Source organism: Nonomuraea sp. IBHARD001 (genome assembly GCF_056106265.1).
Window position 1 is genome coordinate 784,252 of the sequence record NZ_JBWBBW010000002.1, and the last position, 54,353, is coordinate 838,604.

The window sequence follows — 54,353 nt, forward strand, 5'->3', positions numbered from 1 at the left end:
GTGGAGAAGGCCGTGGTCGGCCTGAACGACTACGTCGCCTCGCTCATGCGGGAGAAGGCCGCCAAGCCGGGCGACGACCTCATCTCCACCCTGGTGCAGGTCCAGCGGGCCGAGGGGCAGGTCTCGGAGGAGGAACTGCGCAACCTCCTGGTCACCCTGGTCTTCGCCGCGCACGACACCACCTGCCACCAACTGTCGGGCGCGATGGTCGTCTTCTCCAAGCACCCCGACCAGTGGGACCGGCTGGCCGCCGACCCCGACCTGGCGCCCAAGGCCGTCGAGGAGCTGATCCGCTGGATCCCCTCGACGCCGATCATCTACCGCTGCGCCTCCGAGGACTTCGAGTACGGCGGGCTCCAGGTGACCAAGGGCACCTTCCTCACCATGTGCGTGCAGACCGCGCAGCGTGACCCGCGTGTCTTCGACGACGGCGGTGTCTTCGACATCACGCGGACCAGCCCGGCCGCGCCCCTGCTGTTCGGTGCGGGACCGCACTACTGCCTGGGTGCGGCGCTGGCCAGGGTGGAGCTCGCCGAGGCGCTGTCGGCACTGGCCGAGCGGCTGCACCCGCCGACCGTCGCGGGCCCGGTGAGCTGGCGCCCGCCGACCGGCATCCACGGTCCGAACAACCTGCCGCTGAGGTTCGGCGCCCGTGCGCGCTGAGCACGGCCGGGGCCGGGACGGCAGGGAAGCGGGATCAGTGGTCCGGGTCCGGCGCCTCGGGCGCGGGACGGCGCTTGCGCGGCACGGCAGAGCGGGGCGGCTGGGCGCGCATGTGGTCGCGCACCCTGGTCATGATGTCGCCCAGGTGGTCGAGGTCGTCGCCGGACAGCGGCTCGAACAGCATGCGCCTGGTCACCTCGACATGGCCGGGCAGCACCCGGTCGACCAGCGCACGGCCGGCGTCGGTGACGGCGACCAGGGTGGAGCGCTCGTCGTCGGGGCTGGGGTGCCGGGTGATGAGCTCGGCCTTCTCCAGCAGGGCGGCCTGGTAGGTCAGGCCGCTGCGGCTGTAGACGACGCCGTCGGCGAGCTGCGTCATCGTCAGGGGACCGTCGGCGGACGACAGGCGGGCCAGGAGCTGGAACTGCACGTAGCTGATGTCGCCTTCGGCGCGCAGCTGCAGTTCGACCTGGTGCTGAAGCAGGCTGACGGCTTCCATGAGTGCGAAATAGGCCCCCAGTTGCCGGGGGTCGAGCGCCGGGCCGTCGCCGGCTTCGGCATCGGGACGGGAGCCAACCATCTCGTGAGTGTACATGCTTCGAACCAAAACTACTCGATGGTCTTTCGGGGTTGCTTCGAAGTCAAAGTAGGCTAGATTGGTGCTTTGACTTCGAAGCACGTGAGGAAGGATGACCATGAAGGCAGTGCGGTACCACTCCTACGGCGACACCGACGTCCTCGTCCACGAGGAGGCCGACCGTCCGGAGCCGGGTCCTGGCCAGGTCCTGGTGAAGGTGGCGGGCGCCGCGTTCAACCCGGTCGACGCCTCGATCCGGGCCGGGTACTTCCCCGAGATCTTCCCGCTCGTCCTGCCGCACATCCCGTCCTACGACGTCTCCGGCGTCGTGGCCGAGGTCGGCGAAGGCGTCACGAACTGGACCGAGGGGGACGCGGTCGTCGCGTTCCTGCCCATCGCCGGGCGCGGCGCCGCGGCCGAGTACGTGGTCGCGCCGGCCGAGGACCTGGCCGCCGCGCCCCGCACCGGCGACCTGGCCGACGCCGCCGCCCTGCCCTCCGTCGGGCTCACCGCCTGGCAGGCGCTGTTCGACAGTGTCGGGCTCAAGGCCGGCCAGACCATCCTGATCAACGGAGCCGGCGGCGCGGTGGGCGCGTACGCGGTGCAGCTCGCGGTGCGGACGGGTGCGGTCGTGACCGCGACCGCCAGCCCCGCCAGCCGCGACCGCATCCGCTCCTACGGTGTCGACGAGATCGTCGAGCACACCGAGACCCCGCTGTTCGAGGCCGTGGCGGGCCGCAGGTTCGACGTGGTGCTGAACCTGGTGCCGCCGAGCCCCGAGGACCTCACCCGGCTGTTGGAGCTGGTCGCCGACGGTGGCGACTTCGCCAACACCATCCCGCCGGGCCCGGAGAGCGCCGACCGGGGTGTGCGGATCCACCAGGTCTTCGGCCGCAGCAACGCCGAGCAGCTCGCCGAGCTGGTCGGTCGCGTCGACGCCGGAGAGCTGACCCTCTACGTGGCCCAGCGCAGGCCGCTCGCCGAGCTGCGCGCCGTGCACGAGGAGGCCGCGGCAGGAAAGCTGCCCGGCAAGACAGTCCTGATCCCCTGACCTGCGACCGCAGGCCCGGCTAGGGGGCCGACCGCGCCCAGCCGGTGGGTAGCAACGAGAACGAGGAGTGCGCCTGTGCTTTCGACCCTACATTCGGACCCGGTTGGCTCGACCCTGCAGCGCCTGCTGGCAGCCGAGGACCAGCAGGACCTGGTGACCGCCTTCGCGGACGCGGGCGTGGACATGAGGGGCGACTACCCCGCCGACGTGAGCGCGGCCGATCTGGCCGAGCGCACCAAGAACATCATCATGTCGGTCTCCCGTGAGGGCGGGCAGCTGCTCTACCTGCTCACCAGGGCCGTCAAGGCGCGGAACGTGGTGGAGTTCGGCACCTCCTTCGGTATCTCGACGCTCTACCTCGCCTCCGCCGTACGCGACAACGGCGGCGGGCGGGTGATCACGACCGAACTGCAGGCCGACAAGGCGCGCGCGGCCGAGGAGAGCTTCGCCGACGCGGGCCTGTCCGACGTCATCGAGTTGCGGCTCGGCGACGCGCGGGAGACGCTGAAGGACCTGTCCGAGCCCGTCGACGTGCTTCTGCTCGACGGCTGGATCGACCTGCGGCTGCCGATCCTCCAGGTGGTCCAGCCCCACCTGCGGCCCGGCGCCCTGGTGATCGCCGACGACATCGACCTGTACACCGGTCACGACTTCGCCCAGGACTTCCTGGCCTATGTCAACGACCCGGCCAACGGCTTCCTGACCCTGCGCCTGCCCGTGCACCAAGGCGTTCAGGTGTGCCTCAAGCTCAGCTGACCCATGGCGTTCGTGGACTCGTTTCAGGAGGACCGGTCTGCGGGCTGTGCGCTCCGGCCTCGGGGGCCGGAGCGACGGCGGGGCGCGTACACGTCAACCCCGCCGCACGACCCACCCGCCCAGTCGTCCTGAAACGAGTTCGCCATGATGGACATCAAGATCCTTGGACCGTTGTCGATCCACCACGGCACCGTGGAGATATCACCCACCGCGCAGAAGTTGTGCACGGTGCTGGCGCTGCTGCTGCTCAACCATCCCAAGGTGGTGCCGGTCTCGGCGCTGATCGACGAGCTGTGGAAGGACGTGCCGCCGAAGAGCGCGCGGGCGGCGTTGCAGATATACGTCTTCCATCTGCGCAAGATGCTCACCCAGGCGACCGGCCAGACGCTGGCCGAGGTGTCGGAGCGCACCCTGCAGACCGTGCACAACGGCTACCGCTTCGTCATCGAGGAGGGGCAGTTCGACCTGAGCGTCTACGACCGGCTGCGGCGTGACGGGTGCACCGCCATGGGGACGGGCGACTACCGCTCGGCCGCCCAGCACTTCCGCCAGGCGCTCGACCTGTGGCGCGGGCCCGCCGTGGCCGACGTCGAGCCGGGCCCGAGGATCAGGGCCGAGGTCGCCGCGCTCGAACAGTCCAGGATGACGCTGCTGGACTACCGCATCGAGCTGGACCTCAGGCTGGGGCTGCATCGCGAGATCCTCAGCGAACTGGCCGTGCAGACCCTGCGCAACCGCCTGCACGAGAACCTGCATGCCCAGTACGTGATCGCGTTGTACCGCTCGGGCTATCGCATCAGGGCGCTAGAGGCCTTCCACCGGCTGCGGCACAACATGCTCACCGAGTTCGGGCTGGAGCCTTCGCCCAAGCTGAAGGAGTTCCACCAGGCCGTGCTGACGCTGGACCCGGCGCTCGACGGCGCCGAGGTGGTGCCGCTGCCGCGCAGGCCCTCGGTCGACCTGCCGGAGATTCCGGCGCTGGCCAGCTCCTTCTGAGCCGTCGGGCGGGCGCCCCGGGGGGAGAGCACCCACCCGCGTGCCAGGAGGCGGCTGCTACCTGTCGGCTGCCGCGAGCACAGTGCGGATGCAGTCGTCGACGAGGCGCTCGGCCCGCTCACGCGGCACCGCTTCGTCGATGTGGGTGAAGTTCCAGTTCAGCTGCCCGTGGCTGGTGCTGACCGACGAGGCGAAGTAGCCGACGACCGAGATGCCGCCCACGAACTGCGCCCCTGACAGCCGCCATCCGCCTGCGATGTCGGGGAAGTCGAACCTGCCGATGTTGGACACGAAGAAGTTGAACGAGCCCTGCTCCTCGATGTAGCGCACGAGCGGCTCGCTGTCGGCCACGCCCATCGGTCCCTGCCTGGCCAGCAGGCTGAACACCGAGTACTGCTCGCCACCGCTCCTGCGGGCGGCGATGTCCTTGTTGATGAAGCGGGCCATCGTCCACAGGTCGTCCGGCCGGTAGGAGACCACCGAGTGCACGGCCGAGACGAAGCACCCGACCTCCTCCTCGGTGATCGGCCGGTCGAGTTCGTCCCTGAAGGCGACGGGGGAGCCGACGGCGAAGTGCGCCCTGGGCCTGGCGCCCGCGTCGCGGGCCACGGCCGAGGCCATCGCAGCGGCCAGCACGCCGTGCAGCGTGACGCCCTCCTTGCGGCAGGCGGCCAGCAGGCGCTCCAGCGCGTCGGCGTCGAGGTGGCGGTGCAGCACGCGCGTCTTGCGCAGGTCGAACGGTACGAAGTGGTCGGGTACCACCCGGCCGACCACGCCGTCCTGCGCCTCCTCCTGCTCCTCGCCCGCGTCGGGGTCCTTGTCGGGCAGGACGCCCGCCATCTCGCGGAAGTGCGGCGGGAACAGGTCCTCGACGGCGACGGGCACGGGGCCCGCCGCGCTCTCGGGGGCAGCGGCCGGTGGCTCGGCGGCCAGCCGTACCCACTGGCGGAGCAGGGCGAGTGCGGTCGTGCCGTCGGAGATGCAGTGCGGGACGCTGAGGATCAGGTCGTGCACGTCGCCGGGCTGCGTGAGCAGGACGGCGCGGGCCAGCGGGCCGGAACGCCAGTCGATCGACTCGGCGAACTCGTGCTCGTTGATCTCGCGCTCCCAGCGCCCGTCCTCGAACTCGGCCGAGACGACCTGGCGCAGCGGGATCGGGTTGGCGGTCGGCACGAACGCGGGGCCTTCGGCCGGCTCGTCGGTGATGGCCAGGCGCAGCAGCGGCTGGCGGGCCTGCAGGGCGCGCAGGGCCTCGGTCAGCGCGTCGGCCGACACCTCGCCCTCGATGCGCACGCGGGCGCTGACATTGAGGGTGGAGAGCTGATCGATGATCCAGTACCAGCGTTCCGTGGGGCTCAGCGGCCTGGAGGGCGGGTAGGCGTCGACGGTTTCGAGGTTGCTGATGGTCGGGGAGTTCATGGCATTGGTCCCAATCGCGGCGGAATTTGCGGCGAATACTGAGATAAATCGGAATAAAGGCGAGAGTCGCCAGATGGGGCGATATTAGCAACCATACAACAATTGTCAAACGATGCAGGCGGTCGTGATCAATTGCAGTAATTTGGAGGGCTTTGGAGACAATTAAGCGATTTTCAAGCGCGCCGTGATTGTCTGGCGAATAAGCCGGTGGGCTCTGTCTGCCGCGAGGAACGTGCTGGTGGGCGGTCATGTGCAGGACGTATGACGCCCCGCCGGCGATATCGACATGTGAAAGAGAGCCAACAGTGGTGCCGGGGGCGGAAGCCGGTCGGATCAGCGCCGGAGTAGCGGCTGAACCGGCGGTTTCATCAGGGGCGCCCCGCTTTTCCGACCCCTTTCCACGCCCCGACATCACAGCAGCCAGGAGGCATACCGCTATGAGCGATTCGGTAGTCGTCCAGACCCCTCCCCCCTTGATCCAGATCGACCCCTCGGGCACCGACAGGCACGGCGAGGCGGCCAGGATGCGCGAGCTCGGGCCGGTCATCCGCGCCGAGCTCCCCGGTGGCGTCGAGATGTGGGTGATCACCGACTACGCGCTGCTCGCCGATGTCGCGGCCGACCCGAGGGTGGGCAGGGACTGGCGCAACTGGGACGCCCTGCGGCGCGGCGAGGTGCCCGACGCCTGGCCGCTGCTCAGCATGATCCGGCTCAACAACGCCATGGCCCGCGACGGCGCCGAGCACAGGCGGCTGCGCAAGCCGCTGACCCGTACCTTCACCCGGGCCAGGGTCGAACGGCTGCGCCCGAGGATCGAAGAGATCGTCAACGCCATGCTCGACGACCTGCCGGGCCACGCCGGGCCCGACGGCATCGTCGACGTGCGCAAGCACTACGCCTACCCGTTCCCCATGCAGGTCATCTGCGAGCTCATCGGCGTGCCCGAGGAGTGGTGGCCGCGCTTCCGCGAGCTCATCGACACCGTCATCCGCGCCGACACGACGGCGGAGGAGTACCTCGCCACCCAGCAGGAACGGCACGAGCTCTGGCAGCGCCTGTTCGCCATGCGCAGGGCCGAGCCCGCCGACGACCTGACCAGCGCGCTGATCGCGGTCAACGGCGAGGAGGGCGAGGCGCTCACCGACGACGAGCTCGAGGACACGCTGTGGATGCTCATCGGCGCCGGGCACGAGACGTCGATCAGCCTGATCGTCAACGCGACGCGGGCCCTGCTCAGCCACCCCGACCAGCGTGAGCTCGTCCGCTCCGGCGACGCGGGCGCCTGGTCGAAGGTCATCGAGGAGACCCTGCGCTGGGACGCGCCCGTCGGCAACTTCCCCGCCAGGTTCCCCACCGAGGACATCACGGTCGCGGGCGTCACCATCCCCAAGGGCGACGCCATCCTCGCGACCTGGAGCGGCGTCAACCGCGACCCGGCCCAGTACGGCGCCGACGCCGACCGCTTCGACATCGACAGGCCCAACCAGAGGCACCTGGCCTTCGGCGGCGGCCCGCACGTGTGCATCGGCCCGGCCCTGGCCAGACTGGAGGCGGCGGTCGCGCTGCCCGCGCTGTTCGCACGGTTCCCCGACCTCAGGCTCGCCGTCGACTCCTCGGAGCTGACCGCCGTGCCGTCGATCTTCTCCAACTCCGTGACCAGCCTGCCCGTCCATCTCGGCGAGCCCAGGGGCTGATCGCGCCCCGTTGCCGGTGGTTGCCGCCGCCCCCACACACCCGGTGGCAACCACCAAGCGCGTGCGCGCACGCGTCGTAGGCTGGAGCGCATGGCCAGGCCACAGACGATCGACGACTACCTCGACCGCTTCCCCGAGCCCGCACGCGCCCTCCTCGCGCAGATCCGGGACCTCGCCCGTGAGACGCTGCCCGACGCCACCGAGGCCATCAAGTGGGGCCATCCCGCCTGGGTCCATCCGTCGGGCACGATCCTCTTCATGCTCAGCGGCCATGCGAAACACGCCGGCGTCGCCTTCACCCCGAGCACCCGCGAGGCCTTCGCCCCGGCCCTCACCGCGTTCGCGACGGGAAAGGGCACGGTCAAGCTCCCGTACGACGAGCCCGTGCCCACCGGCCTGCTCCGCGATATGATCATCCACCGCCGCCGGGAGCACGAGGACGACGGCGTGCTGTGGATGTGAGGCGGTCGAGCGGCACGGGAGCTTGAGTGCACAAGATCCATCTGACCGCCGGCGACCTGGCCAGGGTCCGGGTGATCTCGACGCTCGGCCCGATGGCGGAGACGGTGTTCAGCCTGGAGGCGCTGCGCAGCCAGGCGGAGTCGGCGACGTTCGGGGCCTGGCGGCGCCGGGTCCGGGCCAGGCTCGACGCGCGCCACACCGTGCTGAGCGCGATCGCGCCCGCCAGATCGCCGATCTTCGACCTGGCGAGCCTGTCGGGCGAGGGGCCCGACATGGCCGAGAGCGAGCAGCGCTTCCTGGCCAGGACCAGGCATGACGTGCACGCCGAGCTCGACTACTACGCCCAGGCGCACGGACGGGTGCCGCAGGTGCTGGCCGGGGTCGTCGACCTCCTCGACGCCAGGCGCGAGATGCTCTCCGTCGTCGACGCCTACCACCGCACGGCGGTCGGCCCGCACTGGGAGCGCATCAACGCCCACCTCGAAGCCGAACGCGCCAGGCGCGGCGTCGTCGTGCTGGAAGGCGGCGTCGAGAGCCTGCTGTCCACGCTGCATCCCGCCATCAGCTGGCAGTCGCCCACGCTGGCCGTCGACTGCGGGCAGCGCTCACGTGCCGACATCGTCCTGGACGGGCGCGGCCTGACCCTGGCCGCCTCCTACTTCCTGCGCAAGCCCGCCGTCATGTACGACGCCGCCAGCCCCGGCGAGCGCCTGCTCCTGCTCTACCCGGCTCCGCTGGCCATCGGCCAGGCGGCGGGCGTGTGGTCGTCGGGCACGACGACCGAGGCGCTGGCCGTGCTGCTCGGCCGTACCCGGGCCGCCATCCTCACCACCCTGGCCGACGGCACGGCGACCACCGGCGCGCTGGCCCGCCGCCTGGACGTCACTCCCGCGGCGATCAGCCAGCACACCAGGATCCTGCGCGACGCCGGACTGATCACCACCCTTCGTCACGAGAACGGCGCCGACCACCACGTCACCGGGGTGGGCATCGCCCTGCTGAACCAGGAGCCGGGGACCGCGGCGCCCTACGCCTGAGGCGGCGGGCCCAGGACCGGCACCGACCAGGCGATCGCCGCCGCGGCCGTGCACACCTGGACGGTGACCGTCGTCGCGGGCGTGCCCGCCGCCGCGCGTACCAGCACGTCGACCGACTGCGACCTGACCGAGGGCGAGAGCGGCACCGGCCTGCGCAACACCTCCACGCTCACCGTCGACGGCGACGCGAGCACCCAGGAGGCATGCCGTCCCACGCCCGGCATCACCTCGGCCAAGACCCGCTCCCGGCCGGTGACCCCCGTGCCAGGCAGCCCCGGCAGCTACGACGTCGTGTACGAGATCGCGGTGTCCAACTCCGGGGCGGGCGACGGGGCCTACGACCTGTCGGACACGGTGCGGTTCGGCAAGGGGGCGACGGTCGTGTCGGCGTCGGCCGTCAACACCGCGCCCGGGTCGCTGAGCACCGAGCCCGGCTTCGACGGCGCCGCCCAGCCGGTCATCGTCACCGGTCAGGCACTCGGCGCCGGTCAGGCGCACACGTGGCGGGTGACCGTACGGTACGCGGCCGACGCCGCACAGGCCGAGCCCGGGAGCTCCGACTGCACGGCCGACGACGGCGAGGGCGGGCGCACCGGTCTGCGCAACGAGGCCTCGACGACGGTCAACGGCCTGAGCGGCGAGGTGGACTCGTGCGAGCCGTTCGGCGTGGTCAGGGTGGTGAAGTCGGCCGCGCCCGGCGATCCCCAGCCAGGCGACAAGGTCACGTACACGGTGACGCTCACCAACGACGGCGAGGCGGACTACGTTGGCGCGTCGTTCGTCGACGACCTGACCGGTGTGCTGGACGACGCCACCTACAACGACGACGCGTCGGGTGGTGCGACGTACGCCGAGCCGAAGGTGTCGTGGCGGGGTGACGTCGCCAGGAAGAGCGAGGTGAAGATCACCTACAGTGTCACGGTCACCGGCGAGGGCGATCTGAGGCTCGCCAATGCGGTCGTCTCGCCCGGCACCACCTGCCCGCCGGGAGCCGAGGAACCGGACTGCTCCAGCATCCTGCTGCTGCCGCAGCTCGACGTCGCCAAGACCGCGAGCCCGGCCGCGCCCGAGCCCGGCGAGAACGTCGTCTACACCGTCACGATCACCAATACCGGCCTGGCCGACGCCCGTGCCGTCAAGCTGACCGACGACCTGCGCGACGTCCTGGACGACGGCCGCCACAACGACGACGCGGCGCCGCCTCCGGCCTCGGTCGACGACGGACGCCTGACCTGGAGCGGCGACATCGCCATCGGCGCGAAGGCCGTCATCACGTACTCGGTCGTCTTCGACCCGATCGGCGACCGCGTGATGAAGAACGTCGTCACCGTGCCCGGCAGCAACTGCCCGCCCGGCTCGCCGGACCCGCGCTGCCGTACGGTCATCCCGGCCGACGCCCAGGACTGGGGCGACGCGCCCGGCTACCTGGGCACGCGCACGCGTGAGGGCGGCGCCTTCCATGCCGTCGACCCGCGGCTGACCCTCGGCGCGGGCGTGAGCGCCGAGCGCGACGGGCAGCCGTCGGCGTCGGCGGACCTGGACACGTTCGACGACTCCGTCGCACGCCTGCTGCCGCTGCGCGTAGGCGCACGGGAGTACGTGCTCCGTGCGGCCGTGCACAATCTGACCGGGCGTCCGGCGCTGGTGGCGGCCTGGATCGACTTCGACCGCGACCGCGCGTTCGAGCGTGCCGAACGCCTGCTCGGCACGGCCGCACCCGGCGACACGACCGTGACCCTGCGCTGGCGCGACCTGCCCGCACTCGAGCCCGGTCGTACGTATGTCCGCGTCCGCGTGTTCGGGGAGTCCGTCGAAGGCAGGCGGGCCGCCCGGGACCCCCTTCACGACGGCTACGGCGGGATCGGCGAGGTCGAGGACTACAGCCTGGAGATCGGCCGGGCGCGGCGGCAGGGCCTGGTCATCGGCAAGAGCGCCGTCAGGTCGGGCGACCGCGTGACCTACACGATCACCGCGTCCAACCCGTACGGCACGCCGTACCCGGGGGCCGTCGTCACCGACGATCTTCGCAATGTGCTGGACGACGCCCGGTTGGTCAGGCGGGGGGCAAGTGCGGGCGTGCTGCGTTACGACCGGCCGGTGCTGACCTGGAAGGGCGACGTCCCGGCCCACGCCAAGATCACCATCACCTACACCGTACGCCTCACCCGCAAGGGCAACCTCACGCTCACGAACCGCGTGATCGGGCCACCGGATTCGACCTGCCATCGGGGGTCACGCGATCCGAAATGCACGACTCACGTCAAGGTGCGTAAGTTGGATAAAGCGGTAGTCCGCGGAATTTAATAGGTACTGATCTTGCTGGGTTGAGTGCGCCGAGTCATTTCTCGGCGCACTCAACCTTTTTCTTTCGGGAATGGAGATCAGGTGACCAGGGCATGGCCGGGTGTATTAGGGGTTGCTCTAGGGGTTGACGGGTTTCGAGGAACTCGCTTACGGCATCGATATGTCGTAGGAGCTATGGTGGTCGTGGCGTTTCTTGGGTATGCGGTGCTCGGGCTGGTGGAGTTCAATGCCTTCCGGACCGGTGTCTATGACCTGGTGATATTCGACCAGGGTGTTCGGGGGTACGCGGGGTTCGGGGCGCCGCTTTCGTTCGTCAAGGGGAACTGGAGTCAGGCCGGATCGGCGTTCTCGTTGCTGGGGGATCACTTTTCCCCGATTCTGGTACTGTTGGCTCCGCTGTATTGGATTCACGACGGGCCCGAGACGCTCATCGTGGCACAGGCCGCGCTTTTCGCACTGGCGGTCCCGCCGTTGTGGGTTTATGTGCGGCGGGCGCTCGGCGTCGGGCCCGCCTATTGGCTGAGTGTGGCCTACGTGCTGTCCTGGCCGGTCGCCGAGGCTGTCGGATTCCATTTTCATGAATATGCGTTCGTGCCGCTGATCACGGCCGTCCTGTTCGAGCGGATCCAGGCCGGCCGTACCTCTCATGCCCTGGCCGTGGCCGCGGTGCTGCTGCTGGTCAAGGAGGATCTTTCGATCTTCGTCGCGGGGCTCGGGTGCGGTCTTCTCCTCGTACGCGGGTGGCGGCGGGCGGGGCTGGCGATGGTGCTCGGGGGGTGCGCGTTCCTGTGGCTGGCGGGCAAGGTGCTCATTCCCGCATTCGGCGGGGACCCCGATCGTTACTGGTACTACAGCGCATGGGGGCAGGGGCCGGGCGAGGCCGCCGTGCGCATGCTCACCCACCCGCTGGACGTCGTGGGCGTGGTGCTCTCGCCGGACACGAAGGTGTGGACGCTCCTGCTGCTCGTGGGCCCGTTGCTGCTGTTGCCGCTGCTTTCGCCGTATGTCCTGGCTCCGGCGGCGCTGCTGGCCGAACGCATGCTCGCCACCGATGCGGGCGCGGCGGGCTGGTGGGGGACCCGCTACCACTACAACGCCGCGATCGTGATGGCCCTGCTCTGCGCGGCGGTGGACGGCGCGGTGCGGCTTCGGCGCATGCTGAACGGGCGGGCCACGTGGTTCGTCCCGGCATGGGCCACGACCGTGACCGTCGCGATGGCGGCGACCGTGCCGTTCTTCGCACTCGGCGACATGCTCAACCCCGGCTGGTACGGCGCCGCGCCCCGCGCCGTGGCCGCGAAGGAGGCCATGCGTCATGTCCCGGACGGCGTGCTGGTGGAGACGGCCAACGCGCTCGGCCCGAACATCTCGGCACGGACGAGGGTCGTCGCCTGGGCCGCGAAGACCGCACAACGTCCCGAACGTGCGCCCTGGGTGCTGGCGGACGTCATCGCCAGGCAGCCGCACTTCGCCTCGGTTCAGGAGCAGGTGGCGGATGTCGGCCTGCTCCGGCGGCGCGGCTATGTCGAGGTCTTCGCGCAGGAGGGATATGTCGTCCTTTGCGACCCGAGGGCGGATGCTGTGTGCGGCTGAACCGTGGTTCCGGCGTGCCGCTGAACGATCATGTTCTGCGGCATGGGCGCGACCGGCCTAAGGTGTCCCTACTGCGTAGTTCATCCAGAAAGGTGGGAGCGCCGTGGGGGTGCGCCGGGCGAGCGCCCATGCCGAACTGCTGGACCGTCGTGCGTTGAACCGGGCGTCCCTGCATCGCCAGGCGCTGCTGGAACGGGTGGGCGGGGACGACGTCGTGGCGATGGCCGAGCGCGTCGGCGGGCTCAACGGCCAGCATCCCAACGACCCGTACCTCGCCCTGCACTCCCGCATGGACGACTTCGCGCTCGGCGACCTGACCTCGGCCGTCGAGGAGCGCCGCCTCGTGCGTTCGTGCCTCATGCGCGCCACCCAGCACCTGGTCAGCGCCGCCGACTTCCACTGGCTGCGGCCCCTGCTGACGCCGTTGCTCACGCGGGTGCAGCGCAACGCGTTCGGCAAGCGGACCGAGGGGATCGACCTGGCCGAACTCGTCGCCGAGGCCCGGCAGATCCTGGCCGAAGGCGCCGTGACGCGTCCCGAACTCGGACGCCGCCTGGCCGCCACCAGGCCCGGCGCGAACGGCAGTGCGCTGGCCTGGTCGGTGCAGTACCTGCTGCCGCTGCTGCATCCCGCGCCCAGCGGCACCTGGGACGCCTCCGGCGCGATCCCCGTCGAATGGGCCGAGGCGGTACTCGGCGCTTCGCCGTACCCGCCGGATCCGAAGGTGCTGGTCCGTAGGCATCTGGCCGCGTTCGGACCGGCTTCGACGGCCGACATGCGGTCCTGGTCGGGTGTGGCCGGGCTCGGCGAGGTCGTCGAGGCGATGGGGGAGGAACTGCGTACGTTCCGGGACGAATCCGGGCGCGTGCTCTACGACCTGCCGGACGCGCCCCGCCCGTCGGGTGACGTACCCGCTCCGGTACGGCTGCTCGCCGCCTACGACGGCATGCTGCTCGCCTACGCCGACCGCACCCGCGTGATGAGCGACGAGGTACGGCGGCGCGTGTGCGTCGGGGACCTGATCGACCAGACGGTCCTGGTCGACGGTCAGGTGGTGGGCGTATGGCGGCTGGACCGACGGGCGGGAGTCGTCAGCGTGCTGCCGTTCGAGGCGTTGTCCGGCGAGGACGCCGACGCGGTGGGCGTCGAAGGGCTCAGGATCCTGGCCCTGGTCGCACCCGGCGAGGCCGCCTCGCACGACGTGAGGTTCGTCTCGGCATCGGACTGACGTCTCAGCCCGCGGTCGCCTCCAGGTCGGGCGTGGGGGTGGCCGGTTCGGGGCGGGGCTCGGCGAGGTCGTGCGCGGTGCGGGCGAGCCAGGCGATCTGCAGGGCCAGGCCCACGACCATGACGTCGGCGTAGATGTCGTCGCCTGCCAGACGGGTGAGTTCGAGGGCGATCGGCACGACGAGGGCGGCGATGCCGTACACGACGGTCGAGGTATGCCATCTCGGGTCATGGCGCTGGGCGCGTAGCACGATCACCGTCCAGACCAGCGAGGCGAGCCCGCAGACCAGGACGACGGCGTCGGGCGAGGGCACGTCGAGCAGGTCCGTCACACCGACGATGCCCGTGCCCGCCGTACCCAGGACGCCCGCCACCCTGGCCAGCGGGGCCGCCTCCTGCGCCTTGCCCAGCACCGGGTGCAGCAGCAGGACGACCGCGCACATCACGGTCGAGTTGATCAGCAAGGCCGCCCAGGGCGTCGACTCGAGGAACAGGTACACCAGGCAGCTCGCCGCCGCCACGTACAGCGCGATCCGCGCCCGCTGCGTGGCCCCGTCGAGCACAGGCGCGACTGCCCCCACGACCACACGCGGCCCCCGCAACGCCTGCCACAGGCTCCACGTCCACATCCCCCCGACCCCGAGGAGCAGCACCAGATGCGCAACCGTCGTGGGCGGCTCCCCCTCCCCGAACGAGAACGCCGCGACCGGCCGCAACACCCCCAGCCCGCCACTCGTCACCGCCATCACGGCGGCAACCCCCACCACCATCGCGTACACCCCGGCCACCACAGCCGCAAACACACCCATCCGATAACTACGCACCACGAATCAACTCTCCTCCGACAACCCGGCCCGCCCACCCTAGCCAGTGGGTATGTCAGGATCCATGCGTCACGGTCGCCGGGGGCGGTGTCACTCGGATCGCGACGCCCGATCGGCGGGACTTCGGCTTCGTGAGTGGCCGTAGGCGAGGTCCGCCAGCCCTGAGGCGGCTCACAGCGACCTCCCGTAGTGCTCCGCCACGACCCCCGCTCTCTCGTGCAGTGCGGTGCGGAGCCAGGGTGGGCTGAGGGCTTCGGCGTGGGGGGAGAGTTGCCAGAGGGTCCATTCGGCGTGTCTGGCGTCCTGGAAGGTGGCCTCGATGAGGAGATGGCCTTCGGGGGTGGTGGATTCGGACAGGACGGCGAGTGCGGTGGCGACGAGGGGTTCGCGGTGGGTGGGGGGTAGGCGGGTGAGGACGGTGACCTGGGCGTCGCCGCCGGTGCGGAAGCGGGTGCCGCGTTCCTGCCAGGCGCGGTTCAGGTCGACCCGGTCGGGGCGTTGGGCGAGGTCGGGGAGTTCCTCGGCGGCGAGGATGCGGGACAGGCGGTAGGTGCGGTCCTGGCCTGCCCGGGTGGCCAGGAGGTAGCCGCGCTCGCGTACGGTGACCAGGCCGATCGGGTCGACCGTGCGCCACTCGGGCGCCTGGCCGAACGCGGCGTAGTGGATGCGCAGCCTGTGCCCGGCGAACACCGCACGCAGGACCTCGGCCGAAACGGCGTCCGGCACCTCCTCGTCGGCCAGGCGGCGCGACAGCAGATCGGTCTGCGGATCGACGAGCAGCCGCCCGGCCGCCCCGGCGGCGGTGTCGCGATAGCTCTCGGGCAGGGCGTCGACCACCTTGAGCATCGCCGAGGCGAGCGCCGAGCCGAGACCGAACGCCTGCGCGCCACGCCGCGACCCGGCGACCAGCAGGGCGAGTGCCTCGTCGTGATTCAGGCCGGTCAGTTCGGTACGGAAGCCGGGCAGCAGGGCGAATCCACCGTGCCGCCCGCGTTCGGCGTAGACGGGGACTCCGGCCGCCGACAGCGCCTCGATGTCGCGCAGCACCGTGCGCGTGGACACCTCCAGCTCACGCGCCAGCGCCGTCGCCGAGAGCCGGCCGTGCCGGCGCAGCAGCAGGACGAGCGAGACCAGCCGATCGGCACGCATACGAAAACCCTAGGCCAATACACGACACAGGATGTCGTGTATTGGCGGCAGGCTGATGACAACACCGAATGAACACACCGAATGAACACGGCGAATGGAGTGAACCGAGATGACGATCGAACGTACGGCGGTCAACCCGTGGGAGTGGTCGACGCACCTGGGCTACAACCAGGGTGAGCTGGTCTCCGGGCACGGCCGGACCCTGTACCTGTCCGGGCAGGCCGCGATGAGCGGCGACGGCAAGCCCCAGCACCCGGACGACATGGCGGCGCAGTTGGCCCTGACGCTGGACAACCTGGAGGCCGTGCTCGGCGAGGCCGGGATGACGCTCGCCGATCTGGTCAGGCTGACGGTGTACACGACGGACGTGGACGGACTGTTCGAGCACTACGGTGTGCTCGCCGCCCGGCTGGGCGCGGCCGGGGCGGCGCCGTCCACCACGATGCTCGGCGTGACCCGCCTGGCCGTCCCGGGCCTACTGGTCGAACTCGAAGGCACCGCCGTAGCCTGAGCCGGGCACGGAGCCCGGGCGCGATGGTCAGATGCTCACCCCGTGCGCCACCAGCAGCGCCACCGCGAGCCCCGCCACGGCGATCGCCGCACGGAACGCCCATCTCCCCTGGAGCACCACCCCGGCCGCCGTCACCCCGCACGCCAGCCCCAGCACCCCCCACGCCCACCCGGACGACATCCCGGACGGCGGGCAGAACGCGAGCAGCCCGGTCGCCGCCAGCAACGGCACCGGCAGCAGCACGGCGATCCCCCTGGCCCCGAGCCGCTGCGGCCAGCCGTGTACGCCGTTGGCCCGATCCGCCTCCAGGTCGGGCAGGACGTTGGCCAGGTGCGCCCCGAGCCCGAGCAGCGCGGCGGCGGCCACCGCCCACCACGCGGGCCACGGACGGCCGGGCAGCCCGAGCGTCACGAACGCCGGGAGCGAGCCGAAGCCCACCACATAGGGCGCCCAGGAGAACACGGTCGCCTTCACCCCCAGGTCGTACGCCCACGCCGCCCCGACACCGGCGAGATGCACGCCACCGGCTAGCAGTCCGGACGCCAGCGACAACGGCACGCACAACCCCAGCGCGACGAAGGAGGCGACACGTACGGCGCGGACGCCGACCAGCCCGGCGGCGATCGGCTTGTCGGTGCGCCCGGCGGCGGCGTCGCGTTCGGCGTCGGCGGCGTCGTTGCACCAGCCGATCGACAGTTGCCCGCTCAGCACGGCGGCGGCGACCAGCACGCATCCGGCCGCGTCACGGCCCGAGGCCATGGCGACCACGGTGACCAGGGCGGTGACGGCGACGGTCGGACCGGGGTGGCAACTCCCGGCCAGCCCTTTCAGCATGCGCACGCGACTCAGCGTTCCCACCTGACCGATCGCCGGTTCCACGCCACTTCATGGGCATAGTAACCAGAGGCCGGGACAGCGATCCTGGAGGAACACCGGAGAGAGGCCAGATGACCTTGATCGCAGCCGTGCACGCCGTACTTCCGGAGAACCGATACCCGCAGGCCGATGTGACGGAGATCGTCGCACGGACGTTCCTCCCGGCGGGCGCCGACGCCACGCTGCTCAAACGGCTGCACGACAGCGCGCGGGTCGAGCACCGCGACTTCGTGCTGCCCCTTGAGGAGTACGGCAAGCTCGACGGGTTCGGCGCGGCCAACGAGGTGTTCGTCTCGGCCGCGGTGCGGCTGGGCATCGAGGCGGTGTCGGGGGCGCTTGAGCAGGCGGGGCTGGAGCCCGGCGACGTCGATCTGATCATGTTCACCACGGTCACGGGCATCGCGGTGCCCTCGATCGACGCCAGGGTGGCCGCCGCGCTCGGCATGCGTCCCGACGTCAAGCGCATTCCGATCTTCGGCCTTGGCTGCGTCGCGGGGGCGGCGGGCATCGCCAGGCTGCACGACTACCTGCTGGGCAGGCCCGATCACGTGGCCGTGCTGCTGTCGGTGGAGCTGTGCTCGCTCACCCTGCAACGCGGCGACACCTCCACGGCGAACCTGGTGGCCAGCGCGCTGTTCGGCGACGGCGCCGCCGCCGTGGTGGCCTGCGGGGCCGACCGAGGCAGCGCGCTCGCGGGGCCGACCGTGATCGACACCCGGAGTCACCTCTATCCGGACACCGGGCACGTCATGGGCTGGGAGGTGCGCGACAGCGGGTTCGGCGTGGTCCTCGACGCGAGCGTGCCCGAGGTCGTCCGTGCGCACCTGCCCGGCGACGTGCACGGCCTGCTCGGCGAGCACGGGCTGAGCACGCGGGACGTGACGGCCTGGGTGTGCCATCCGGGCGGCCCCAAGGTCCTCGAAACGGTCGCCGAGGTCCTCGATCTGCCGCCCGGCGCGCTCGATGTGACCTGGCGCTCGCTGGCGGCGCACGGGAACCTGTCGTCGGCCTCCGTCCTGCACGTGTTGCGCGACACGATGCGCGAGCACGCACCGCCACCCGGAACGCCGGGCGTGCTCATGGCGATGGGCCCGGGGTTCTGCGCCGAACTCGTCCTGCTGCGCTGGTAGGCGGCGATGGTCTGGTACACCCTTCTCGTCCTCGCGGTCGGCGTCGAGCGGATCGCCGAACTCGTCGTCGCCAGGCGCAACACACGCTGGAGCATGGAGCGCGGCGGCGTCCTGAGCGGGCAGCGCCACTATCCCTGGATGGTCGTCCTGCACACCGGGCTGCTCGCCGGGTGCCTCGCGGAGGTGGCGCTGGCCGATCGGCCGTTCCTGCCGGTGCTCGGGTGGCCGATGCTGGCGCTCGTACTGGCCTCGCAGGCGTTGCGGTGGTGGTGCATCCGGGCGCTGGGGCATCGGTGGAACACCCAGGTGATCGTCGTGCCGGGGCTGCCCGCGGTGCGCAGCGGGCCGTACGCGATCGGGTGGCTGCGGCATCCGAACTACGTGGCGGTGGCGGTCGAGGGGGCCGCGCTTCCGCTCGTGCACACCGCGTGGGTCACCGCGCTGGTGTTCACCGTGCTCAACGCCGTGCTGATGGTGGTGCGCATCCGGTGCGAGAACGAGGCGCTGGCCCTGCTGGGCGAGCGGGAGGCCCGTTGATCGACGTCATCGTGGCAGGCGGCGGCCCGGCCGGGCTGGCGACGGCGATCCACGCCTCGCTGGCCGGGCTCAGCGCCGTCGTCGTCGAGCCCCGCAAGACACCGGTCGACAAGGCGTGCGGCGAAGGCCTGATGCCCGGCGGCGTCGAGGCGCTACGGGCGATGGGCGTGCGCCTCGAAGGGCGTGCGCTGCACGGCATCGACTACGTCGACGGGTCCACCCGGGCGCGCGCCGACTTCGGCCGTGCGCACGGCATGGGCATACGGCGCACGGTCCTGCATGCCGCCCTGGCCGCACGCGTGGCCGAACTCGGCGTGCCCGTCGTCACGGCCAGGCTCGACGACCTGCGCCAGGACGGCGGCGGCGTCGAGGCGGCGGGCATGCGGGCGCGCTGGCTGGTCGCGGCCGACGGCCTGCACTCACCCCTGCGCACCCGCCTGGGCCTGGGCCTGCCCGACCGAGGACCCCGCAGGTACGGCCTGCGCAGACACTTCCGGCTGGCCCCGTGGTCGGACCACGTCGAGGTGCACTGGTCGGGCGAGGGAGAGGCATACGTGACGCCGGTGGCCGACGACCTGGTCGGCGTGGCGATCCTGAGCACCCGGCGTATGCGGTACGAGGAGCACCTGGCCGCCTTCCCCGGCCTGCTCGCCCGTCTGTCCGGCGAGGCGGCGACGCCCGTCAGGGGAGCGGGGCCGCTGCGCCAGCGGGTGCGCGGCCGGGTCGCCGGACGTGTGCTGCTGGTGGGCGACGCCGCCGGGTACACCGACGCGCTCACCGGCGAGGGCCTCTGCCTGGCCGTGCTGTCGGCGCGTGCGCTGGTCGGCGCTCTGGTCAGGCAACGGCCGCAGGACTACGAGCGGGCGTGGCGGCGGCTGTCGCGCACGCATCGGGTCCTGACCGGCGCCCTGCTGGCGGCGACGCGCCGGCAGGGCACCGCCCGCCTGGTCGTCCCGGCCGCCGCGCGCGCACCGTGGCTGTTCACGGCGGTGGTCCGGGCATTGGCCTGACCTACGGCCTCACCCCTCGTATGTGATCCGCCCTCCCGTCATCGCCAGCCGTACGGGCGACTCGGCGAGTTCGTCGGGAGGCGCGGTGACCGGGTCGAGGGCCAGGGCCGTCAGGTCGGCGCGGTAGCCGGGGGCGATGCGTCCGGCGACGTGCTCCTCGTTCGCGGCCAGGGCGGCGTGGGTGGTGCAGCCTTCGAGTGCGGCCAGGCCGTCCAGGCCGCGTCCCGTGGCCGCGCCGTAGGGGGTGCGGGCCGAGCGCAGGATCTGGCGGGCGTCGTGGTGTGCGATCGGCCAGTCGGAGCCGAGCGCCACGGTCGCGCCGGAGGCCCGCAGGTCGCGAAAGCGCCAGGCGCGTGCGGCGCGTTCCGCGCCGAGGCGGAGCGACCACTGGTCGGAGTGGTCCTCGCGGGAGTAGGCGGTGTGCGGCGGCTGGAGCGAGGCGACGACGCCGAGCCGGGCGAACCTGGCCAGCTGCCGGTCGCCGAGCGTCTCGATGTGCTCGACGCGATGACGGGGTCCGCCCTGCGCGCCGAGGCTTTCGACGGTGTCGAGCACGTGCCGTACGGCGGCGTCGCCGATGGCGTGGGTGGCGGTGGCGACCCCGGCGAGATGAAGCGTGCGCACGGCCCGGCTGTAGGCGGCCGGGTCCGGCCAGAACGCCTCGGTGCCCTGGCCGTGGCAGTCGGGATGCTCCAGCCAGGCGGTGCCGCCTTCGACGGTGCCGTCCATGAACAACTTCACCCCGCCGACCCGCCAGTTCGTCCCGCGTTCCCGCTGCAGGGCGATCAGCGGGGCGAGGTCGGCGCCGGGCATGCACCACGGATGCAGCCGCAGCCGTACCGGCAGGTCGTGCTCGCAGGCGCGCAGCAGGTCGAGGTCGTCGGCGCCGAGATCCATGACGTGCAGGCCGGTCAGACCGGTCGCGGCCATGCCGGAGAGCAGGTCGATCAGCCGCGCCCGCCGTACGGGCTGCGGGGTGCGGGGCAGGAAGGGGGCGAGCAGTTGCATGGCGGCGTGCTCGACGAGGTGCCCGGTCGGGCGGCCTTCGACGTCGCAGACGACCCGGGCGCGTTCGGCGAACGTGCGCGGGCCGTCGATCCCCGCCATCTGGAGCGCGGCCTTGCTGGCCAGCACCGAGTGGGCGTCGTACAGGCGCAGGTGCGCGGGCGCGCCCGCCAGGGCGTCCTCGATGAGGCCGTGGTGCGGGGGCTGTCCGGCGAAGACGTTGTGGTCCAGGCCGTGCCCCAGCACCCAGCCGTCCACCCGGGGCGCGCTGCGCAGGGCGGCGCGCAGGCCCGCCAGGTCGGCGACGTGCGAAAGGTCGGTGCCCGAGGCCAGGTCCAGGCCCCACAGCGGGTGGCTGTGGCTGTCGGTCAGGCCGGGCACGAGTGTGGCCCCCGCCAGGTCGACGACCCGGGTGCCCGGCCCGCACCACGCCCGCGCGTCACCGGCGTCCCCGGTGGCGACGATCAGCCCGCCGCGTACGGCCACCGCCTCGACGGGCGGCGCATCGCCCGCGACGAGGGTACGGACGCGGGCACCGGTCAGGACGAGGTCGGCTGCGCGCACGGGTCACTCCCTTCCCGCTCGCCGTCCCGGGGCTCGGCGGCGAAACGCCGGTACACCTCGGGCCTGCTCGCCCGCAGCCGGTAGGCGGCGGCGATCCCGGCGACGAACACGGCTGGCACGGTGACCAGGATGACGACATTGACGACGGTCGCGCCGCCGGTGAACAGCGAGAGCCTGGTGGTGATCAGCCCGAGCGCACCCGTCAGCAGGACGGCCGCGAGCAGCGGCGCCACGCGCGTGCGCCAGAGGCTCTCCCCGCTGGGCGTGCGCCGGAAGAAGAGGTACACCGCGACCGCCGTCACGGCCATGAGCGCGACGAGGCTCATCATGCCCAGGGTGTTCACCCAGAGCAGCAGATGCGTGTACGGATCGGCTCCCGCCAGGCCGAAGGCGAGCACGACCACGAAACCAAGTGCGGTCTGGGCGATCCCCGCCACATAGGGCGACTGGTGACGAGGGTGGATACGACCGAGCACGGCGGGCAACACGCCCTCTTCGGACAGCGACAGCGTGTAGCGGTTGATCGCATTGTGGAAGGCGAGGAGCGAGGCGATGATGCTGGTCACGATGAGGACGTGCATCAGATCGGCCGCCCATCCGCCCACATAGGTGGTGATCGCCGAGAAGAACAGCCCGGCGGGGTCGTCGGCCGCGGCCCGGCCGATCTGTGCGGCGCCGTAGGCCTGGATCACGATCCAGACGATGAAGGCGTAGAACAGGCCGAGGAAGCCGAGTGCGATGAAGGTGGCGCGCGGGATGGTGCGATCCGGGTCGCGTGCCTCGCGGCGGTAGATCACGGTGGACTCGAACCCGGTGAACGCCCCGAACGCGAAGGCGAGCACCGCGATCATGCCGGGCACGCCGATGTTGCCCGGCGCGAACGAGGTCAGGCTGAGATCGGCCTTGAGCAGGACGCCTCCCGCCAGAAGCAGCAGGATGGCGGTCTCGGCCAGCAGCAGGACGCCCAGGAGCTTGGCGCCGAAGTCGATCGAGCGGTAGCCGCCGAGGAAGGTCAGGACCAGTCCGGCCAGGGCGATCGGCAGCCACGGCACGTCCCAGCCCAGCAGGGCCTTGAGCGTCCCGGCCGTGGCACTGCCGAGCAGGCCGTACACGCCGATCTCCATCGCGTTGTAGCCGAGCACGGCGAGCATGGCGCCACCGGCGCCCGCCGGACGGCCGAGGCCGCGGGTGATGAAGGCGTAGAAGGCGCCGCCACTGCGGACGTGGCGGCTCATGGTGGTGAACCCGACTGCGAAGATCACCAGGGTGAGCCCGGCGGCCAGGTACCCCACCGGCGCGCCCACGCCTCCCAGCAGGAGGGCGATGGGTGCGACGCCCGCCATGACGGTCAGGGGAGCGGCGGCGGAGACGACGTAGAAGGAGATGTCCGAGGTGCCGAGTACGCCGGATCTGAGTCCGGGGGAGGGTGTGGACATGTCAGCGATGCCCCTTCCGGCCTGCACTGAAAATCTAAAGGCTGTAGGTTTTGGCAATGTAGCCCCCCTGGACAGCTCTGGGAAGAGGAGAACGCGATGATGGGCCGGCCACGCACCCCCCTGCTGGACCGCGACCGCATCGGCCAGGCCGCCCTGGCCCTGGTCGACGAGCAGGGCGAGGTCAGCCTTCCGCAGATCGCCCGCAGGCTGGGCGTGCGCACCGCCTCGCTCTACCACCACGTGGAGGGCCGCGAAGGCGTCATCGAGCTCATCCGCGAGCACATCTCCCGCGAGATCGACCCCGTGGGCCTCGACACCCAGCCCTGGGAGCGGGCCCTGGCCTCGTGGGCCCGCTCCTACCGCACCGCGTTCGCCGCGCACCCGCGTGCGATCCCGCTCCTGCTGACGACCGCGGTCCGGGCCCCGCGCGTGCTGCAGCAGTACGACAAGGTGGTCCGCATCCTGCTGGACGCCGGTTTCGCCGAGGACGCGACGCTGGTCGTGCTGACCGCGCTGGAGAACGTGATCCTCGGATCGGCGCTCGACCTGGCCGCGCCCGATCCGATCTGGCAGCTCACGGGGCAGCCGCGCACGCCCGCCCTGGGACGCGCCATCGCCGCCACGCCTCCGGGGCGGGCCGACCTCGCCTTCGAGGTGGCGCTGACGGCGGTGCTCGGACACATCGCGGGGATGCGGGCGACGTGACCGCGACGCCCGACCGGCTCACCGGTCGTCCGGGCCTGCCTCCATCGGGAAGTGGATCGGGCTGAGCAGGTACCTGGCGCGGGCCGGGGACGGGAGGTTGGCCAGGCGGGGCAGGATCGCGCGGCGGAGCTCGCCGAGCAGCTCCTCCAGCTCGCCGCGGTCGAGCCAGACGGCGTGCTGCCGGTAGCCGACCAGGTCCGCCGCCGGATCGGCGCCCTCGCGGTCGAGATAGGCGTCGAACTCGGCGACCAGGACGGCCATCGCCGTGGCGAACACCCGCCGATGCTCGTCGGCCGACAGCGCCGCGGCGGCGTCGGCGTCGACGGCGACCCGGTCGTGGCGCAGGCGGTAGCCGCGTTCGACCGCGCCGCGCACGCGCCTCTCCTCGGCCACCTCCAGGACTCCGGCGTTCGCGAGCAGGTCGACATGCCGGTAGAGCATGGCCTTGGAGACGTCGGGGATGCGGGCGTGCAACTGGGCGGTGGTGAGGGCCCGGTCCCCGCGCATCGCGTGCACGATCCGCAGCCGTATCGGATGTGCCAGGAGCTCCAAGGTATCCACGATGTCCTACGTTCTCATGTCATGCTACCGTTCGCAAAACTGTAGAAAGGTGGTGCCGGTATGGCATCGGAAACAGATCCGGCGGAGATCGCGACGGCGGTCGTCGACCTGGCGGCACAAGGGCACTTCGCCGACGTCGTACGGCTGTTCGCGCCGCCGCTGCGCGCGGTGGCGCCCGCCGGGACGTTGCGTGCCGCCTGGGAGGCCGAACTGGCCGGGATCGGGCCCTACCGCACGACGGGCCCGCCGATCGTTGAACCGGCCCCGGCGGACTGGGTGGCCGCGTCGGGACAGGCGAGCCTGGTCAAGGTGAGCGTCCCCGTCACACACGAACGCGGCGAGCTGACGGTCGTCATGTCGGTCGACGACAACGGCCTGGTGCAGGGGCTCCAGCTCGTGCCCGCCGCCACCGGGACGTGGACGCCGCCGCCCTACGCCGTCCGCGAGAGGTTCGACGAGCACGACGTCACCGTGGGCTCGGGCGAGCGGGCCGTGCCGGGGACGGTGAGCCTGCCGCGCGGGCGCGGTCCGTGGCCCGGTGTGGTGCTGCTCGGCGGCGGCGGCCCGTTCGACCGGGACGCCACCGTCGGGCCCAACAAGCCGCTGAAGGACCTGGCCTGGGGCCTGGCCTCCCGAGGCGTCGCGGTGCTGCGCTTCGACAAGGTGACCCACGTGCACGGCGGGCGCTCGGCGGGCACGATGACCGAGGAGTACCTCCCGCATGCCGTCGCCGCGGTCCGGCTGCTGCGGGGGCAGCCGGGCGTCGAGCCCGGACGCGTGTACGTCGCGGGGCACAGCATGGGGGGAAAGGTCGCCCCGCGGGTCGCCGAGGCGGAGCCGTACGTGGCGGGTCTGGTCGTGCTGGCGGGCGACACCCAGCCCATGCACCACGCCGCCGTGCGCGTCGTGCGTCATCTCGCCTCGGCCGATCCCGGACCGGCCGCCGATGCCGCGATCGAGGCGATCACCAGGCAGGCGGCGCTCGTCGACGGTCCGGACCTGTCGGCTGACACACCGGCGGCGGAGCTGCCGTTCGGCTACTCGGGGGCGTACTGGCTGGACCTGCGCGACTACGATCCGGTCGCGACCGCGGCGGGTCTGGACATCCCGATGCTCATCCTCCAGGGCGGGCGCGACTACCAGGTGACGGTCGCGGACGACCTCGCGGGCTGGCGGGCGGGACTCGGGGCGCGTGCGGATGTCGACATCCGCGTGTACGACGCCGACGACCACCTGTTCTTTCCAGGCGAGGGGCCGTCGAGCCCGGCCGACTACCAGGCGCCCCAGCATGTCGACCCGGCCGTGATCGACGGCATCGCCGACTGGCTGGCCGGGCCGGATGTCAGCCGTCGCGTCCCTTGAGCAGGCGGTTCAGCTCGGCGTCGGCGCCGTCGTACCCGGCGTCCGAGATGCGTTGCAGTTCGCGCAGGTCGCCGGTCGCGCTCGCACGGCGGGTGAGCAGGAGTCCGGCGTGCATGGACCCCTCGTCCAGGAGTTCGCTCAGCTCCGTGAGGTCGTCCGCAGCGTCGGCGAGGTCGGCCAGGCGGTCCAGGGCGGCCTCGTTGCCCGCGTCGGCGAGCTCGCGCAGGGTGTCACGGTCAGGATCGGTGTTCGTCATGACACCATGCTGCGACCTTGCCCCTGGGGAAGGGTCAAATGACACGATGGCCCGGTGATCACCATCGGGCAGCTGGCCAGGTACGTCGGGGTGTCGATCAAGACCATCCGCGTGTACCACGACAAGGGGCTGCTGCCCGAGCCCGGCCGCGACGCCTCCGGCTACCGGCGGTACGGCGCGGACGCCGTCGTCGACCTGATCAAGATCCGGACTTTGGCCGAGGCGGGCGTGCCGCTGGCCCGGATCCGTGAGCTGCGATCGGCGGGCGAGGCGGAGTTCCAGCAGGCCCTGCGCGAGATCGACGACGCCTTCACCGAACGCATCCGCGCCCTGCGGGCCACCCAGGAGCGCATGCGCCGCCTCGCCGCCGGAGACCTGGGACCGCTGCCCGCCGAGGTCGACGCCCACCTGGAACGGCTGACCCGTTGGGGATTCACGCCCCGATGGGTGAGCCTGCAGCGCGACCTGTGGATCCTCGTCTTCGCCACCCACCCCGACCACGCCCTGCGCCTCTTCCACGACCAGGCGCAGACCCTCTCCGACCCGTCGATGCGCCGCCTGTTCCTCGCCTACGACCAGGCGCACGACCTCGACCCCGGCGATCCCCGCATCGACGCGCTCGCCGCGAGCATCACCGAGGCGACCGCCCGCAGGTACGCCTCCGCCGAGCCGCCCGAGCTGGGCACGGCCTCCGCGATCCCGGACCTCATCCAGAGCGCGGTCAACGCCTCCTCCCCGGCCTGGCAACGCTTGGACGGACTGCTGCGCGGCGGGGTCAGAAGAACCAGTGCGGAGGGTCGTCCCCCCGAGCGGTGATCGTGCCGAACGACCCTCCGACGTACCCCAGCGGCCGGCCGTCCCGCTCCCACGTCTCCCGCACCTCGCCGACGACCACACTGTGATCCCCTGCGACGAAATGCCGTTCGACCGTGCACTGCAGATGCGCGACGGCGTCAGGTACGACGGGAACCCCGTGCCGGTCGTGCACGACGTCCAGCCCGGCGAAATGATCGGCCCCACGCGTGGCGAACCGCAGTGCCAGATGCTCCTGGCGTACCGAGAGGATGTTGACGGCGAAACGCCCGCTGGCGACGACCGCGTCGGTGGTGCGCGCGCCCGTGGTCAGGCAGACCAGCAGGAGCGGCGGCTCCAGCGAGACCGACGTCAGCGAGTTGACCGTCATCCCGTGCGGAACCCCGCCGTCGCTGGTGGTGACGACGGCGACGCCGGTGGCGAAACGCCTCATCGCACGGCGCATGGTCAGCGGGGCCACGGTGCCGGAAACCGTCATGGGAGCAGTCCGATCGCCGGGTAACGGACCTCGAACGTCGTCACGCCCTCGTCGGTACGCCAGGGGCCGTGCGGCATGGCGGGCGGGCGGCAGGCATACATCCCGGCGGTGAAGGCACGGCCGAGCGTGAGGTCGACGAAGGAACCCTCCAGGATGTAGACCTCCTCCCAGAAGTCGTGCCTCTGCACCCCCGAAGGCGTGGAGTCCGCGCCGGGCGCATAGCGCAGGATGCGGGTCGCGACTCCCGTGTCCGGATCCCGGGAGAGCACGCGCTCGGTGATCATCGGGTCGTCGCCCGCGCACACGGTGAAGCCGATCGCGGTGACGGGGAAGAACTCGTGCTCCGGCTTGCTCACGGCCGCACCGCGCTCTCGGCGTCGTAGCTCGCCAGGAAGGCCTCGACCTCGGCGAGCGGCTCGTCGAAGCCGTAGTTGCGAAAGGCGTAGCCCTTCACCACGAACGGCGCTCCGGCATAGAACATCTCGTACTGGTGATGGCGTCCGGCGAATTCGCTGCCCACCGCGTCCCAGACGAGTTTGAACAGCCTTGAGCGAGGCCAGATAGTCGGATCCTGTGCGCATCAGACGCTCCTTGGCTGCGTGCGATAGGTGTGGGTCACGGCCTGCCGCCCGGACAGGTGGAGCCGTAGCTGCCAGCGACGGCCGTGTACGAACGTGCCGCCGAGCAGGGGAAAGGTGCCGCAGAACAGCACCAGGTCCGAGGTGATGTCGCCGAGCGCGGCGCTCATCTCCCGCAGCAGTTCGGCGGGAGGGCGGAGCACGGCCGCCCGGCCCGCCTGGTAGGGCCGGTCGTCGACGGTGGAGTCGAGACGGAGGCCGTCCCAGTCGAGCGACGACAGGTCGGCGCCGATCTCCACGACCGTGGCCCCGATCGGTTTGGGGCAGGCCGCCTTCGACGCGGCGATGTCGGCGCGCTCCAGTGCGCGGTCGGTGTGGTCGGAGCCGACGGCCAGGAAGTGCCTGCCGTCGTGGCGGATCACGACCGGCTCCACCTCGCCGGAGGTCGCCGCGCCCGGCACCTCGACGACCGGGTGGGTGGTGAGCAGGCCGGGATCGAGGTCGTAGAAGGCGGGCACGGCCGGCGGCGGCGCGACGCCGATCCTGGCCAGTTCGGCGATGTGCTCGGCCACGGCCGCCCGGTCCCTGGCGGTGTACCCGGCGACGACCAGCCGTTCCGGGCGCAACGCCAGCCGCTCGGCGGTGCCGTGCACGGTCACGTCCAAGGCCCGCGACATGGTCACCTCCCCGCCGGACGGCGATCGGCCAGCACGGGGAAGTCCGCCCGTACGGCATCGACCAGGGCGGGATCGGCCTCGCAGAACGTGAGCCCCTCGCGTGTCCCGGCCTCGGCGAGCACCGTCCCCCAGGGGTCGACGACCCGGCTGTGCCCGCCCAGCTCGACGCCGCCCTCCTGGACGCCGACCGCGTTGCAGGCGATGAGCAGCACCTGCTCCTCGACGGCACGGCAGGTCGTGAACAGCTTCCAGTGCTCGACACGGGCAGCGGGCCAGGCGGCGGGCACGACGACGGAGCGGGCTCCGGCATCGATCAGGGCCCGCCACAGCTCGGGAAAGCGCAGGTCGTAGCAGGTGGCGACGCCGAACGACCCCAGCGCGGTGTCGACGGACCCGACGGCGTCACCCGGCGTGAGCAGCTCACGCTCGCGGGAGGCCTGCCCGAACAGGTGCATCTTCCGATAGGTGTGGGCGATCCCTCCGTCCGGGTCGATCAGGACGGCCGTGTTGTACAGCCGGCCGTCGGGATCGCGTTCCACGATGCTGCCGAGATGCACATGGGCGCCCAGCGCCCTGGCCCACTCCCTGGCGATCATGACCGTGGGGCCGCTCAGCGTCTCGGCCCGCTCGGCGTAGGCGTCGAAGGCGAAGTACCCGACCGCCCACAACTCGGGCAGCACGACCAGATCGGCCCCACGCGCCTCGGCGATCATCCGGCCGACCCGGGCGCGCCGTGCGCCGGGCGACTCCTCAGGCGGGCTGGCGACCTGGAGCATCGCGATCCTCATCACAGTCCCTCTCTCATGGACATCATGTATACAAGTGGTATGGCAGAACGGCAAGGGGGTGTTCACGCGGTCGACGAATCTCAATTTCGTATGCAATTCAAGGGACAAGCTACCCTTGACAGGGCGATTTCGCGCCCTAACCTGACCAACATGCATACAATCCAGCACTCCGCAGGCCAGACGTCCGCCTCACGGATCCGCCCGCACGACGTCGCACTCGGCACCGATCGGTCCGGCGTCCTGACCGTGGAGGGCGTCTCGGTGGCCGAACTGGCCCGGCAGTACGGCGCACCGCTGTGGGTCATGTCGGCGCACACGCTCCGGCACAACCTGGCGACGATCACCGATGCCTTCCGGCAGGCCGGCCCCCGCAGCCGCGTCGTCTACGCGAGCAAGGCCAACCCGGCCCCGGCCGTCATCGCCCTGCTCGTCCAGCAGGGCGCCATGGTCGACGTCGCCAGCCTCGGACACGCGGTGCTCGCCGAGGAGGCTGGCGTCGCGTCCGGCCACGTCGTCGCCAACGGCAACTGCAAGTCCGACGCCTATCTGCGATGGATCATCGACGCCCAGGTCGCCGCCGTGAACGTCGACTCCCTCGACGAACTCGACCGGCTGATCTCCCTTGTACGGCCGGGCGACGCCGAGGTGCGGATCGCCCTGCGCCTGGCGACCGACCTGGAACGCCACCACGACGACCCGAGCATGTTCGCCTCCGAACTGGAGACGAAGTTCGGGCTGACGGACGCCGACGCCCTGCGTGCCGCCGATCTCATCGCACGGGCCACCGGCGTACGCCTCGTCGGCCTGCACCATCACCTGGGCTTCACCGCCTACGACTCCGCCTACGACGCCAAGCTCGACATCCGGCGCCGCAGGCGGGTCGTCGAGCAGCTGGTCGCGGTCGCGGGCGAGCTGCACCGCTCCCGTGGCGTCACGCTCGAGGTCCTCAACTACGGCGGCGGCTATCGCGTCCAGACCGACACCGGGTACGGCCCCGGAGCCGTGCGCAGCCTGCCGGAGATCGAGGCGGTCGCCGACGCCACGGCGGGGTACACAGCACGGCTGCTCGCCCAGTCCGCACTGCCCGAGGTCGACATCTGGGTCGAGCCCGGCGGCTACATCATCTCCAACGCCGCCGTTTTCGTCGGCCGCGTGGGCGTGCGCAAGACGGTCTCCGTACGAGGTGAGCGGCGGCAGTGGGTGTTCCTCGAGGACACCTCCGCCTATCACTTCGTCAGGCGGCTCATGGTGGACGTCTACCACCCGGCGCTCGCCGCGAGCAGGATGGGCGAGCCCTGCACCGAACACGTGCGCATCGCGGGCGCCACCTGCGCGCCGGACGAGGTGACCCCTCCGGTCGTGATGCCGGAACTCGGCCGCGGTGACCTGGTCGCCCTGCTCGACCAGGGCGCGTACTGCGAATCGGTCTCCACCGAGTACTGCGCGCTCCCGCTGCCGCCCACTGTGCTGGTGGACGGGCACACGACACACGTGATCCGCCGCAGGCGCACGGTCGAGGACATCGCCGCCGGGTACCTCCTGCCCGGCACTGCGGCCGTCGGCACCCCGCATGCCGGGTAGCGCCCCGGTGACACCCCGGGCCGAACACCGCCTCCTGCTGCTCGCGCGACGCGCCCAGCACATCGCACGGACCGAACTGCCCGCACCCGTGCTCGCCGCCGCCGAAGCGGTCCTGCTCAACGACCTGGCCTGCGCCATGCTCGCCGCCGGTCCCGTCGTCGACAAGGCGACGGCCCTGGTGGGCGACGGGGCACGGCACGATCCGGGCGCGATCGCCTTCCTGGGAGGAGTACGCACCCACGCCCTGGCCCTGGACTCCACGCACTACGCCTCCCAGGCCCATCTGGGCAGCGCCATCCTGCCCGCGCTCCTGGCCACGGCGCGGGAGCGCGGGCTCACGGGGGCCGCGCTCGTCTCGGCGCTCGTCGCCGGGTGGGAGACGGCCGCGCTGGTGGGGGAGGTGTTCGTCTCCGGCGTCCTGGCCAGGGGGCTGCGCGCCTCGTCGGCGTTCGGCGGGATCGGCTCGGCCGCCGCCGTGGCCGTCGCCTCGGGCCTGGACGCCGAAGGCATCGCCCATGCGATCGCCCTGTCGGCCAACCTCTCGGGCGGGCTGAACAGGACCTTCGTCGACGGGTCGGACGACTGGTCGCTCCAGCTCGGCCTGTCGGCGCAGGCGGGAGTCCGGGCCGTCCAGCAGGTACGCGCCGGTTTCCGGGGCGCCGAGGGGATCTTCGCCGAGGACGCCCTGCCCCTGCTGTGGCACAAGCGCGGCAACGGGCCGGACCGGCTCGACCGTGAGCTGGAGCCGGGCGCGGCCGTCACCTGGCGCATCCTCGACACCGTCTACAAGTGGTACTCGGCCTGCAACATCCTTCAGGCCCCGATCGCACTCGCCCTCGGCCTCGGCCCGGACCTGCGGGCCGATCCCGCCGCGATCACCGAGATCCGGTGCTACCTCCATCCGGAGGACCGGGTCTATCCCGGCATTCTCGGCGCCGAGCCACAGTCCCTCTCCGGCGCCCTCATGAGCGCCTCGTACTGCGTCGCGACGACCCTGACGCACGGCGCCTTCCGCCTCGACCTGCTGCACCGCCCCCAGCACGACCTCCGCACGGTACGGCTCGGCGAACGGGTACGCGTCATCGCCGATCCGAGCCTGCCCCCGCTCGCCGCCCGGCTCGAGGTCGTGCTGCCCGGCCGTCCCCCGCTCTCCCGTACGCTCGTGCCGTCCGGGGACACGTTCGCCTTCTCCTGGAGCGGGCTCACCGACATCTGGGCCGGGCGCGTCGAAGCCTCGGGGCATCCCGTCTCCCGGCTCGATACGCTGGCCTCGACCGTGGCCGCGGTGACGACCCTGCACGACGTCGTCCCCCTGATGGCCGCGGCACGCCTCTGACCAAGATCGGGCCCGTCATGCGAAGCAACAACCCCGCCTCCGACAGTCTCGCCGTCGTCGACACGATCGCCGCCGAGCTGCGGGCGGACATCCGCAACGGAGTGCTGCGGCCCGGCGATCCCATCCGCCAGGACGTCATCGCCAAGCGCCACGGAACCAGTCGCATTCCGGTACGTGAGGCGTTGCGGGAGTTGTCCAGCGAGGGCCGGGTGGTCATCCGGCCCAACGCCGGGGCACGGGTGGCGGCGCTCGATCTGGCCGACCTGCAAGAGGTCTATCTGCTGCGCGAGCAGCTCGAACCGTTCGCGGCCGGTCGGGCGGCGTCCCGGCTGGACGACGACGCCGTCGCCGGGATCGCCCGGGTTCTCGATGACCTGTCCGCCACGCAGGCCGTCGAACCTCGTTTTCATGAGCTCGATCTGGAGTTCCATCAGCTCATCTACCAGGCGTGCGGCATGCCGAGGCTGATCCGGATGATCGAGTCGTTGTGGGAGACGAGCCAGCAGTACCGCAACGTCTACTCCTGGCTGCCCGGCGAACAGCGCCTGGAGATCTCCCACCTCGAACACCAGCTGATCCTGGACGCGATCCGCCGTTCGTCCCCCGAAGACGTGTCGGCCCTGGTCGCGCTGCACATCAGGCGGACCCGGCTCACCTTGGAGTCGATGCCGCAACTCCTGGCTCAGCCGGGCGCCTCCACCTGACGGCGGGCGGTCGCCACCCCCACGACGACGGCGAGCGTCGGCACCCCGCGCTCGTTGAGCCTGGCGAACGACGCCGGTGCCTCCCGGCGGCGCGCCAGCGCGAACACCATGCGCGACGAGCTGTAGATCCCGGCATTGAGACAGGACAGCAGCGCGGTGAAGACGACGGCGTCCATGATCTGCGGTGCGAGCGGCACACCCAGGTGATCGAGCACCGCGGCTGCCACCGCTTCGAAGCCCACCATGACCGCCCACATGTACGCATACAGCCAGCCAACGGCCAGCCCGGCCCAGGCGCCGATCTCCCGCGTGGCATACGTCGAGAACGAACCGGAGTCGGGCGCGGACACGGCGAGTTCGGCCAGCATGCGCATGACCAGGACGACCAGGCCGCCCACGGCCAGATAGCCGACGACGACGCCAGGCCCGGCCGTACCGATGGCGCCACCACTGCCGACGAACAGGCCCGCGCCGATGACACCACCGATCGCGATCATGCCCATCTGCCGTTGACCGAGACTCGCCCGCAGGCCGCCACCGGCGTCGGTGTCGGTCTCGGTCTCGAAGGAAGAGGAGGAAGGAAGAGGAAGGCGGGGAACCGGCAGGAGGGGATAAAGGGGAGGATTTCATGATTGCTCTTCTGGGCGCCTCTTGCCATGGAGGTACGGCCGGACGCATAGGTCCTGAGGAGTTGCCCGGGTGATAGGGCACATGTATACATCATGTTCATGAGAAGTCGACAGCCCTCGAAGGATTCCGCATCCGCGCAGGACGTGACCTACAACTGGGTCAAGGAGCACATCGGCGGGATACCCCGTGACGAGGGGACCTTCCTCACCGAAGGGGCGATCGCCGAGGCCGCGGGCACCTCACGCACACCGGCGAGGGAGGCGCTGCTGCGCCTGGAGGCCGAGGGCCTGTTGCAGATCGTGCCGAAGAAGGGCGCTTTCGTGCCGCCGATCTCCGACGCCGACATGCGGGCGGCCATGGAGGCGCGCGAGCTGATCGAGTCCTGGTGCATCCGCCGGGTGAGTCCGGCGAGCCCGGACCTCCTCGCCGTGCTGGAACGCCTCCTGGACACCCAGCGTCAGCTCGTGGACGACCCCGGCGCGTTCATCGACTGCGACCGCGCCTTCCACCGCACGATCGTGCGCCATGCCGGAAATCCCCTGCTCCAGGAGTTCTACGAGTCCCTGCGCGACAAGCAGGTCCGCATGGGCCTTCGAGCCGTCGGCGCCGGCAAGGACCGCGCCGAGCGCGTGCTCGCCGAACACGGCGCCATCGTGGACGCCCTGCGCACCGAGGACCCGCAGAACGCGGCAGACGCCCTGACCGAGCACCTGGCCAGCACCCTGCGCACCCTGAGCAGGGCCGACCTGTCGGGGCCGTGGGAGTGAACACATGCCGCCTGACCGGCCACCGCCGTCCGTGAGGATGTCACGTCCACCCCGGCGCTCAGCCCGGTAGGTCGTCGCGTCCCACGAGGCCGTTCTCGTAGGCGTGGATCACCGCGTGCACGCGGTCGCGCAGGTCCAGCTTCTGCAGGACGGCCCGGACGTGTGACTTCACGGTGTTCTCGCTCAGCACGAGCTGCGTGCGGATCTCGCTGTTGGACCTGCCCCGGGCGAGCAGGCCGAAGATCTCCACCTCGCGCGGGGTGAGGCCGTCCAGCGCCGCCGTCCTTCGCGTCGGCGCCTGCCGTACCAGGTCGAGGAGGGTGGCGGCCACGCCCGGGGCCAGTGCGGCCGTGCCGGATGCGACGTCGCAGACGGCCTGGGCGAGGGCCGCGGGTCTGACGTCCTTGGTCAGGTAGCCGCTCGCACCGGCGCGTACGGCGGCCACGACCAGGTCGTCGTCGTCGAACGTGGTCAGCATGAGCACCCGGGTCGCCGGTGCGATCCTGACGATCTCCGTCGTGGCGGCGACGCCGTCCATGCGGGGCATGCGGATGTCCATCAGGACGACGTCGAGGCGGTGGCGCCTGACGACCTCGACCGCTTCGGCGCCGTTCGCGACGTCGTGGGTGACGTCGATGCGCTCATCGGCCGACAGCACCGTGCGGAGCGAGGCCCGCAACAACTCCTGGTCGTCGACGAGCATGACCCGGATGGCCGTCATGCCTTCTCCTTCGTGGGCAGCCGTGTCCGCAGTGCCCATCCGTCGTCGCCGTCGTCGATCGACAGTGTGCCGCCCGCCGTACGCACCCGTTCCTCGATTCCTAGCAGTCCCGTGCCCTGGCTGCCCGCGTCGCGTCGTGCACTGCCGCCGTCGTCGCGTACCTCGACCAGGAGTTCGGCCGGGGTCCACCGTAGGAGCACGCTCACCTCGACCGGCGGCCGGAGGTGGCGCAGGGCGTTGGTGATGCCCTCCTGCACCGTGCGTACGGCCGCGACCTCGGCGCTCAGGCTCAGCGGTCGGCGCTCGCCCACCTCCGTGAGGCGCACCGCGTGCAACGGGCTCGCCGCCGAGGCCACCAGGTCCGGGATGACGTCGAGCGAGATCGGCACGTGCTCGGGCCGGGCGTCGGCGCGCGGCACGACGGTGGCCAGCATCGCCCGCAGGCCCTGGTGGGCGTCGCGGCCCGCCTCGGCGATGTCGCCCAGCTCGCGCCGGGTCGCCGGGTCCGCCGTCGTCACCGCCGCGGCCTCGATCCGCGCGACCATGACCGTGACCGTGTGGGCGATCACGTCGTGCAGGTCCCGGCGTATCCCGGCCCGCTCGTCCGCGACCGCCGCCGCCAGTCGTGCGCTCTCGGCCCGCTGCCTCGCCTCGTGCCTTCGCCGTACCAGCAGGGCGCCCAGCCACACACCGCCGACCCCCAGCATCAGCACCCCGCCCTCGACCAGGCGCGACCACCCCGGTACGTCAGGGGGTTGCCGCGCCCAGGCCACCAGTTCGGTGAGGACGATCCCGAGCGCGGCGACGCCCAGCGCGAGCACCGAAGCCCTGAGGGAGGCACGGCCGCTCACCGACCACAGTGCGATGAGGAAGCACACCGAGGAGGGCAACAGCGTCGGCGACCATCCCAGGAAAGGGATCGTCACCAGCACGAGCATGCCCAAGGCGCTGAGCGAATACCCCGCCCACGGCCTGCCTCGCGCCGTCACCGCACCCGCGTGCAGCAGCACGGCGGCGCCCGCCGCGGCGAGCACCTGTCCGAGGCCCGCCCCGAGATAGCGCACCCCCACCAGCGTGAGCACGGTCAGCACCGCCATGACCACATGCGCCACCAGCCATGCGACCCGGCGCTGGGTGGTTGTCACGGTCGTCGCCTTCCGACGGGTCGTTCCTGGCCTGACCTGCCACAGGATAGCGCCCATCTATTTGAACGATGGTACAAGTTGTACTATCGTTCAAATTTCTTGAGCGAAGGAGAGCGTTATGTCACAGGTCGTGGTACGGCGTGCGGGGCGGCGGGAGTGGGCGGGGCTGGGGCTGCTGGCGCTGCCGACCGTGCTGCTCGGGCTGGACGTCACCGTGCTGTACCTGGTGCTGCCGAGCATGGCCAGGGCGCTGGACCCGTCGGCGACCCAGACGCTGTGGATCATGGATGCCTACGGGTTCTTCATCGCCGGGTTCCTCATCACGATGGGGACGCTCGGGGACCGGATCGGGCGGCGTCGCCTGCTGGTGGCGGGGACGGCGGTGTTCGCGGTGGTCTCGGTGTTCGCCGCCTTCGCCCCGAACGCCGAACTGCTGATCCTCGCCCGGGCGCTGCTCGGGGTCGCCGGGGCCACGTTGATGCCGTCGACGCTGTCGCTGATTTCGAACATGTTCGCCGACGTCCGTCAGCGCGCGGTCGCGATCGGGATCTGGGCGACGATGTTCGCCCTGGGGATGGCCGCCGGGCCCGTGGTCGGTGGCGCGCTGGTCGGCACGTTCTGGTGGGGGGCGGCGTTCCTGGTCGCCGTGCCCGTCGCGGTCGTCGTCCTGGCCGGTGCGCGTACGCTGCTGCCCGAGTACGCCGATCCGCAGGCCGGCCGCCTCGACCTGGCCAGTGTGGGGCTGTCGCTGGCGGCGATCCTGCCGGTGATCTATGCGATCAAGCACATGGCCGCGTACGGTCCCGACCTCGGCGGCGTGGTGCTCGCCGTACTCGGTGCCGTGGCCGGGGTGGTCTTCGTCCGGCGTCAGCGCGGCCTGGCCTCGCCGCTGCTCGACGTCTCGCTGCTGGCGAACCGGGCGTTCTCCGTGGCGCTGGCCGTGCTGCTGATCGGGCTGGTCGGGGTGGGCGGGACGATGTACCTGGTCACGCAGTACCTTCAGCTGGTCGAAGGGATGACGCCGTTCGCGGCCGGTCTGTGGATGGGGCCGCCTGCTCTGGCGATGTTCGCGGCGGCGATCGGCGCGCCCATCGTCGCCCGGCGGGTACGGCCCGGACTGGTCATGGCGATCATGCTCGGGCTCTCGGTGATCGGCTATGCGCTGCTGGCCGGTGTCGGGGCCGGGGAGGGGGTGAAGGTGGTGGCCGGGTTCGCGTTCGTGTACCTGGGGCTCGGGGCGATCGCCGCCCTCGGCACCGACATGGTCGTCGGGGCGGCTCCGGCGTCGAAGTCCGGATCGGCCGCCGCGCTGTCGGAAACCGTCCAGGAACTCGGCATCGCCGTGGGCGTCGCTGTGCTCGGGAGCCTCACCGCCGTTCTCTACACCTCGCGACTGGTCGTTCCCGATGGTGTGCCGTCCGAGGTCGAGGAACGGGTGACCGACAGCCTCGCCGGCGCGTTGTCGGTCGCCGAGCGGCTGCCCGCCGGGGTGGTGGGGGAGGCGCAGCGTGCGTTCGTGGGCGGGGTGAACGTCGCTTCCGCTGTGGCCGGGGTCGCCATCGTCGCGGCGGCCGTACTGTGCTTGACGGCGTTGCGGCACGTGCGTGCGCTTGGTGAAGGGGAGTGAGGGGGCTCGACTACGCTGGATCGTTCGGGAGGGGTGTATGGACGGTGGTGAGGGCGGGCGCGTCGGTGGGCGTGTGGGCGGTGGTGAGGGTGGGCACGCCGGTGGGCGTGTGGGCGGTGGTGAGGGCGGGCACGTCGATGGGCGTGTGGGCGGCGATGAGAGTGGGCACGTCGATGGGCGTGTGGGCGGCGATGAGGGCGGGCACGTCGGTGGGCGTATGAGCGGTGTCGAGGGCGGGCACATCGGTGGGCGCATGGGCGGTGGTGAGGGCGGGCACGTCGATAGGCGCATGACCGGCGTCGAGAGCGGGCACGTCGATGGGCGCAAGGCTCGGGGCAACAAGCGTCGTGCGGACATCATCGACGCCACCCTCGCCGTCGTCGCGCGCGACGGAGCCTCGGGTGTCACGCATCGCACCGTCGCCAAGCAGGCCGGAATCACCACCAGCCTGAGCACGTACTACTTCGCCACCCTCGACGACCTGCTCGTCGCGGCCCTGTCCAGCGTCGCCGACGCCTACACCCGGCGCATCCGCCAGATCATCGACGCCCCCGGCGACAAGCTCCGCGCCCTGGCCGAACTGATCGCCGAATCCGCCGGCCCCGGCCGTGAACGCGCCCTCGCCGAACGCGAACTGTCCACCCTGGCCGCCCGCCGCCCCGCCCTGGCCCCCGTCGCCCGCCGCTGGCGCCAGGACATCGGCGACCTCGCCGCCACCCTCACCTCCGACCCCACGTCCATCGCCGCCCTCGTCGCCGCCTCCGACGGCCTCTGCACGGCCCTCCTCATCGACAACACACCCGCCGACACCGACCACCTGTGCCGGATCCTGTCCCGCGCCGTCCACGCCCACCACGCGCCGACGGCCTCCTGACCACAGCTCGGTTCGAGACTTGGCCGGTGCGCGCGAGCTGTAGCAATATGGCGCTATGTCGATCACACGAAAGGGCCATGGCGCGTAGACGTCCAGCCCAAATCCGCACCGACCGCCTGCGTCATTCGCCGCGAACTCCGACAAACGCCCCACAAGTCTCAGGCCTGTCCCGCCGCGGCCGCATCGCACTCGCCCGCCTGGAACACGACCGCTACTGGACCGGCGCGACCGCCGAAGCATTACGCGCCTGGTCGTGGTTCTTGCAGGCCCCATGGGTGCATTCTTTCGATCCGGCGCAATCCTGCGGAGTAATGCTCTGCTGCCCCGACCCCGCCGAACTCCGCGCTCTCCTGTACGCCGTGCTCCATGCCTTACCCAACAACGACGCACGCGCCCTCCGAAAGAGAATCGGCGACCTGGAGGGGCATTGGTAGGCGTCTTGACGTCCCCTCGGCCGCCTTTTCCGCATTGCGCGGCGAGCGAGGTTCATTTCGAACGGCGGCATGCAGCTATGTTCGCTTCCAAGGTCCAAGCGCTTTGCGGGGTGTAATGTGACATCTCGTTTGTCGTCGACTGGAACGGAGATGATTCTCGTGTACGAATTCGCTTCAATGGAATGGATCTGGGACGCGAATTCCATCCGCATCAACTTCCCTGACGGTGCCGAGCACATGAGCAGCGGCAGCTTCAAGGAGGTGGTCGCACTCCTCACCGCCCTCGGCGGAGAGGGATGGGACGTGGCCTCCAGCACATCCAGCGGAAACTGGATCTACTGGACACTACGCCGACAGACCGAAACAGCGTGATGTGATGTGATCCGCTGGCTTGGGAGCTAGGAGAAACAGCATGAGTGAGCCCGCCGACAAGTATTCGATCACCATGCTGTGTGACACCGCCGACGCCGCCCGATCGCACAGCGGCCCTCCAGGCTTGTCCCCCTACGCCGCCGCGGTGGCCCGCCTGCTCGAACGTGACAACCTCAACGAACTCATCCAAGCTGCCGAGAACGAGCACGCCCCTGTCACAGACGAGGAGCTCCAGGCGCTGCGCGATCATCTCCATCAAGTTCGACATGCCCAGGCTGATGGTGGTGCGGCCCCGTGACCGGTTCTCTCGGCAGCACCTCATGCTCGACAGCAAGGGACTGACCAATCCCGTCCTGTACGAAGCGGTCATCAGCCGGCTGGCGCTCGCTCGCGCTGATGACCTCCGCGTCATCGCCACGGCTGCGCCCCCCGTCGAGGTAGTCCACCTTTGCGCCGACCGGCCAGTTCCAAGGGTGACGTTGTCCCGCCTGGTCACCGAATCAATCGCCCGCCAAGCCGCCCCCCTTCTGGTCGACGTCGGCCTGCGAGCACAAGTACGCAATGCTCGGCGCCACCTCTCACGCCGCTCCGGGACCCGTTACGGTTCTCACCTCCGACCTGCGGTATGCGCGTCACTGTCATCAAAGTCCGAGTTCAGAGGCGGCCCCGCCGGGCTTGTCCGCGTAGTTGCGGGAGATGGCACATGGCGAGACTCAGATCGACATTGATCCAGCCTGGTGCAGCCATCAATGACGGCCTTCGCGAGCAGGCGCGCTCAGGTGGAGTCGGTGGGAAGCTCGAACCACTGGGTCTCAGTCCATATCCGGTGTCCTCCTGTTCGCTCGCGATGCTCAGCGTCCACTCGGAGGACGGTGACGGTATTTCGGTCGAACAGAGGGGCATGGCGGGTGACGGGGATCGACCTCTGGAGTCAGCTTGAGGATCGCCTGGCCACCACCGCGCTTTGACGTCGAGCTGGCGATGTGGCGATCTGCGAGTAGCCTCCTGCTGGCTCCCACACGCCCTTTGTCAGAAGTAGAGGATTTGCTAAACTCTAGTTGTGGAGGAGTGGGAGATCCGTGTCACCAACGAGTTCATGGGCTGGCTCCGGGAGCTGGACGCCAAGTCCAAAGCGCAGGTCGTTGATGCCATCGACAGGCTGGCTGAAGACGGTCCCGCTTTGGGCCGCCCGCTGGTCGATCGGTTGGAGGGCTCCCAAGTTCACAATCTGAAGGAGCTGCGGCCGGGCTCGGCGGGCCGTTCCGAGATGAGGATCATCTTCGTCTTCGATCCGTGGAGGTCTGCGATCCTCCTGGTCGGCGGCGACAAGTCGGGGGACTGGTCCGGCTGGTATCGGCGAGCCATTCCTCGAGCCGAGGAGTTGTACGTCGAGTATGTGAAAGAGCGAGAGGCCGAGGAGGGGGAGCGATGACGAACTTTCCCAAGTGGAGTGACATACGGGCCGACATCGTCGCGGAGGCTGGCGGCGAGAATGCCGTCGCAGAGGCCCGAAGGCGCAACCAGTCCTACATCGACGGCCACCGCCTCGCCGAACGCCGAACCGCCCTGGGCCTGACTCAGAGCGAAGTAGCCGAGCGCATGGGGGTTACCAAGAGCCGCGTCTCCCAGATCGAGCACGGAGAAATCTCCACCGTCGACGCCATCGCTCGCTACGTCCAAGCCCTCGGGGGCCACCTCCAGATCTCCGCGGTCTTCGGCGACGACCTCTACATTCTGCGCGGCACCGACACTGACGCTGCCTGACGCGGACAGACCGCGCTCTCATCCACAATGCTTGCCCAACGCCGGGCCTTCACCGCAGAGCTACCGCAGGCGCACCCATCAATCGGTCAATGGCGCAGCGAGATCAAGTCTCTGAGTTCAATTTCTCGGCGTCTTCGGCAAAGCGCGGAGCCTGGGGATCTTGCTGAAGCTCTTCTGATCTGCGGTCCGTGCGGCCTCTGTTCCCGATGAACTTGCCGTGAGGGCAGCGACAGAACTGCGTGCAGTTCGCAAAGTGGGTGGCGGCTTTGATCTCCCAGGCCGAGACGCGCAGGTTCTCCCGAACTGCTCGACTATGTCCCGTTCGGGCCGTTCGTGCCTCAAGAACGCCACTGGACTTGAGACGAGGGCCAGAGCGCCGCCCACGAAAGCTGCTGCGGGTTCAGGGCGGGTGTCGCCCAGAGAGGACAGTCGAGCCAAGACTGACAGGAACGACAAGGGCCTGTAAATGGCCCACGAAGATCAGCAGGGCTCCTCAAAGCGGAACAAGCTCACACCCGTTGTGACGAACTCACCCTCGGGGTGGAGGACGAGGACCCTCCGGGCATGGTGAGAGCGGCTGCGAACAACACCTATGGCGTGCACACCGGCGCGTGCATCTTCACCGTCACCCCCGTCTTCACGATGTCGAAGAGTGTGGCGACAGCGGCCGGGAAGCCCATGGATGTAGTCATCGACCATATCGCCGACGCCCTGAAGACACCGGAGAACAAGAACACCTGGCCCTACAACCTGGTGAGCAACGTGCGCCAGGTCAAGTCCATCCCGGGCAACGCCGACGTCCCGGGATCGAAGGTGCTGACCCGTCTCCTGGGCAAGAAGAACGCGGATGACAATCGGAAGAAGTTCAATTGGGAAAGGCAGGTGAACGGCCATCTGGCGAAGGGTGAGTGCGACCTGTACTACTGGGAGCTGAACCCGACCCTGAGGTGGATACAGCACTACACCCAGGCCGGTCTGCAATGCGACGAGTTCCCCTTCGCCAGCACGTACCAGGGGAAAGTCGATAACGACTGCTCCGTCAGACCCATTAATGGCCTGCAGAACAGGAACCATGGATGGACTTGGCTCAGAACCTTCTACTCGAGAAATGGGCTCGCCGACAAGGACCCCTTTTTGGTGAGAACCAGAAGCTGAACCCGACCTCGGCCCTCTGTCGGTCGGCAGAGGGCCGAGGCGGTTCGGCGGCTCGTTCTGACACGGAATAATCGTGCCCGTCCATGAAATGCCAATCTGAGGGAGCGTTATGACCGAGCCCTTATCCGCGGGATGGTCCGGAATCGATGGGCATGGGTGGGCTGACCTCGCGGCGATCGGCGTCAGGCTGGAAGCGGGTGCCGACCCCAATGGGGGCGTCTACGCCTTCGGTGGTTACGAGGGAAGGCCCCTGCACTTCGTGGCCGAGTGGGGGACTCCTGAGACGGTGGTCGAGTTGGCCTGTCGTGTCGATGACGTCGATGCCGAGTTCGACGACCGGACCGCCCTGTGGGCGGCGGTGTTCGCCCGTCGGCTGGACAACGCCCGCGCCCTGGTGGCCGCCGGTGCGGACCCCTGGCGGGCCATGATGGCCGGGTGGTCTCCCGGGCGGCTCGCCCTCGCCGGTCCGGCCCCGGAACTGTTCCCGGTCCCCGCCGGGCACCCCGGCTTGACCCCCGGCGAGGCCGCGACGGCCGCGGAGGCGCACCGGTTGGTCGCCGCGCTGGCCGGCATCGACGACTACATGGGGGTGGCCTGCGTGGCGGATGTCACCACGGCCGAGGCTGTGCGGCGTCTGCAAGCCCTGCCGGTGGACGACACGACCATGGAGCCGATCCTGGAGGATCCTTGGGCCGATCCCGACGCCCGTCTGGGAATCGTGGGAATCACCGGCGTACCCGGAGGATGCGTCGTCACCCAACCCTGGGGGTACGTCCCCTCCACGCCTGAAGTGACCTTGCCGTTGTCGGAGGGAACGGTCTGCTACAGCCTGTTCGCCAATCCCAAGAGCGGCGACCAAGGACTCGTCAGCCGCGATGGAGCGATCGAGGACTCCGACACCCTTCCCGGCGGCGGCGACGCGGGCGGACATCTGACGGCCGACGAGATTCTGGCCGAATACCTCTACCAGGGCGAGGCCGTGGCATACATGTGCGCCAAGGCAGGGCTGCGACTGCTCGACGCCCGCGCCATCATCGGCCCGCCGGATCTGTGGGTGCGCCTGCCGGAGCGAGACCGCTGAAGCCGGATGATCAGGCCCGAGGTTCGAGGCCCACGGACGAACCGGGTTGTTGGCGATCCAGGTGATCACAGGCTGGCGGTCCACGACATCATCACCGGGAGCCTCACCCGCCAGAACGCACCGCCGTGTGACCTGACCGCTCCGTCGTGTCAACATCCGCATCGCGCAGCGAGACCGTCCACTGGGCCGCGTTCTCCAGAAAGGGCGACTCCAGCGTCCCAGCGACGAGGTGCAGGCGCGAACCGTACGGGTGCCTGTGCCAAGAAACGCAGGGTAGTTGACGCGTGGCGGCTGGGGCATCGCCGACTCTGCCGCCTCCACTCTGGGGCGGCTCATCACAATGCGCCGACCATGTTCGGCGAAGCGAATGTCGGGTCCATGCGGTGGCGATCGAGGTGGAGACCGGTCGTTCCGGGGCTGCGATCGAGCGGACGAAGAAGGTCTCGGCGGCCGAGATTCCTTCGTCGAACCGGTGGGCGCAGCACCTGTTCGATGTGGCTCGTGGGTACGTGTGGCGGCGGGAGCGCGGGAACGCGCTGGAGGCTCTGTGGCTGCTGAAACGGCAGTCGACCGATCGCTGGGTTTGTGGGCTGTGCACGCGACACGCGAGTGCCTGCCCGTCATTGCGGCGAAGTGTGACCGCCGATCTTCTCTCCCGCCTTGCCCCACGCGTACCTGGCGAGCCCTGAGCAGCCGGAACCACGCGTGCCAGCTCCACGACCGATACCGAAGCTCGGGCTGTTCAGCCCGCCTGCGGGCGACGTCTACCAGCTTGCGCTGGGGTGAGGTCAGTGCCTTGCGCCGGATGGATGTCGACCTCGACGGAGGCAATCGCAGGGCTCAAGGACCTGATGGCCCGGATGGGACACGACAACGTCCGGGCCGCAATGATCTATCAGCACGCCGTACGCGGGGCAGGCAAGACGATCACCGACGCCATCGACAGACAGCTTGAAGGCCGGAGCAGGGACGACGAGGATGGGTCGGCGGAGGCGCCGGTGCCTGCAGGGTAATGGCCCGCCAATGGCCCGAGAAGATCAACAGCCCCATAAACGACCAAGACCCAGGCGGGGAGTCCATCCCTGACCTAGGCCTAACTAGTGAGAGCGGGTGACGGGAATCGAACCCGCGCCGTCAGCTTGGGAAGCTGAAGTTCTGCCATTGAACCACACCCGCGTGGCATGGGCCGCGTGCCTACTGTAGCGGATGGATGGGGGTTCGTATGCCTTGATCTTTCGGGTGGGTTGGCGTGGGGGTGTTGGGGGTGGGGCGTTGGTAGGTTGCTCTGCGTGTTGCTTTCTGATCGGGATATTCGGGCTGAGATCGATGCTGGGCGGGTCAGGATTGATCCGTTCGACAAGGGGATGGTTCAGCCGTCCAGTGTGGATGTACGGCTGGATCGGTACTTTCGGGTGTTCGAGAACCACCGGTATCCGCACATTGATCCGGCCGTCGAGCAGGTTGATCTGACGCGGCTGGTCGAGCCCGAGGGGGACGAGCCGTTCATCCTGCATCCGGGGGAGTTCGTGCTGGCCAGTACGTTCGAGGTGATTTCGCTGCCGGATGATCTGGCGTCCAGGCTTGAGGGGAAGTCGAGTCTGGGGCGGCTGGGGCTGCTGACGCATTCGACGGCTGGGTTCATCGATCCTGGGTTCAGTGGGCATGTGACGTTGGAGTTGTCGAACGTCGCGACCCTGCCGATCAAGTTGTGGCCGGGGATGAAGATCGGGCAGTTGTGTATGTTCCGGCTGTCGTCGCCTGCGGAGTTCCCCTACGGGAGCGAGCGGTACGGATCGCGGTATCAGGGCCAGCGGGGGCCGACGCCTTCGCGGTCCTTCCAGAACTTCCACCGGACGGCCATCTGACGGCGGCGAGCCGATCGCGCCCGGCGGGGGAGCGTACGGAACTGCGCGAGGCCGGGGACCAGGAGGGCCAGCAGGGGGAGTACGGCCGTCATGGCGCTGGCGATGAGCACGGGCGACGGGGTGAACGTCTCGACGAGCACTCCGGTCGTGACGAGACCGATGGGCGTCAGGCCGAGGATGGCCGCCCATTCGAGTGAGGCGACCCTGGCCTGGCGGTCGGGTGGTACCTCGGCCAGCATGCCGATGATCCATTCGATGGCGGCGATCTCCAGGCCGAGCCCCGCCAGCAGGAAGCACGCGAACACCGGCCAGGGGGACGACGGGTTCAGCAGGGCCAGCGGTACCAGGCCGTAGGGCAGCAGGCCGAGCATGGTGACGACGCCTGGACGGCGCGGCGTGTGACGCATGGCGATGAAGGCCCCGGCCAGACCGCCCAGGGACAGCGCCGCCAGGGACATGCCGTAGACGACGTCGCCCTCCTTGGGGAGAAGCGCGCCCCAGGTGAACGCCGAGACCGTCGGGAGCAGTACTTGCGACGGGGCCACGATGAGGGTCTGGTGCAGGGCTATGACGATTATCACCACGGCCATCCAGCGGCGACGGCTCACTTCTCTGACGCCTTGGCGGATTTCGGTGAGGATCGGCTGTCGGGTGGGGGGTGACGGGCGGGGCCGGGAGGGGGAGGGATGGGTGGGAGGGGTAGCAGCAGGAGGAGAGGCGGGGGGAGGGAGGGAAGAAGCGGGAGATTCGGTACTTCTGTGCAATGTGGGGGGCTCGGAGGCCTTGATTGCGCTGGGAATCTCGGTGTCGCTGGGAATCTCGGTGTCTTGGGCAGGACTGTGATCCGCGGCTGACCTGGCGTTCCGTGGAAGCCCGGTTTCCTCGGTGGGACCAGGCCTACCGGGAGCCTCGGAATCTCGCGCGGGCTTGACTGTCCTGCGAGGTCCAACAGCATCAGGAGGCTCCGGCGATCCCACGAGAAATGGCTCACCAGAACGAGCCTCCGCCACGGACGCGGCGGAGGGTACGGGTGCGCCTTCCGTGGCCGTAGTTGGCCCCCCAGAAGCCGTGGGTGCGTCGTCGGAAGCCCAGGCCACCTCGCTGAGATCCCGAGACGACTCCACAGAAAGACGAAGCGCCCCCGGCGACCCGACTGCCGGTGGCGCAGGAACTTGTGGTGTAGAGCCTTGAGAGGGCCCAGAGGCCCCCAAAGGCGGACAGGGCGCTTCGACTCCCCGTCTCCCTCCTCGCTCCCGCTTCAGCCTCCACGCGGGCTCTCGCCTGAGCCCTAGCTTCCGCCATAGCCCCAACGCGCGTACGAGCCGCAGCCTCCGCCGAAGAGCTCCCGACAGATCGCCCGGAGGCCTTGCCGGTGCGGGGAGAGGCAGCAAGGGGGGAGCTGAGGCGCAGGGAAGCGCGATGGGGGGAAGCGTGTCTGGCGGCCGAACAAAAGACGCAGGACCTGTACCGGAGGACGTCGGCGAAAGGGGAGGTCCGGCACCGGACGGCACAGCGGGCGAAACCGCCGGGAAGGGCGCGACAACGTTGGAAAGCGCGGCTGGCCGGTCAGTGGCTGGCGGAGCAGCGACTGGCGGAGCAAACGAGGATGCCGTCGCAGCAGTGGAAGGCGCGGCTGGCACAACAGGCGGGGAGGACACAACAGGCGGGGAGGGCACAGCGACGGAAACGGCCCCAGCAGAAGACACTCCGACCGAAGACCCCCGAGCGGAGCCAGCCCCGGCAGAGGAACTCTCAGCCAAGGGAGCCACCAAGGGAGCCACCAAGGGAGCCAGCAAGGGAGCCGCCAGAGGAACCCCCACCGCACCTTCCCGAGAAGCCCCCACCGCATCCCCCAGTCCGAAACGCGCCTTCAAGCCACGCCACCCACCACCCCACCGCCCCACAAAGCCCTCCCTCCCCCACAACCCCCCATCCCTTCGCCCCCGCCCCCGCCCCCGCTCCTGCTCCCGCCCCCGCGACGGCTCATGTATCCGCCAAATCAACCCAGCACTAACCGCGAACCCCAACGCCGCCACCAGAAACGCCACCCGTGGCCCCAGCCCCGCCACCACCCCCGACCCCAGAAACGCCCCCACCAACGACCCGCCCCGCAACGACACACTCGTCCACCCGATCCCCGCCCTCCTCCTCCCGGCGGGCAGCACGGTCGCCAGGCACCCTTGCAACGCCGGTCGGAAGAACGCCTCGCACGCGCCGCCCAGGAAAACGGCCGCCGCCATGACCGAGGGGTACGGCCAGGCGGCGACGACGAGGAGGAGGACGAGGAGGCCGGCTTGGGAGCAGGTCATGACGACGGTGCGGGGTAAGCGGTCGGCCCAGACGCCGCCGAGGAGGGCGAAGGAGACGAGGGCGACGAGGCGGCCGGCCAGGACGGTGCCGATGGCGGCTTCGCCGTACCCGGCTCGGAGGAGGGAGATGACCACGGCTATGGGGAGGATGTAGTCGGCGGCCACGGAAGCGGTGAGACTGCACCAGAGCAGGCGAAACGCCCTGTCCCGCAACACACCCCGCATATGCCACCAGCATGAGCTAGAAGTCCCACAAAAGCTAGCAAAGCGGGCATGGGCAAAAAGCCGTCCAAGGTAGCCGATCGTGCGTGTTGGTGATCATCTAGCGGGTAGCCACAAGGAGAAGAGTCGGTGTTGGTGACATGAAGTTCGCATTTCCGCTGGTAACCCGTACCCTTCTCCACGGACCATCCCCGCACATCTGGAGAACGACGTGCGCCTGCGTCTCACGCCTCGTGAGGACAGCTACTACGACTTGTTCGCCGACTCGGCGAACAACCTCGTCACCGCGTCCCGGCTGCTGGTAGAGATCATCAGTGACGGGTCGGACAGGGAAGCCCTGGCCGAGAAGATGCGCGCCTGCGAACACGCGGGCGACGAACGTACTCATGCGATCATGAACCGGCTCAACGAGAGCTTCATCACGCCGTTCGACCGCGAGGACATCTACCGCCTCGCCTCGAACCTCGACGACGTGATGGACTACATGGAGGCCGCGGCCGACCTGATCCACCTGTACCAGATCGACCACCTCCCCAAGGAGGTCATCCGGCAGGTCGAGGTTCTGGAGCGTGCCGCCGAGCTCACCGCCGACGCCATGCCCAGGCTGCGCTCGATGAAGAACCTGAACGAGTACTGGATCGAGGTCAACCGGCTGGAGAACCAGGCCGACCAGGTCTACCGCCGGCTGCTCGCCAAGCTGTTCAGCGGCGAGTACGACGCGCTCACCGTGATGAAGATGAAGGAGGTCATCGACGCGCTGGAGGGCGCGGCCGACGCCTTCGAGCACGTCGCCAACACGGTCGAGTCGATCGCGGTCAAGGAAAGCTGAGTGGACCTCACGCTCGCCCTCGTCATCGGCGTGGTCGTCGTGGCGTTGGTCTTCGACTACACCAATGGCTTCCACGACGCGGCGAACGCCATCGCCACGTCCGTCTCGACGCGTGCCCTGACCCCCAGGGCCGCGCTGTTCATGGCCGCGGCGATGAACTTCATCGGCGCGCACCTGGGCACCCAGGTCGCGCAGACCGTGGGCAAGGGCATCATCGACGCTCCACAGGGCACACACGGTCTCGTGGTGGTCTGCGCGGGGCTGATCGGCGCCATCACCTGGAACATGGTCACCTGGTACTTCGGGCTGCCCTCCTCCAGCAGTCACGCCCTCATCGGCGGACTGATCGGGTCGGGGCTCGCCTCGGCCAGCGTGGTGCACTGGGACGGCGTCGTGGACAAGGTCGTCATCCCGATGATCCTCTCGCCGCTGATCGGGTTCTCGCTCGCCGCCGCGATCATGATCGCGATCTACTGGATCTTCCGTAACGCCCAGCCGGGCAAGACCAACAGGGGATTCCGCTACGCGCAGACCGTCTCGGCCGCCGCCATGGCGCTCGGGCACGGCCTGCAGGACGCGCAGAAGACGATGGGCGTGATCTTCCTCGCCCTCGTCGTCGGCGGGTACCAGAACAACGGCGACCCGATCCCGCAGTGGGTGATCCTCGCCGCGGCGGGCGCGATCTCACTGGGCACGTACGCGGGCGGCTGGCGCATCATGCGCACGCTGGGAAGGCGCATCATCGCGCTCGACCCCCCGCAGGGCTTCGCCGCGGAGAGCGCGGCCGCGACCGTGCTGTACGGCGCGGCGATCGGGTTCGGCGCGCCGATCTCCACCACGCACACCATCACCAGCGCGATCATGGGCGTCGGCGCCACCAAGCGGCTCTCGGCCGTGCGGTGGGGCGTCGCGGGCAACATCATCACCGCCTGGGTGCTGACCATCCCCGCGGCGGCCATCGTCGCCGCCCTGTCGTACTACTTCCTGCACTGGGTCATCGAGTAGCCGCCTGAGGGCGTCGATCGGCCAACGTGTCGGCGTACATCACGTCGACGTCCCAGCGGCTGAAGCCGAGCCCCTCGTACAACCTGATCGCCGCCGTGTTGGCCTCGTCCACATAGAGCATCACCTGGGCGAGGCCGCGCGTGCGCAGGTGGCACAGGCCGGCCAGGGTGAGGGCCTTGCCCAGGCCGGTGCCCTGCTGGGAGGGGTCGACGCCGACGACGTACACCTCGCCGATCGGTTCGTGGCCGTGGTCCTCGGCGCCGTGCACCTTCGTCCAGTGGAACCCGGCCAACCGGCCGTCGTCCTCGCGCTCGGCCACGAAGAAGCCTTCGGGGTCGAACCAGGGCTCGGCCTCACGCCTGCGCAGGTCCGCGAGCGTCCACGAGCCCTGCTCGGGATGGTGGGCGAAGGCGGCGGCGTTGAGCTTGACCCACGCCTCGTCGTCCTGGCCGACCACGAACGCGCGCAGCCGTACGCCTTCGGGCATCCGGTAGGCGGGGATGGGGGCGTACAGGGAGCGGCGCATCTGCCAGAGCGAGCGCACGCGTTCGAAACCGGCCGACGCGGCCAGCGCCTCGGCGCCCGCGCCCCCGCCGTGCGCCCACAGGCGCAGCCTGCCTTCGGTACGGCCGAGCACCGCCTCCAGCAGGCGCCTGCCGTGGCCGCGGCGGCGGAAGGCGGGATGGACGACCAGTTCGCCGGAGGGGCCTTCGACCTCGTCGGTGGGGTCGACGTGGGCGTACCCGGCGAGCGTGTCGCCGTCGTACAGCAGCAGGGACCGGGCCCGCTGGTCGCCGCCGTAGCGCAGGTGCAGCATCACGTGTTCGTTGAGCGGTCGCACGCCGTCCGATTCGGTGGCCGCCTCGACCACGTGGAGCACGTCGGTGATCTCTTGGTCATCAAGTCGTTCACGGATGTCGATACGCACACTCATAGATCGAACTCTAGGCGGACGTCTGGCAAATACCGCCATGGAGTCGGCCGATTAATCGTTCCTTTGCGACATTTGATGAATAGGTAGCTCACGTAGCGTGTGGGCACATGACGTCTCGTTCCCTCCTCCGGCTCGCCATGGCCGGAGCCGTCGCCGCGGGCGGTCTCGCATTCGTGGCCGCCCCCGCAGACGCGGGCAACACCCCAGCCAAGACGGTTCCCGTCCGCCTGCTCGCGCTCAACGACTTCCACGGCAACCTGGAGCCGCCGTCCGGCTCCTCCGGCCGCATGGTCAACGAGCAGGGCCAGACCGTCGACGCGGGCGGCGCGGCCTACGTCGCCACCCACATGAAGGCGCTCGCCGACCGCAACACGCTCGCGGTGGCGCAGGGCGACCTCATCGGAGCCACCCCCCTCATCTCCGCCGCCTACCACGACGAGCCGTCGGTCGAGTTCCTCGGCAGGATCGGCCTGGACGTCGCGGCCGTGGGCAACCACGAGTTCGACGAAGGCTACGCCGAGCTGCGCCGCATCATGGACGGCGGCTGCCACCCCGTGGACGGCTGCTCGCCCGCGGGCAAGTGGAAGGGGGCCGCCTTCGACTACGTCGGGGCGAACGTCCTGTTCAAGAACCCCCGTGCCAAGACCGACGCGCTCGACGGCCTGGGCACGGCGAAGGCGGCGCAGGCGGGCAAGCTGCTGGCCGGGTTCGGCATCCCGGCGCTGCCTCCGGTGTCGATCAAGTGGATCAACGGCGTGCCGATCGGCTTCATCGGCCTGGTCACCCAGACCACGCCCGGCATCGTCACGCAGGAGGGCATCAAGAACCTCACCTTCGTCGACGAGGTCAAGGCGGGCAACGTCGCCTCGAAGATCCTCAAGTTCTTCGGCGTCAAGGCCCAGGTCGTCCTCGTGCACGAAGGCGACCAGGTCACGCCGGGCCAGTCGCCCGACGCCTGCAGCGCCGTACCCGGTGCGGGCAACCGCATCGCGCTCGGCCTCGACGCCGAGGTGGACATGGTGCTCAGCGGCCACTCCCACCAGGCCTACAAGTGCGTGGTCAAGGACCCGAAGGGCGCCGACCGCCTCTACTCCCAGGGCGGCTCCTTCGGCCGTGTGATCACCCAGGTCGACTTCAAGGTCAACACGCGTACGCTCGACATCGATCGTTCCAGCGTCGTCGCCGACAACCACGTCGTCACCCGTACGGTCGCGCCTGACCCGGACATCTCCACCTTCGTCCAGACGTGGAAGGACAGGGTGGCCGCCGTCGCGAACAAGCGCATCGGCGCCATCACGGCCGACATCACCAACACCGCCACGGCCTCGGGCGAGTCCTCGCTCGGCAACCTCATCGCCGACGGCCAGCTCGCCGCCACCAAGACCGGCGGCAACACGCAGATCGCCCTGATGAACCCGGGCGGCGTGCGCGCGAGCCTGTCCTACGCGGGCTCGCCCGCCGGTGAGGGCGACGGCGTGGTCACCTACGGCGAGGCGTTCACGGTGCAGCCGTTCAACAACCTCATGCAGGCCGTCACGCTGACGGGCGCGCAGCTCAAGACGCTGCTGGAGCAGCAGTGGCCGGGCGGGCCCAACGCCCAGCCGTTCACCAAGATCCTGCAGCCGTCCTCGAACTTCACCTACACCTACAGCACGAGTGCGCCGTGGGGTTCGAAGGTCTCCGACATCAAGATCGACGGCGTCCCCGTGACCCCCGCCCAGTCGATCCGCGTCGCGGCCAACAACTTCCTGGTCGGCGGCGGCGACGCCTTCGCCGCCTTCAAGGACGGCACCGACATCTGGAGCGGCCCCCTGGACATCGACGCCTTCGTCGCCCACTTCGCCGCCCAGGGCACGATCACCCCGCCGGTCCCGAACCACATCACCGTCACCCCGTAACACCCGCACACCCATAGAAGTACGGCAAGCCCGGCCCAGCCCTCCGTCCGCGCAGGGCTGGGCCCCGCCGATCACGCGCCCCCAGCAGGACTCCGCTCTCCCGCCGCAACGTACCGGGCGTCGGTTGAACCATGACCGTTCGTCATCCGTCGTGTGGGTATGAGCTCTCGCATGAGCATCACCGGACTGCTCGTCCTGCTGGCCGTCGGCGCCTGCGGCACGATGTCACCCGAAGCCGGCGACCCGGTCTCGACCGCCAAGGTCGACCCACCCGCCGCCGCGACGCCTTCGCCCGGCCAGAGGTACACCGCGACCGGCACGGTCCTGCAGAGCCCCGAGCACGGGCCGCAGCTGTGCATGGCGGTCGCCGAGTCGTGGCCGCCGCAGTGCTCGGGCGTCGACGTGGTCGGCTGGGACTGGAAGAAGGTCAAGGCCGAGTCGAGCGGCGGCACCACCTGGGGCTCCTACACCGTCGTCGGCACGTGGGACGGCGCCCGGCTGACCCTGACCGAGCCGCCCGCCGTACCGGGCAAGGCGCCGGAGGCCGGTGCGGACGCGGGCAGGTTCGCCAGTCCGTGCCCGCCGCCGCAGGGCGGGTGGAAGCCCGTCGACGCGGCGAAGGCCACGCCCGAGGCGCTGCAGGAGACGACGAGCCGGGTGCAGGGCGAGGACGGGTTCGCCGGACTGTGGATCGACCAGGGGCAGCAGGCCGCGGACTCGTCCGAGGCAGGCGACCCGGCCAAGGCGGTGCTGAACATCAGGTTCACCGGCGACCCGGCGACCAGGGAGGCGACGATCCGCCAGACCTGGGGAGGCGCCCTGTGCATGAGCAAGGCCGAGCGCACCGAGGCCGAGCTGATGGGGGTGCAGGAGCGGCTGACCAAGGAGGTGCCCTCCGTGCGCGGCGCGGGCGTCGACGTGGTGCGCAACAAGGTGACCGCCCAGGTGTTCGTCGCGACGCCCGAGCTCCAGGGCGAGGTCGACACGATGTTCGGGGCGGGAGTCGTCGAGCTGGAGGGGTTCCTGCGGCCGGTGTGAGGCGGGGCGGGTCAGACGTGGGCGTGGTCGCGTTCGTCGGCGTGTTCGCCCCGGTCGGGGACGAAGCGGTAGCCGACGTTGCGCACGGTGCCGATCAGCGCTTCGTACTCGGGGCCGAGTTTGGCGCGTAGCCTTCGCACGTGCACGTCGACGGTTCTGGTGCCGCCGAAGTAGTCGTAGCCCCAGACCTCCTGCAGCAGCTGGGCGCGGGTGAAGACCCGGCCGGGGTGCTGGGCGAGGTACTTCAGCAGCTCGAACTCCTTGAACGTCAGGTCGAGCGCCCTTCCGCGCAGCCTGGCCGTGTAGGTGGCCTCGTCGATCGACAGGTCGCCGCTGCGGATCTCGTCGGGCACCTCCTCGTGCGAGGCGAGCGAGAGCCTGCCGGTCGCCATCCGCAGCCTGGCCTCGACCTCGGCCGGGCCGGCGTGCTCCAGCAGGACGTCGTCGACGCCCCACTCGGCGGTCATGGCGGCCAGGCCGCCCTCGGTGACGATCACCAGCAGGGGACACGTGATGCCGGTCGTCCTGAGCAGCCGGCACAGGCTCTTGGCCTGGGCGAGCTCCCGCCTGGCGTCGACGAGCACCGCATCGGCGGGCTGGGCGTTGATGAGCGCCGTGGCCTCGGCCGGAGCCACTCTGACCGAGTGCAGCAGCAGGCCGAGCGCCGGAAGCACCTCGGCGGACGGCTCCAGGGCGTTGGTCAGCAGGAGCAGGTTGCTCATCACGACTCCTCGCACTTGCCGTACAAACACGTAAGGACCCGGGGGCTACGTCGCCCAGGTCCCGTAGTAGGTGAGGATAACCCACGAGAATGCGGTGTTCACGATGCGTCCACCTGGTGAACAGGGTCGTGCGTGAAACATTTCCATCATCAAACGCGCACAATAACCACAGAAGAGATGTGAGGTCCCTGTGGCCACAGGAACTGTTCGCTATTGGGCCGCCGCGAAAGAGGCGGCGGGTGTCGCCGAGGAGGCGTTCGAGGCGGTCAGCCTGCACGAGCTGATGGCCAAGATCACAGCG

General features: G+C 70.1%; 57 protein-coding genes, 1 tRNA gene and 1 pseudogene (2 of these 59 only partly in view). 36 read left to right on the top strand and 23 right to left on the bottom strand.

The features are described 5' to 3' along the window. Positions 1–663, top strand: partial view of a cytochrome P450 gene (locus ACTWNK_RS05840; RefSeq protein ID WP_474302487.1) — the 3' portion only. The gene continues 546 nt to the left of window position 1, outside the view; 663 of the gene's 1,209 nt are visible here — the last part of the coding sequence; its start codon lies beyond the left edge, outside the window; it ends in the stop codon at positions 661–663. Between the two features lie 34 nt (positions 664–697). On the opposite strand, the gene ACTWNK_RS05845 is transcribed toward ACTWNK_RS05840, so the two are convergent. After that, entirely contained in the window at positions 698–1,243 is a 546-nt protein-coding gene (locus tag ACTWNK_RS05845; RefSeq protein WP_474302488.1) for a MarR family winged helix-turn-helix transcriptional regulator, read from the bottom strand. Positions 1,244–1,358: 115 nt separating this feature from the next. On the opposite strand from ACTWNK_RS05845, the gene ACTWNK_RS05850 reads away from it, so the two are divergent. The 3 genes from ACTWNK_RS05850 to ACTWNK_RS05860 all read left to right on the top strand — a co-directional run bounded on the left by ACTWNK_RS05850 (position 1,359) and on the right by ACTWNK_RS05860 (position 4,043). Next, positions 1,359–2,291, top strand: coding sequence for an NADP-dependent oxidoreductase (locus tag ACTWNK_RS05850; protein WP_474302489.1), 933 nt, complete (start codon positions 1,359–1,361; stop codon positions 2,289–2,291). Positions 2,292–2,366: 75 nt separating this feature from the next. Next, positions 2,367–3,047, top strand: coding sequence for an O-methyltransferase (locus tag ACTWNK_RS05855; protein WP_474302490.1), 681 nt, complete (start codon positions 2,367–2,369; stop codon positions 3,045–3,047). Positions 3,048–3,191: 144 nt separating this feature from the next. Next, positions 3,192–4,043 carry an AfsR/SARP family transcriptional regulator gene (locus ACTWNK_RS05860; RefSeq protein WP_474302491.1) on the top strand — a complete coding sequence of 284 codons (852 nt, stop codon included), beginning with the start codon at positions 3,192–3,194 and terminating at the stop codon, positions 4,041–4,043. A gap of 57 nt (positions 4,044–4,100) precedes the next feature. On the opposite strand, the gene ACTWNK_RS05865 is transcribed toward ACTWNK_RS05860, so the two are convergent. After that, a complete protein-coding gene (locus tag ACTWNK_RS05865) occupies positions 4,101–5,462 on the bottom strand; it encodes a condensation domain-containing protein (protein WP_474302492.1) in 1,362 nt (453 codons plus the stop codon). A 437-nt stretch (positions 5,463–5,899) separates the two neighbouring features. On the opposite strand from ACTWNK_RS05865, the gene ACTWNK_RS05870 reads away from it, so the two are divergent. The 6 genes from ACTWNK_RS05870 to ACTWNK_RS05895 all read left to right on the top strand — a co-directional run bounded on the left by ACTWNK_RS05870 (position 5,900) and on the right by ACTWNK_RS05895 (position 13,780). Beyond that, positions 5,900–7,156 (top strand): cytochrome P450 family protein, encoded by a 1,257-nt coding sequence (locus tag ACTWNK_RS05870; RefSeq protein ID WP_474302493.1) that lies wholly within the window; start codon positions 5,900–5,902, stop codon positions 7,154–7,156. A gap of 90 nt (positions 7,157–7,246) precedes the next feature. Then, a complete protein-coding gene (locus ACTWNK_RS05875) occupies positions 7,247–7,618 on the top strand; it encodes an iron chaperone (RefSeq protein WP_474302494.1) in 372 nt (123 codons plus the stop codon). 26 nt (positions 7,619–7,644) lie between these two features. Further along, entirely contained in the window at positions 7,645–8,655 is a 1,011-nt protein-coding gene (locus ACTWNK_RS05880; protein ID WP_474302495.1) for an ArsR/SmtB family transcription factor, read from the top strand. A gap of 63 nt (positions 8,656–8,718) precedes the next feature. Continuing rightward, the gene (locus tag ACTWNK_RS05885) at positions 8,719–10,959 is read left to right on the top strand and encodes a DUF7927 domain-containing protein (RefSeq protein ID WP_474302497.1); all 2,241 of its coding nucleotides are present in this window, start codon (positions 8,719–8,721) and stop codon (positions 10,957–10,959) included. A 183-nt stretch (positions 10,960–11,142) separates the two neighbouring features. Next, positions 11,143–12,552: a DUF2079 domain-containing protein gene (locus ACTWNK_RS05890; protein WP_474302499.1), complete on the top strand. Its 1,410-nt coding sequence runs from the start codon at positions 11,143–11,145 to the stop codon at positions 12,550–12,552. A 103-nt stretch (positions 12,553–12,655) separates the two neighbouring features. Further along, positions 12,656–13,780 (top strand): winged helix DNA-binding domain-containing protein, encoded by a 1,125-nt coding sequence (locus ACTWNK_RS05895; RefSeq protein WP_474302501.1) that lies wholly within the window; start codon positions 12,656–12,658, stop codon positions 13,778–13,780. A 4-nt stretch (positions 13,781–13,784) separates the two neighbouring features. Here the strand turns inward: ACTWNK_RS05895 and ACTWNK_RS05900 are convergent, their stop codons facing one another. Continuing rightward, positions 13,785–14,588: a hypothetical protein gene (locus ACTWNK_RS05900; protein WP_474302503.1), complete on the bottom strand. Its 804-nt coding sequence runs from the start codon at positions 14,586–14,588 to the stop codon at positions 13,785–13,787. A 186-nt stretch (positions 14,589–14,774) separates the two neighbouring features. Next, positions 14,775–15,752 carry a helix-turn-helix transcriptional regulator gene (locus tag ACTWNK_RS05905; protein WP_474302505.1) on the bottom strand — a complete coding sequence of 326 codons (978 nt, stop codon included), beginning with the start codon at positions 15,750–15,752 and terminating at the stop codon, positions 14,775–14,777. 115 nt (positions 15,753–15,867) lie between these two features. On the opposite strand from ACTWNK_RS05905, the gene ACTWNK_RS05910 reads away from it, so the two are divergent. Beyond that, positions 15,868–16,263, top strand: coding sequence for a RidA family protein (locus ACTWNK_RS05910; protein ID WP_474310844.1), 396 nt, complete (start codon positions 15,868–15,870; stop codon positions 16,261–16,263). Between the two features lie 27 nt (positions 16,264–16,290). Here ACTWNK_RS05910 and ACTWNK_RS05915 read toward each other — a convergent pair whose 3' ends face one another. Further along, positions 16,291–17,097: a UbiA family prenyltransferase gene (locus ACTWNK_RS05915; RefSeq protein WP_474310845.1), complete on the bottom strand. Its 807-nt coding sequence runs from the start codon at positions 17,095–17,097 to the stop codon at positions 16,291–16,293. A 113-nt stretch (positions 17,098–17,210) separates the two neighbouring features. On the opposite strand from ACTWNK_RS05915, the gene ACTWNK_RS05920 reads away from it, so the two are divergent. From ACTWNK_RS05920 to ACTWNK_RS05930, 3 genes are read left to right on the top strand one after another with little or no spacing between them, the layout of a single operon-like run. Beyond that, on the top strand, positions 17,211–18,269 hold the full coding sequence (locus tag ACTWNK_RS05920) for a type III polyketide synthase (RefSeq protein ID WP_474302507.1): 1,059 nt from the start codon (positions 17,211–17,213) through the stop codon (positions 18,267–18,269). Positions 18,270–18,275: 6 nt separating this feature from the next. Continuing rightward, complete coding sequence (locus tag ACTWNK_RS05925; protein WP_474302509.1) at positions 18,276–18,806, top strand: isoprenylcysteine carboxyl methyltransferase family protein; 531 nt, start codon at positions 18,276–18,278, stop codon at positions 18,804–18,806. Beyond that, on the top strand, positions 18,803–19,816 hold the full coding sequence (locus tag ACTWNK_RS05930) for an NAD(P)/FAD-dependent oxidoreductase (RefSeq protein ID WP_474302511.1): 1,014 nt from the start codon (positions 18,803–18,805) through the stop codon (positions 19,814–19,816). The genes ACTWNK_RS05925 and ACTWNK_RS05930 overlap by 4 nt, the downstream gene beginning before the upstream one ends. 9 nt (positions 19,817–19,825) lie before the next feature. Here ACTWNK_RS05930 and ACTWNK_RS05935 read toward each other — a convergent pair whose 3' ends face one another. Together ACTWNK_RS05935 and ACTWNK_RS05940 are read right to left on the bottom strand one after the other, a co-directional pair. Continuing rightward, complete coding sequence (locus ACTWNK_RS05935; RefSeq protein WP_474302513.1) at positions 19,826–21,385, bottom strand: amidohydrolase; 1,560 nt, start codon at positions 21,383–21,385, stop codon at positions 19,826–19,828. Further along, positions 21,361–22,821, bottom strand: a complete 1,461-nt coding sequence (locus ACTWNK_RS05940) for an APC family permease (RefSeq protein ID WP_474302515.1) — start codon at positions 22,819–22,821, stop codon at positions 21,361–21,363. The genes ACTWNK_RS05935 and ACTWNK_RS05940 overlap by 25 nt, the downstream gene beginning before the upstream one ends. A 96-nt stretch (positions 22,822–22,917) precedes the next feature. On the opposite strand from ACTWNK_RS05940, the gene ACTWNK_RS05945 reads away from it, so the two are divergent. Continuing rightward, on the top strand, positions 22,918–23,526 hold the full coding sequence (locus ACTWNK_RS05945; protein WP_474302517.1) for a TetR/AcrR family transcriptional regulator: 609 nt from the start codon (positions 22,918–22,920) through the stop codon (positions 23,524–23,526). A gap of 18 nt (positions 23,527–23,544) precedes the next feature. Here the strand turns inward: ACTWNK_RS05945 and ACTWNK_RS05950 are convergent, their stop codons facing one another. After that, positions 23,545–24,078 (bottom strand): helix-turn-helix domain-containing protein, encoded by a 534-nt coding sequence (locus ACTWNK_RS05950; protein WP_474302519.1) that lies wholly within the window; start codon positions 24,076–24,078, stop codon positions 23,545–23,547. A 69-nt stretch (positions 24,079–24,147) separates the two neighbouring features. Here ACTWNK_RS05950 and ACTWNK_RS05955 point away from each other — a divergent pair, with 69 nt between their 5' ends. After that, complete coding sequence (locus tag ACTWNK_RS05955) at positions 24,148–25,449, top strand: alpha/beta hydrolase family protein (RefSeq protein WP_474302520.1); 1,302 nt, start codon at positions 24,148–24,150, stop codon at positions 25,447–25,449. Here ACTWNK_RS05955 and ACTWNK_RS05960 read toward each other — a convergent pair. Then, positions 25,430–25,705: a hypothetical protein gene (locus ACTWNK_RS05960; protein ID WP_474302522.1), complete on the bottom strand. Its 276-nt coding sequence runs from the start codon at positions 25,703–25,705 to the stop codon at positions 25,430–25,432. The two genes, ACTWNK_RS05955 and ACTWNK_RS05960, sit on opposite strands and share 20 nt — an antisense overlap. A gap of 54 nt (positions 25,706–25,759) precedes the next feature. Between ACTWNK_RS05960 and ACTWNK_RS05965 the strand changes: the two genes are divergently transcribed. Next, positions 25,760–26,521: a MerR family transcriptional regulator gene (locus ACTWNK_RS05965; protein ID WP_474302524.1), complete on the top strand. Its 762-nt coding sequence runs from the start codon at positions 25,760–25,762 to the stop codon at positions 26,519–26,521. Here the strand turns inward: ACTWNK_RS05965 and ACTWNK_RS05970 are convergent. The 5 genes from ACTWNK_RS05970 to ACTWNK_RS05990 are packed head-to-tail and all read right to left on the bottom strand — an operon-like array spanning position 26,481 to position 29,039. Then, complete coding sequence (locus ACTWNK_RS05970) at positions 26,481–26,996, bottom strand: flavin reductase family protein (RefSeq protein WP_474302526.1); 516 nt, start codon at positions 26,994–26,996, stop codon at positions 26,481–26,483. The two genes, ACTWNK_RS05965 and ACTWNK_RS05970, sit on opposite strands and share 41 nt — an antisense overlap. After that, entirely contained in the window at positions 26,993–27,352 is a 360-nt protein-coding gene (locus ACTWNK_RS05975; RefSeq protein ID WP_474302528.1) for a cupin domain-containing protein, read from the bottom strand. Before ACTWNK_RS05975 ends, ACTWNK_RS05970 begins: the two co-directional genes overlap by 4 nt. Next, positions 27,349–27,558, bottom strand: coding sequence for a 4-hydroxyphenylacetate 3-hydroxylase C-terminal domain-containing protein (locus tag ACTWNK_RS05980; RefSeq protein ID WP_474310846.1), 210 nt, complete (start codon positions 27,556–27,558; stop codon positions 27,349–27,351). Before ACTWNK_RS05980 ends, ACTWNK_RS05975 begins: the two co-directional genes overlap by 4 nt. An 18-nt stretch (positions 27,559–27,576) precedes the next feature. Continuing rightward, positions 27,577–28,251, bottom strand: a complete 675-nt coding sequence (locus tag ACTWNK_RS05985) for a DUF2848 family protein (RefSeq protein ID WP_474302530.1) — start codon at positions 28,249–28,251, stop codon at positions 27,577–27,579. Between the two features lie 2 nt (positions 28,252–28,253). Further along, positions 28,254–29,039: a carbon-nitrogen family hydrolase gene (locus tag ACTWNK_RS05990; RefSeq protein WP_474302532.1), complete on the bottom strand. Its 786-nt coding sequence runs from the start codon at positions 29,037–29,039 to the stop codon at positions 28,254–28,256. Between the two features lie 150 nt (positions 29,040–29,189). Here ACTWNK_RS05990 and ACTWNK_RS05995 point away from each other — a divergent pair, with 150 nt between their 5' ends. Genes ACTWNK_RS05995 through ACTWNK_RS06005 form a run of 3 tightly spaced genes read left to right on the top strand, consistent with a single transcriptional unit; the run spans position 29,190 to position 32,660 of the window. Further along, a complete protein-coding gene (locus ACTWNK_RS05995; protein ID WP_474302534.1) occupies positions 29,190–30,620 on the top strand; it encodes a diaminopimelate decarboxylase family protein in 1,431 nt (476 codons plus the stop codon). A gap of 7 nt (positions 30,621–30,627) precedes the next feature. Then, positions 30,628–31,956 carry an MmgE/PrpD family protein gene (locus ACTWNK_RS06000; protein ID WP_474302536.1) on the top strand — a complete coding sequence of 443 codons (1,329 nt, stop codon included), beginning with the start codon at positions 30,628–30,630 and terminating at the stop codon, positions 31,954–31,956. Between the two features lie 17 nt (positions 31,957–31,973). Beyond that, positions 31,974–32,660 (top strand): GntR family transcriptional regulator, encoded by a 687-nt coding sequence (locus ACTWNK_RS06005; RefSeq protein ID WP_474302538.1) that lies wholly within the window; start codon positions 31,974–31,976, stop codon positions 32,658–32,660. Here the strand turns inward: ACTWNK_RS06005 and ACTWNK_RS06010 are convergent. Further along, positions 32,639–33,157, bottom strand: a complete 519-nt coding sequence (locus ACTWNK_RS06010; RefSeq protein ID WP_474302540.1) for an amino acid permease — start codon at positions 33,155–33,157, stop codon at positions 32,639–32,641. The two genes, ACTWNK_RS06005 and ACTWNK_RS06010, sit on opposite strands and share 22 nt — an antisense overlap. A gap of 231 nt (positions 33,158–33,388) precedes the next feature. Here ACTWNK_RS06010 and ACTWNK_RS06015 point away from each other — a divergent pair, with 231 nt between their 5' ends. Continuing rightward, positions 33,389–34,057 carry a GntR family transcriptional regulator gene (locus ACTWNK_RS06015; RefSeq protein ID WP_474302542.1) on the top strand — a complete coding sequence of 223 codons (669 nt, stop codon included), beginning with the start codon at positions 33,389–33,391 and terminating at the stop codon, positions 34,055–34,057. 58 nt (positions 34,058–34,115) lie between these two features. On the opposite strand, the gene ACTWNK_RS06020 is transcribed toward ACTWNK_RS06015, so the two are convergent. Together ACTWNK_RS06020 and ACTWNK_RS06025 are read right to left on the bottom strand one after the other, a co-directional pair. Then, complete coding sequence (locus tag ACTWNK_RS06020; RefSeq protein ID WP_474302543.1) at positions 34,116–34,778, bottom strand: response regulator; 663 nt, start codon at positions 34,776–34,778, stop codon at positions 34,116–34,118. Next, entirely contained in the window at positions 34,775–35,923 is a 1,149-nt protein-coding gene (locus tag ACTWNK_RS06025; RefSeq protein WP_474302545.1) for a sensor histidine kinase, read from the bottom strand. Before ACTWNK_RS06025 ends, ACTWNK_RS06020 begins: the two co-directional genes overlap by 4 nt. A 118-nt stretch (positions 35,924–36,041) precedes the next feature. On the opposite strand from ACTWNK_RS06025, the gene ACTWNK_RS06030 reads away from it, so the two are divergent. After that, complete coding sequence (locus ACTWNK_RS06030; protein ID WP_474302547.1) at positions 36,042–37,550, top strand: MFS transporter; 1,509 nt, start codon at positions 36,042–36,044, stop codon at positions 37,548–37,550. 10 nt (positions 37,551–37,560) lie between these two features. Here the strand turns inward: ACTWNK_RS06030 and ACTWNK_RS06035 are convergent, their stop codons facing one another. Continuing rightward, positions 37,561–37,827 carry a hypothetical protein gene (locus tag ACTWNK_RS06035; RefSeq protein ID WP_474302549.1) on the bottom strand — a complete coding sequence of 89 codons (267 nt, stop codon included), beginning with the start codon at positions 37,825–37,827 and terminating at the stop codon, positions 37,561–37,563. A 12-nt stretch (positions 37,828–37,839) separates the two neighbouring features. Here ACTWNK_RS06035 and ACTWNK_RS06040 point away from each other — a divergent pair, with 12 nt between their 5' ends. The 8 genes from ACTWNK_RS06040 to ACTWNK_RS06075 all read left to right on the top strand — a co-directional run bounded on the left by ACTWNK_RS06040 (position 37,840) and on the right by ACTWNK_RS06075 (position 43,919). Beyond that, the gene (locus tag ACTWNK_RS06040) at positions 37,840–38,424 is read left to right on the top strand and encodes a TetR/AcrR family transcriptional regulator (RefSeq protein WP_474302552.1); all 585 of its coding nucleotides are present in this window, start codon (positions 37,840–37,842) and stop codon (positions 38,422–38,424) included. Positions 38,425–39,008: 584 nt separating this feature from the next. Further along, on the top strand, positions 39,009–39,230 hold the full coding sequence (locus ACTWNK_RS06045) for a hypothetical protein (protein WP_474302554.1): 222 nt from the start codon (positions 39,009–39,011) through the stop codon (positions 39,228–39,230). A gap of 40 nt (positions 39,231–39,270) precedes the next feature. After that, positions 39,271–39,528, top strand: coding sequence for a CopG family transcriptional regulator (locus tag ACTWNK_RS06050; protein ID WP_474302556.1), 258 nt, complete (start codon positions 39,271–39,273; stop codon positions 39,526–39,528). A gap of 762 nt (positions 39,529–40,290) precedes the next feature. Beyond that, complete coding sequence (locus ACTWNK_RS06055) at positions 40,291–40,662, top strand: type II toxin-antitoxin system RelE/ParE family toxin (protein WP_474302558.1); 372 nt, start codon at positions 40,291–40,293, stop codon at positions 40,660–40,662. Further along, positions 40,659–40,994: a helix-turn-helix domain-containing protein gene (locus ACTWNK_RS06060; RefSeq protein WP_474302560.1), complete on the top strand. Its 336-nt coding sequence runs from the start codon at positions 40,659–40,661 to the stop codon at positions 40,992–40,994. The genes ACTWNK_RS06055 and ACTWNK_RS06060 overlap by 4 nt, the downstream gene beginning before the upstream one ends. A 564-nt stretch (positions 40,995–41,558) precedes the next feature. Further along, a complete protein-coding gene (locus ACTWNK_RS06065) occupies positions 41,559–42,149 on the top strand; it encodes a NucA/NucB deoxyribonuclease domain-containing protein (protein WP_474302562.1) in 591 nt (196 codons plus the stop codon). A gap of 109 nt (positions 42,150–42,258) precedes the next feature. Beyond that, positions 42,259–43,230 carry an ankyrin repeat domain-containing protein gene (locus ACTWNK_RS06070; RefSeq protein ID WP_474302563.1) on the top strand — a complete coding sequence of 324 codons (972 nt, stop codon included), beginning with the start codon at positions 42,259–42,261 and terminating at the stop codon, positions 43,228–43,230. 383 nt (positions 43,231–43,613) lie between these two features. Next, positions 43,614–43,919, top strand: a complete 306-nt coding sequence (locus ACTWNK_RS06075; protein ID WP_474302565.1) for a hypothetical protein — start codon at positions 43,614–43,616, stop codon at positions 43,917–43,919. 416 nt (positions 43,920–44,335) lie between these two features. On the opposite strand, the gene ACTWNK_RS06080 is transcribed toward ACTWNK_RS06075, so the two are convergent. Beyond that, positions 44,336–44,406 (bottom strand) — tRNA-Gly (locus ACTWNK_RS06080). A gap of 113 nt (positions 44,407–44,519) precedes the next feature. On the opposite strand from ACTWNK_RS06080, the gene dcd reads away from it, so the two are divergent. Further along, on the top strand, positions 44,520–45,095 hold the full coding sequence (gene dcd, locus ACTWNK_RS06085) for a dCTP deaminase (RefSeq protein WP_474302567.1): 576 nt from the start codon (positions 44,520–44,522) through the stop codon (positions 45,093–45,095). On the opposite strand, the gene ACTWNK_RS06090 is transcribed toward dcd, so the two are convergent. Together ACTWNK_RS06090 and ACTWNK_RS06095 are read right to left on the bottom strand one after the other, a co-directional pair. Then, complete coding sequence (locus ACTWNK_RS06090; protein WP_474311151.1) at positions 45,032–45,703, bottom strand: MFS transporter; 672 nt, start codon at positions 45,701–45,703, stop codon at positions 45,032–45,034. The genes dcd and ACTWNK_RS06090 overlap by 64 nt on opposite strands. Before the next feature lie 1,320 nt (positions 45,704–47,023). Then, a pseudogene (locus tag ACTWNK_RS06095) lies at positions 47,024–47,629 on the bottom strand (MFS transporter); the annotation flags it as partial. A 208-nt stretch (positions 47,630–47,837) separates the two neighbouring features. Between ACTWNK_RS06095 and ACTWNK_RS06100 the strand changes: the two are divergent. Continuing rightward, on the top strand, positions 47,838–48,455 hold the full coding sequence (locus ACTWNK_RS06100; protein WP_474302569.1) for a DUF47 domain-containing protein: 618 nt from the start codon (positions 47,838–47,840) through the stop codon (positions 48,453–48,455). Then, entirely contained in the window at positions 48,456–49,460 is a 1,005-nt protein-coding gene (locus ACTWNK_RS06105) for an inorganic phosphate transporter (RefSeq protein WP_474302571.1), read from the top strand. It begins immediately after the preceding gene. Here the strand turns inward: ACTWNK_RS06105 and mshD are convergent. Further along, on the bottom strand, positions 49,450–50,394 hold the full coding sequence (gene mshD, locus ACTWNK_RS06110; protein ID WP_474302573.1) for a mycothiol synthase: 945 nt from the start codon (positions 50,392–50,394) through the stop codon (positions 49,450–49,452). The two genes, ACTWNK_RS06105 and mshD, sit on opposite strands and share 11 nt — an antisense overlap. A gap of 107 nt (positions 50,395–50,501) precedes the next feature. On the opposite strand from mshD, the gene ACTWNK_RS06115 reads away from it, so the two are divergent. Both ACTWNK_RS06115 and ACTWNK_RS06120 read left to right on the top strand, forming a co-directional pair. Continuing rightward, positions 50,502–52,292 (top strand): bifunctional metallophosphatase/5'-nucleotidase, encoded by a 1,791-nt coding sequence (locus tag ACTWNK_RS06115; protein ID WP_474302575.1) that lies wholly within the window; start codon positions 50,502–50,504, stop codon positions 52,290–52,292. Between the two features lie 171 nt (positions 52,293–52,463). Beyond that, positions 52,464–53,330, top strand: coding sequence for a hypothetical protein (locus ACTWNK_RS06120; protein ID WP_474302577.1), 867 nt, complete (start codon positions 52,464–52,466; stop codon positions 53,328–53,330). Positions 53,331–53,341: 11 nt separating this feature from the next. Here ACTWNK_RS06120 and ACTWNK_RS06125 read toward each other — a convergent pair whose 3' ends face one another. Next, positions 53,342–54,052: a winged helix-turn-helix transcriptional regulator gene (locus tag ACTWNK_RS06125; RefSeq protein WP_474302579.1), complete on the bottom strand. Its 711-nt coding sequence runs from the start codon at positions 54,050–54,052 to the stop codon at positions 53,342–53,344. A 190-nt stretch (positions 54,053–54,242) separates the two neighbouring features. Here ACTWNK_RS06125 and ACTWNK_RS06130 point away from each other — a divergent pair, with 190 nt between their 5' ends. Next, positions 54,243–54,353 carry the 5' end (the start) of a MoaD/ThiS family protein gene (locus ACTWNK_RS06130; protein ID WP_474302581.1) on the top strand. The gene runs 141 nt beyond the window's last position, so 111 of the gene's 252 nt are visible here — the first part of the coding sequence; the start codon lies at positions 54,243–54,245; the stop codon falls past the right edge of the window.

Coding starts and splice junctions, on each gene's coding strand:
- ACTWNK_RS06030 (WP_474302547.1), top strand. CDS start 36,042: ATGTCACAGGTCGTGGTACGGCGTGCGGGGCGGCGGGAGTGGGCGGGG.
- ACTWNK_RS05900 (WP_474302503.1), bottom strand. CDS start 14,588: ATGGGTGTGTTTGCGGCTGTGGTGGCCGGGGTGTACGCGATGGTGGTG.
- ACTWNK_RS05985 (WP_474302530.1), bottom strand. CDS start 28,251: ATGTCGCGGGCCTTGGACGTGACCGTGCACGGCACCGCCGAGCGGCTG.
- ACTWNK_RS06065 (WP_474302562.1), top strand. CDS start 41,559: ATGGTGAGAGCGGCTGCGAACAACACCTATGGCGTGCACACCGGCGCG.
- ACTWNK_RS05925 (WP_474302509.1), top strand. CDS start 18,276: ATGGTCTGGTACACCCTTCTCGTCCTCGCGGTCGGCGTCGAGCGGATC.
- ACTWNK_RS05920 (WP_474302507.1), top strand. CDS start 17,211: ATGACCTTGATCGCAGCCGTGCACGCCGTACTTCCGGAGAACCGATAC.
- ACTWNK_RS05845 (WP_474302488.1), bottom strand. CDS start 1,243: ATGGTTGGCTCCCGTCCCGATGCCGAAGCCGGCGACGGCCCGGCGCTC.
- ACTWNK_RS05870 (WP_474302493.1), top strand. CDS start 5,900: ATGAGCGATTCGGTAGTCGTCCAGACCCCTCCCCCCTTGATCCAGATC.
- ACTWNK_RS05850 (WP_474302489.1), top strand. CDS start 1,359: ATGAAGGCAGTGCGGTACCACTCCTACGGCGACACCGACGTCCTCGTC.
- ACTWNK_RS06020 (WP_474302543.1), bottom strand. CDS start 34,778: ATGACGGCCATCCGGGTCATGCTCGTCGACGACCAGGAGTTGTTGCGG.
- ACTWNK_RS05990 (WP_474302532.1), bottom strand. CDS start 29,039: ATGAGGATCGCGATGCTCCAGGTCGCCAGCCCGCCTGAGGAGTCGCCC.
- ACTWNK_RS05915 (WP_474310845.1), bottom strand. CDS start 17,097: ATGCTGAAAGGGCTGGCCGGGAGTTGCCACCCCGGTCCGACCGTCGCC.
- ACTWNK_RS06120 (WP_474302577.1), top strand. CDS start 52,464: ATGAGCATCACCGGACTGCTCGTCCTGCTGGCCGTCGGCGCCTGCGGC.
- ACTWNK_RS05865 (WP_474302492.1), bottom strand. CDS start 5,462: ATGAACTCCCCGACCATCAGCAACCTCGAAACCGTCGACGCCTACCCG.
- ACTWNK_RS05905 (WP_474302505.1), bottom strand. CDS start 15,752: ATGCGTGCCGATCGGCTGGTCTCGCTCGTCCTGCTGCTGCGCCGGCAC.
- ACTWNK_RS06015 (WP_474302542.1), top strand. CDS start 33,389: ATGAGAAGTCGACAGCCCTCGAAGGATTCCGCATCCGCGCAGGACGTG.
- ACTWNK_RS06125 (WP_474302579.1), bottom strand. CDS start 54,052: ATGAGCAACCTGCTCCTGCTGACCAACGCCCTGGAGCCGTCCGCCGAG.
- ACTWNK_RS06115 (WP_474302575.1), top strand. CDS start 50,502: ATGACGTCTCGTTCCCTCCTCCGGCTCGCCATGGCCGGAGCCGTCGCC.
- ACTWNK_RS05860 (WP_474302491.1), top strand. CDS start 3,192: ATGATGGACATCAAGATCCTTGGACCGTTGTCGATCCACCACGGCACC.
- ACTWNK_RS05955 (WP_474302520.1), top strand. CDS start 24,148: ATGGCATCGGAAACAGATCCGGCGGAGATCGCGACGGCGGTCGTCGAC.
- ACTWNK_RS06050 (WP_474302556.1), top strand. CDS start 39,271: ATGAGTGAGCCCGCCGACAAGTATTCGATCACCATGCTGTGTGACACC.
- ACTWNK_RS05970 (WP_474302526.1), bottom strand. CDS start 26,996: ATGACGGTTTCCGGCACCGTGGCCCCGCTGACCATGCGCCGTGCGATG.
- ACTWNK_RS05940 (WP_474302515.1), bottom strand. CDS start 22,821: ATGTCCACACCCTCCCCCGGACTCAGATCCGGCGTACTCGGCACCTCG.
- ACTWNK_RS06070 (WP_474302563.1), top strand. CDS start 42,259: ATGACCGAGCCCTTATCCGCGGGATGGTCCGGAATCGATGGGCATGGG.
- ACTWNK_RS06060 (WP_474302560.1), top strand. CDS start 40,659: ATGACGAACTTTCCCAAGTGGAGTGACATACGGGCCGACATCGTCGCG.
- ACTWNK_RS06040 (WP_474302552.1), top strand. CDS start 37,840: ATGACCGGCGTCGAGAGCGGGCACGTCGATGGGCGCAAGGCTCGGGGC.
- ACTWNK_RS05960 (WP_474302522.1), bottom strand. CDS start 25,705: ATGACGAACACCGATCCTGACCGTGACACCCTGCGCGAGCTCGCCGAC.
- mshD (WP_474302573.1), bottom strand. CDS start 50,394: ATGAGTGTGCGTATCGACATCCGTGAACGACTTGATGACCAAGAGATC.
- ACTWNK_RS05995 (WP_474302534.1), top strand. CDS start 29,190: ATGCATACAATCCAGCACTCCGCAGGCCAGACGTCCGCCTCACGGATC.
- ACTWNK_RS06045 (WP_474302554.1), top strand. CDS start 39,009: ATGATTCTCGTGTACGAATTCGCTTCAATGGAATGGATCTGGGACGCG.
- ACTWNK_RS06010 (WP_474302540.1), bottom strand. CDS start 33,157: ATGATCGCGATCGGTGGTGTCATCGGCGCGGGCCTGTTCGTCGGCAGT.
- ACTWNK_RS05945 (WP_474302517.1), top strand. CDS start 22,918: ATGATGGGCCGGCCACGCACCCCCCTGCTGGACCGCGACCGCATCGGC.
- ACTWNK_RS05875 (WP_474302494.1), top strand. CDS start 7,247: ATGGCCAGGCCACAGACGATCGACGACTACCTCGACCGCTTCCCCGAG.
- ACTWNK_RS06005 (WP_474302538.1), top strand. CDS start 31,974: ATGCGAAGCAACAACCCCGCCTCCGACAGTCTCGCCGTCGTCGACACG.